This window comes from Nitrospiria bacterium (assembly GCA_035498035.1).
Classification (GTDB): domain Bacteria; phylum Nitrospirota; class Nitrospiria; order JACQBZ01; family JACQBZ01; genus JACQBZ01.
In genome coordinates, this window is record DATKAN010000055.1 from 1 (window position 1) to 57,671 (window position 57,671).

Here is a 57,671-nt window from a genome sequence, read left to right on the forward strand (position 1 = left end):
CGGTCTGGCGCTGCCACGCCCGGCCTCCGTCCGCGGTGGAGACAACGACCCCGTCCTTGCCGACCGCCCAGCCCTGCCGCTCGTTGAGAAAGAAGACCTCGTAGAGCCAGTAGCCTTCGGGCAGCACTTGATTCTCCCAGGTCTCCCCGCCGTCCCGGGTGTGGAGGATCAGCCCGTCCCGCCCGACGATCCAGCCCCGCTTGGCGTTCACAAAGGACACGCTGTAAAGATAGCTTTGCGTGCCGCTCGCCTGGGGGCGCCAATGCTCCCCCCCGTCCTCGGTATGGAGGATCGTCCCGTCCCGCCCGACGATCCAGCCCCGTTTGGAATCCACAAAACGGAGGCTGAACAGATGGGCCGACGTCCCGGCGTGCTGCGGCCGCCAGCGCATTCCCCCGTCGAGCGTTTTCAGGATGGTCCCGTTGTCCCCGATCACCCATCCCTGCAAGGAATCAAGAAACTGCACGCCGCCCAGTCCGTTCGGGGTACCGCTCGTCTGGGCCGTCCAGTTTTCCCCCCCGTCCTCCGTGTGGAGGATCAAACCCGCCTTGCCGACGATCCAGCCCCGCTGAGGGTCGAGAAAAAAGACGCGGTCCAGATCCTCCTGGGGCCAGAGGGCCGGCGGCGCCGTTTCACGCCACAGGCCGCAGGCCGAAAGAAGCATCCCGGAGCAGATCAGGCTGACAAAGAACGCGACAAACCGGACACCGCCGGTCGGGCCGGCGGGAGCCGCGACGTTTTTTCTCATTTCGTCTGCTGAGCCACCTGCATCACGGCGATCTCTCCGCGCCCCGCCTCGTTCACGCGGGTAAAGGCCAGATCCCGGCCGTCCGGGCTCCAGGAAAGATAGAGAAAGCTCAGTCCGTCGAAAACCTGTTTGTCCACATTGTATTTCATTTCGCGCGTTCCCAGGACATTCCGGCCGAGGCGCCGCTCGTTGTTCCCGTCGCGGTCCATGACCCAGACGTCCCGATGCCCGTTCCGCTCCGAGACAAAGGCGATCCGGGTTCCGTCCGGGCTCCAGGCCGGGAGAAAGTCCCGCCGGGTCTCCGTCTTCTGGGTCAGCTGTTTGATGGTCCGGTCCCGGGTATCGATCAACCAGATGTCGCTCCTCCCCCGCATCGACGAGACGGCGGCCACCGATCGCGCGTCCGGGCTCCAGGCGGAGACCCAATCGCCGCAGCGGATGTTCGGCATCCCCTGGACATTCCCGCCGTCCGCATCCATGACCCAGACGAGCACATCCATGGAGCGGGATGAAACGAAGGCGATGCGCTTCCCGTCCGGACTCCAGACCGGCGCGATATCCAGTCCGTTGTACACGGTCAGTTGACGGTGGTCCGTCCCGTCGAGATTCATGCTCCAGATGTCCCAATTGCCGCCGCGATCGGACGCATAGGCCAGTCGGGCGCCGTCGGGACTCCAGGAGGGAAAACGCTCGTTGCTCGGCTCGTGCGTGATCTGTTTCAGCCCCGTTCCGTCCCGACGGATCGTCCAGATATCCCAATTTCCGGCCAGGTCGCTTTCGAACGCCAGCGATTTCCCGTCCGGCGACCAGACCGGATGGACCGCGTTGGCGGGCAAGGCCCGGATGGGCAGCACCGTGACATCGTTCATCGCGCAGCCCGCGACGAAAAGCTGAAAGGCCAGCAACGGCAGGACGGTCGAAAATATTTTTCTCATTTTAACCTTTAAACTTTCCGGCCCTTCAACCCCAAGATCCTTCATCGCATCCTCCTCGCCGCCCCCTCGGTTCCCTTCTACGGTTGCCACCGGGGCGCGCCGACCCCGTCGCGGTTGAAGGTCAAGCGCTTCGGATGGCCGCCGTCGGGATCCATCACGTAAACCTCCTCCGCGCCGTCCCGGTTGGAGATGAAGGCGATCTGCTTGCCGTCCGGCGACCAGACCGGCTGGGCATCCACGGCCGGATTTCGCGAAAGGTTCTTCACACCGGAACCGTCCCGGTTCATCACGTAAATTTCGTTGTTGCCGTCCCGCGTGGTTGTGAAGACGATCTGCCGCCCGTCCGGCGACCAGACCTGCATCCCCATCTGTTCGTCGGATTTGGTCCGCGTGAGGTTCCTCGGCTTCGTACCGTCCGCATTCATCACGTAGATCTCCCAGTTTCCGTCCCGGTTCATATCGCGGTCCGTTCCCCAGGCGATCGAGGCCCCGTCCGGAGACCAGGAATGGAACCCCCGCCCGTCCTCGGAGGGATTCTGGGTCAGATTGATCGGATGCCCTCCGTCGGCGTCCATGAGATAGATTTCGTAGTTCTCGTCCCGTCTCGACACGAAGGCGATCTTGGTGCCGTCCGGCGACCAGTCGGGGCTGTAGTCCCGCGCCTCGCTCCGCGTCAGCCGTCGGACCCGGCCCCCGTCCGCCGTCATGGAATAGATTTCCTGATTGCCGTCCCGATCCGAGACGAAGGCCACCTGGCCTCCGTCGGGAGACCAGGCCGGGTTGTAATCCTGACCGGCGTTGCGCGTCAGGTCGGCCTGATGCGAACCGTCGGCATCCATTTTGTAGATCTCCTTGTTTCCGTCCCGCTCCGAAACAAAAACGATCTCTTTCCCGTCCGGGGACCACGCGGGGGCGCGGTTGTCGGCCCGCCCGTGCGTCAGCCGTGTTGCGCCCGTGCCGTCCGCGTTCATGGTGTAGATTTCCCAATGGCCGTTCTCATTCGACTCGTAAACGATTTTTTTCTGCCCGGCCATCGCCTCGGGGACAACGGGTAGAAAGGTTAAGAAGGCTGAAAGGATTAAGAACGATCCGACCCTTGAACCCTCTTTGCACTTTTTCAAATTTAAACCTTGGAGCCTTCGAATCCTGAAATTTTTCGACCTTTGCACCGTTGAACCCTTTTGCATGTTAACCTCTCTTCATCCTCACGGTTGCCAGCGGGGGTAATCCTCCCTCGTCTTCGTAAACGTCAATTGCACTTGATCCCGCCCGTCGGCGTCCATGACGTAGATTTCGTCATGGCCGGTCCGGTTCGAGACAAAGGCCATTTTTTCGCCGTCCGGGGACCAAAGGGGGACGTCATCCATCCCCGGGTTTCTCGACAGGTTCAACGAACCGGTCCCGTCCGCATTGACGATGTAAACCTCTTCGTTGCCGTCCCGCGTCGAGATGAACGCGATCCGCCGGCTGTCCGGCGACCAGACGAACATGCCGACTCCTTCCTCCGCCGGACTGCGGGTCACGTTAACCGGTTTGGACCCGTCGGCATTCATGACATAGATTTCCCAATTCCCGTCCCGGTTCGTGACCCAGGCGATTTTGGAGCCGTCCGGCGACCACGAATGGCTCCCGCGGCCGTCCTCGGCCGGGTTCTTCGTCAAGTCCACTTGATCCGACCCGTCGGAGTTCATCAGGTAGATTTCATTGTTATGGTCGCGATTCGACACAAACGCGACTTTTCGGCTGTCGGAGGACCAGTTGGGATTCCAGTTGTCGCCGGCCGCGGTCAGACGGGTCTGGCGCCCTCCCTCCGGATCCATCCGGTAGATCTCGCGGCTCCCGTCTCGCTTGGAGACGTAGGTGATCCATTGACCGTTCGGCGACCAGGAGGGACTGAAGTCATCCTCCGCGCTTCGGGTGAGATTGCGCTGTCCCGATCCGTCGGCATTCATCACGTATACTTCCTTGTTTCCGTCCCGGTCCGAAACGAATAGAATTTTTCGGCCGTCGGGGGACCAGAAGGGGGCCCGATTCTCGGCCGTGGTGTGGGTCAGACGGATTTGATGCGTCCCGTCGGCCTCCATCAGATAGATCTCCCAGTTCCCGGAGCGCCGGGATTCGAAGGCAATCTTGTGGTCGCGGTCGGACCGGGTCGGACCGACGGGCGGGGCCTGGGCCGTCGGCCCGGCCAGGGCCACGGTCCTTATTACTTTATAGTCGGAGGAATCCACGATCGAAACGTCCGAGGACCCTTGATTGACGACATAGACCGTCCGGCCGTCGGGTGAAACGGTGATGTCCCACGGGTCTTTCCCCACCGTGACTTTCCTGACCACCCTTTCGCTCGCCGTATCGAGGACCGAGATCTCACGCGCGTCGCGGTGCGCGATGTAAAGGGAGCGGCCGTCCGGCGAGAGGGCCAATCCGCCGGGGTAGCTCCCGACCTTCACCCTATTCCGGATTTGGTTCGTTCCCGTATCCACGATCGCGATTTCCCCGCTGTTCTCGATCGCCGCATAAGCCGCCCGGCCGTCCGGCGCCATCACGATGTCCCTCGGCCCGCTGAAGATCTCCTCGCCGTCCGGAAGGACGACGGTTCGGGCCGCAGCCGAGCCCGGATCCTCCACGTTCAAGCGGGCCTTGACCTCTCCGGTCGCGGTGTCCACCGCGCGGATCGAATAGAGGTCGGTTACGTAAAGGGATTTTCCGTCCGGGGTAATCGCAACGCCCTGGGGCCCGATCCCCATCGGGATCCGTTTTTTGACGGTCCGGCTGGCCATGTCCACGACGGAGAGGCTGTCGCCGGACTCGTTGGCCACAAAGATCGTTTTGCCGTCGGGCGAGACGGCCATCCCGCCCGGGTCCATATAATGCCCCTGCTCATCCTTCAACGAAATTTTGGCCCGGATGACGTTCGATTGGGTATCCACCACCGCGATCGCATCCGCCTCGCCCAGCGCGACGTAAAAATTACGGCCGTTCGATGTGATGAATCCGCCGCAGGGGGGAGAGTCCACCGGCACCCTGCGGACCTGCGTCGGATCGTTCCGGTCGATGACATAGAATTGCCGGAGTCCTTTTAACGTCACGTAGAGTTGGGTCGGCCCGTAGATGACCCGACTTGCCGTGTGCTTCGCCCAAACCGAGGCGGGATGCCAGAGAAAGGACAAGGCCAGGAACACGAAGATCGCCCGGGGCGTGTTGCGAGGGCGAGCCGGAAGGTTCGCAGCCCCGCTTTTTGCGCCCGCGCCGATCCTTCCGCGTCGTCTCACGATCATCGGGCCCACGATACCCATTTCTCCTCCGCATGGCTGTGCGTCAACCGGGTCGGGTGAGATCCGTCCCGGTCCAGAATCTCAACTTCCGAAAACCGATCGCGGCCCGAGGTATACACGATCCGTCCTCCGTCCGGCGACCAGGCCGGCCAGAAATGCTCCTCAGCATCGTTCGTCAACCGGGTGAGTTCCGAGCCGTCCGACCGCATACGGTAAATCTGCTCCCCGCCGCCCCGGTCGGATACAAACAGAAGAAAGCGTCCATCGGGCGACCAGACCGCTCCGTCATCCGCGGCCGGGTTGTCGGTCAGGTTGCGCAGCCGGGTTCCGTCCGAGGCCATCACATAGACCTCGAGGTTCGAATCCCTTTCGGACACGAACGCAATCTGCGTCCCATCCGGCGACCAGAGATGGGTGTCCAGGCCGTCGTTCGCCGGGCTGTAGGTCAACCGGGTCGGATGGGACCCGTCGGACTCCATGACATAGACCTCGGGGTTTCCGTCCCGGGTCGAGACAAACAGGATCTTCGTTCCATCCGGAGACCAGACCGGGATGGCATCCATCGCCGTTCCGTGGGTCAAGCGCCGCTCCCGCGTCGATACGGGCGGGATCTCCGTCCCGACGTCCACCGCGTAGATTTCTTCGTTCCCGTCTCTTACCGACGTAAACGCGATCCGCGTCCCGTCCGGCGACCAGTCCGGATCCTCCTCGTCGGCGGGCGTGGCGGTCAGCCGGGTCTGACCCGTGCCGTCGGCCTTCATGACATAAACTTCCTTATTCCCGTCACGGGTCGAAACGAACGCGATCCGCGTCCCGTCCGGCGACCAGACCGGCCAGATATCGTCCCCGCGGCTTCGCGTCAGCCGGCTTTCCTCCCCGGTCGCCAGATCCATTCGGTAAACCTCCCAGTTCCCGTCCCGGTTGGAGCTATAAACAAGCCGTCCGCCCTGAACCCCGCGCTTCGCATCGGACGGCATGACCGCGCAGCCCGCCAGGATCACCGCGGAAATAACGATCGGCCATGCCGCACGGCTCACCGCTTCAGCTCACAACGATCCGGCTTCCTCTTAATCCTTGGCGCATCGGACACCGTAGGTATAATCCGAATGCCAACCGTCTTTTTCCCGGGGCCCGACCGTCGGAAGAATCGCCAAACGCGCCGCGGTCCTCGAAAATGCGGCCTCGGTCAAATAGGAGCCTCCCCGGATGATCTTAAAACTTCCGGGATCCTTGACCATCCTCGACGGATTGCCGGGATAAGAGCGATAGGCCGTGGACGTCCATTCCCTCACGTTGCCGGCCATGTCATACACCCCGTAGGGGCTGACATCCTCCGGGTGGCCGCCGACCGGGGCCTTCCATCCCGGCACCCGGTAATGCCCCTGACCCGCGGGCGCCTTCCAGGCCGCGCTGCTCTCCAGGGTGTTGGCCCATCCGGGCTCGAAGCGATCGCCCCAGGGCCAGAGGCGGCCGTCGGTCCCCCGCGCGGCCTTTTCCCACTCGGTCTCGGTCGGGAGGCGCCGCCCCGCCCACCGGCAGTAGCCCGCCGCATCAAACCAGTCCACGTCCGATACGGGGTATTGGTCATACCCCTCCGGGAAATGATCCGCCCGGCCCGCCTCCTTCCAATAGCCCGGATATTTCTTCGAGCCCGTCGCGTTTAAAAATTGGAGGTACTGGGCCTCCGTGACCTCATAACGGTCGATGTAAAACCCCCGGACGTAGACCTTCTGCTGCGGAAGTTCATCCACCCCGATCTCGAACCCGATTCTTCCATCCCGCTCCGTGCTGCCCATGAGAAACCACCCGGCCGGCACGTAGACCATGGGGGTCTCCGGATTCGGGCGAGGAACCGCGGGCGGCAGGGATGCACAGCCGAACGGAAGCGCCAGGATGAACAAGGAGAATAGACCGGCGGCGAATCCGCTTCGACGGCTTCCATGAAATCCCGGTCGGTCTTCAGATCGCCTTGCCATCACTTCGGTGGTTCACCCGTACGTTCGTCCGCGTCCTTTGCGCAGCGGAAGCCGAAATCCGGCTGGGCCAATTCGGCCAGGCGGAAATGCCGATGGGCCGGTCGCGCGAAAGGATTGGCCGGCATGCCCCACGATCCCCCCCTCAGGACGCGAAATTTTTTGTCCGGGGCCATGGTCTTCGGAGCTCCCCGGTAGGATTGGAGAATGGAGGAGGTCCATTCCATCGCGTTTCCGGCCATGTCGTACACGCCGTACGGGCTGGCCCCCCCGGGAAAGCTCCCGGCGGGCGTCGTCCAGTTGCGCTTCGAGTCTTCCGTATTGAGCCGTTGGAGGTCCAGGCGGTTTCCCCAGGGCCAGATCCGCCCGTCCGTTCCCCGCGCGGCCTTCTCCCATTCCTCCTCGCTCGGAAGCCGTTTGCCCGCCCAGCGACAATACGCCTCGGCGTCATAAAAATTCACGTCGATCACGGGATGATGGTCCTCCGGAGCGGGATATCCGAATTCTTTATAGTCCTTCCAGATCGAGGGCGTCTCGCGTCCGGTGGCGGCCACGAATTTCCGGTATGGACCGATCGTCACTTCATACCGGTCGATCCAGAACGCCGGCACGGAGACGGTGTGCTTCGGAATGGAATCCACGCCCACCTCGAACCCGATCTTCCCGTCGTTGGCGTCGCTGCCCATCATGAACTCGCCCGCGGGGATCCGCACCATGTCCGCCGGCCCAGCGACGTTTGCGGCCGAAAGGTTGAACGGTTGAAAGGTCAGCAAGGTTAATAAGGGAAATACCTTCCCCACCTTCAAACCTTTCAACTTTTCCACCTTGAAACTCATTTCAAATCTTTGGCGCACCGGAAACCGATCGACCGATGCCGCATTCCGGGTTCGCGGGCCATGGTGCGGCTGGCCGACCGGGCATAGGGTTCGCCCGGCAAGGTGTAGGCGCCGCCCTTGACTACCTTGTTTTTCCCGAAGGCGCTTCGAACGAGCCTGCTCCCCGGATAGGCCTGATACCAATCCGCGGTCCATTCGGCCACATTTCCGGCCATGTCGTAGACCCCGTAGGGGCTCACGCCCTTCGGAAAACTCCCGACGGGCAAGGTCCCCCCGGATTTATACTCCTGGACATTGGCCTTGCGGGGATCGAAGATGTTTCCCCAGGGCCAGATCCGCCCGTCCGTTCCCCGCGCGGCCTTTTCCCATTCCTCCTCGGTCGGAAGCCTTTTGCCCGCCCACCGGCAATACGCCTCGGCGTCGTCCCATGATACATAAATAATCGGGTGGTTTTCAAACTCTTTCGGAACCCCGCCCTCCCGGGCCCACGGATAAATTTCAGGGAACCGGGGGTCGCCGGGGGGCTTTCTTCCCGTTGCCTCAATGAACCGGCCGTACTGCTTCGCCGTCACCTCGTACCGGTCGATATAATACGCCCTCAGATCGACGGTGTGCTGCGGCAACTCGTCCACCCCCACGGTAAAACCGACCCGCCCGTCTTTCGGCGAGCTGCCCATTAAAAACTTCCCGGCCGGGATCAGGACCATGTTCTCCGGTATCCCCGCCCAGGTCGTTAAAGGGTTGAAAGGCGTCAGGGCCAGAACGCTTAGAACGGTGGCCAACCCTTTTAACCTTTTTCGACTTTTCACCTTCGCACCGGCAAGCTCACCCGCTCGTCCCCGGATTCCGGCCTCCGGCGCACCACCGTGCGTTCGGTGTGCCCGTGCTGGTGGCCTGGTAGGCGCAGGAGTCCATCACCTCGTTGTGGCAGCGCAAGTAACACCGGAACGCGGAGCCGTCGTAGAACCACATCGGCTTATGGTTCGTGGTCCCTTCGACCAGGGGGCCGAAATTGATCAGGTGCGTCCCCCGGACGCCGTCCGGCATGCCGTCCACGCCGTCGTCCGCCAGCCCCCCGCCGTGACCGTCGCCGTAAATGGTGTTGAGCGCTTCGATGTTCGAGTGGACGTTGTAGTGGCATTCATGGCACATCGCGCCGCTCCACCGGAGATGGTACATATGAAGGTTTCCGTTCCACCACGAGTCCACCCCGGCGGAAGAAGGCGCCAGGCCGAAGAACCGTGTAAGGCTGCGGTCCTTATCCCCCAGGGTCGTCTGCCCGTAATAGGTCGTCGTCACGGCCGGATCGAAGGCCGCGCGATCATGACACTGAAAACAGAGCAGGAACTTTTGAAAATGGCTGGGGTTCGATCCGGCCCCTCCGCCCGCAATGCCGTGAGTGACCCCGCTCCCGCTGTACCCGTCCCCGCTGGCGCAACCCGGGGGATCTTGCTGCTCGAAGCAGCGGCCGGGCGCGAGGATGTTGGTATCGTAATTGGCCCGCAGGAGGCGCCGATGGATAGAGCCGTGCGGTCCGATGGGTTGGCTCGGCCGGCCCGTAATATAATCCACACGAAAATTGAGACCGGGCCAAACATCCGTTGGTCGGAGGTTGGACTCGGTCAACGGACCCAGGAAACCTCGATCGGAATTGCTTGAGAAACCCGTAACCGGAGTAATGCTTAATAAATTGTTATAGGCATCGTATTTATTGTTGTTATGACAATCCGTGCATTGAATGGTTAAGTTGGACAGCGCGCTGGTCGCTGCGCCGGCGGAAGGAAGCGTATCGGCCGGCGTCTGACAATTGCTTATTCCAAATGCGGCGGCCAGTTGCTTGCACAGCTGGGGGGAGCCGTTGCGGCCCGGAACCACGACGGGATGGTAGGCCGGGTTCGGCTGCTGTGTGTGCGAAAAGACGGCCGTTCCGAACCGGGCCAGGTCCACGCTGATCATCGGGGGGGTATCCAGATCATGGGACAGCGGGTTGAACTCGCGCCATTTGTTGCTGAAGCCCATATAGCTGAATTGATCGCCCGTCGGACCGTTGGTCGGATCCGTCCGGGGCGAGAAGGGAATGGATACATAGCTGGCATAATTCTGCGGCACATTTAAGGCGATGACATCGTCGGGATTCCGGTATTGTCTGGCTGAAATCGGCCCGAAGAGATTCGTATAGCTGTTGCCGTGGCAGCGGAAACAGACCTCGTACACGTAGGGATCCCGGTCCGCGCTGCTCTTGGTGGCCAGCAACGGGTGTTTCGCATTGATGGTGATGTCGGTTCCGCAGATGACGAACCCCGGCTCGCAACGACCCACCACGATGGGACGGGTCCCCGTGACGTCGATTCCGATCCCCTTCATTCCCTTGAGCCGTCCCCCCTCCCCGTTCGCGTTGGGCAAACCGGGCGGGGCGACATTCGGCGCGCCGTTGTAGGACAGGGCGAGTAAATTCGGGCTGTTCACCTGATGCGGGTTGTGGCAGTCCACGCATTCGATATGCGCCTCGTCCGGCGTGTTGCTCCCGGGCGGCTCCTCATTGAGGACGGGGACCATCGCCAGCCCTTCGCTCTTCAGCTGCACCCCCTCCTGGGAACGGGAGATGAAGACCGGGTCGTGGCCGCGGACCAAGGTCGGGAGTTGAAGACACATGGCGCTCCCCGTGCCGCTGCCCCCCGCGCAGGTCGAGTTGTCCTTGTTGAATTCGGAAAAGATGTCGGGGGCGTTTCGTGCGGTCGCGTTGGGTAAAAACCTAGGGTTGGTACTGGAGGTCTTATCTCCGGCCGGCAATAAATTCGCGATGTAATCATCGTTCACGCTTTTCTCGTTGGGCGCATGGCAAAGGAAGCAGGTGTTTTCGACCGCGTCGCTTCCACCGAAGGTCGTGACCCCTTCCTTATGGATCCTCTTCGCGCCCTGGGCCGTGTGCGGATCATGACAGTTGCGGCAGGCGTAGGCCCCCACCGTATGGATCCCGTCGAAATCGTAGTTCTCGGGGTCGGGGGTGGCGGTGTCATCGGCGAGCGGATAGGCCGCGTGGATCGCCGTGCTCACGGAATGCGTGCTGGGACTCCAACCCGGCTTGCTGTGGCAATAAAGACAGATGATCTGCCCCGTCGCCGGCGTCGGTCCGCCACCCCCGATACAGGGCGTCGGACTGCAGGGCAGAAACCCCGACTCGCTCGCGTCCTGGAAGCGCGAGGCCCGAAGGAATTTGGGATAGGTCACGGCATGGGGATTGTGGCAGGAGGTGCATTGAACGTTTTCAAAGGTCATCGGCGTTACCGTGCTTCCGTATCGCTTCACGCCGGTCTTGTACCCGCCGGCCGGGGCCAGCGGGGTCGCATCGTTGATCCCCGCCGGCGGCGGTCCGGGATCCACCAGCTCGGTGTCCGTCACCGTGGCCAGCGCGGAGTCGAATCGAAAGGAGATCGGATGATCGTTCTGAAGGTTACGGCCCAGGTTTCGCGTGTCGCCGGTGAACCCCCCGGATCCCAGGGGCATTTGACCGCCCGGCTGCACGCCGGTCATGCCGATGGTCGTGCTCAAATAGCCGCCCGATTCGGGCTTGTTAACCACGGTTCCGATCGCGATCGTGCCGTCGTGGCAGGACAGGCAGAGCCGGGAATACCCCGTGGGTTTGTTCGGATCGTTCAACGTCCCTTCAAACGAAAAGCTCCAGGTATTATCGTAGAGGGTATAGGACTGCGTGTTCTGATAGTCGATGTTGCGATTCCAGATCGGCGCTTTTATTCCGGAGGCCGTGGCACTGGAACCATGGGGGGTGTGGCAGAAGACGCAGATCTCGGACGTTTCGGTGGATTTGACGGTACCAAGCCCGGAGCTGGAAAGGTTGTGTTTCGTGATCTTGATGTCCTCTTCGATGGGAACGGTCCCCGGCGGTATGGGCTGGGCAAATACGGCATCCGCCGGGCCGAAGCCGTGCAGAAGGATCATAAAAATAATCAAGGCCCATGCCCCATGTTTATTAACGGCAAGACTCACTGCGGTACAATTTGGACCCATCTTGTTCCCTTTCTCTCCTTCCGCCCCCTGTCTTCGAGGGTGAACGGACGGCCTTGTCACGGTTTAGGTTCCCCCAGGAACTGGAAGACCTCCACCCGCTGGTTGTAGGTGTCCGCCACATAAATCCGGTCCTTTTTGTCGACGGCGATTCCGGCCGGCAACCAGAAATCCCCTTCCTTCTCGCCGGCATGGCCGAAGTTCAGAAGCAGCTCGCCTTTCCGGTCAAAGATCTGGATCGTGTCGTAGATGCCGTCCACCACATAAATATGTCCGGAAGAGTCCACCGCGACGCCCTTGGGCTTCGAAAAGCTACCCAGGGTGTTTCCCAACTGACCCAGCTTTCCTAAAAACTTTCCCTCCTCATCGAAAATCTGGACCCTGAAGTTCATCGAGTCTGTGATGTACAAAGTTCCCTCGGCATCGATCGTGATGTGGGTCGGAAAATTGAGCTCGCCCTCCTTTTCCCCCCGTTGTCCGAACGTCATCAGCTTTTTACCCGAGAGATCAAAGGCCGATACATTGTGGGCCCCGGTGTCCACCGCATAAAGCCTCCGCGATTTCGGATCATAGGCGATTCCGGTCACACGATGAAACTCCCCCGGCGCCCCGATCGTCCGGACCAGTCTCCATTTTTTAGGTTCGTAAACAAAGATCCGGTTCAGCTCCGAATCGGACACATAAATGAGGCCGTTTTCATCCAGGGCGACCCCCACGGGGGACATCAGGCGGGATCGGCCCCGCTCGATCCAAAATATCTGGTGATAGGACTTGTCCGCAAAATCGTAAATATGGACGGCCTGGAGGCCGGTATCCGTGACGTAGACCCGCCCCTTTCCGTCCGTGGCCACGGCATAGGGACGAAGCATGTGCGGAGCCGCGCCCTTTCCAAACAGAAATTCCACGGTCATTCTGAACCAACTCCGTTTAACACCCAGGTCCTTGGGCTCGGAAAAACTATTAAGATACGAAATCACCGGCGGATCGGGCGGCAACGGCCAGTAGCGTTCCACCTTGTCGGCCTTCTCAAGCCCGGTCGTCGCGCAGGATGTCAGAATCAAGCCCAGCCCCAAGAGCCTAAAAAGTCCGACGGTGATCTTGGCGCCCCCCTTCATCAAAACGGCCTGCTGGCCCGCGCCATGATGGAGCGGGTCCCGTACCGGTCGCCGGACGTCCGGGTTTCAATCTCCTGGAACTGTATTCCCAGGATCAACTTGCCGACCTGATAAGTTAAGGTGGCGTCGCCCTCCAATACATTGACATCGGGACGGAAGCGGTTGTCCTCCTCCGTATCCTTAACCGAGGCGAGCAGGTTCGTGTTCAGCATCAAATAGGTGGTGTACTGGATCTGGCCGGTAAATATCTGCCGATCCAGAAGGAGCTCGATCGGATATTTCTCAATCCGGTAGGTCGCGTTCGCCACCAGCCCGACCGGGGTGGAGTAGTTGCCCTCCAGGTCGCCCGAAGTCTCTCTTCCGGCCACGCCGAATCCCGTGGTATCGGAGTAACTGGCCGTGCCCCGGAGCAGGAGGCTATCGGAGTTGATGATCAAATTCCTGTAATACGAGCTGTCGCCAAAAAGTTGAAGGAGATAGGTGTTTTGATCCGTCCGGACGGAATCGGTCTTGCGCTGGATGTTGCTGTAGGTCCCGTTCAAACCGACATGGAGGATCTGGGTATTGGTGTTATCCACCCCCAGCGTGATATTGTTGCTCAGGTCGGTGGAATCGACCCCGATCGGATTCGTGGTCGAATCACCGTAGCTGATCTGATAAGAGGTCCGGTACTGAAGATTCTGCCAGGGCCGGAAATACATGATGTTATAACGGTATTGCTGGAAGAGATTATTGGTGTCCGGCGTCCCCGTGTTGATCGTGGAGGTCAGCCCGGCGCTGCCGGCCAGGCCGGTCGTCAGGCCGAAGATCGGACGGTAGTTCAAGGTCGCATCGGCCGATTCGGAGTTGATGGTCGAGTCGGTGACGGAAATGTGCAGGTATCGACCGTCGAAGGACGAGTCCGTTTTTTCGTTGTAGCGCAGGTTCGCCAATCCCTGAACGGTCTCGGTCTTAAAATCATTAAAGAAGGGCGTCTCGCTGTAGTTATAACTGGCCATGCCATCCCACCAGTACAGGAGGGGGCGATAAATCAGCGCGGTGCCGAGACTCCGCTCCTGAAAGAAGGACACCCCGGCGGTCGGTCCTCCCGGAACCAGGGGAATCGCCGTCACCGCTTCGGGGATATGCCGTTGGGCGTAGCGTCCGTACGCGGTGAGGGTGAGGCTGGTCGTCAATTCGGAATTGAGGTCGAGATTGAAGCCGTTCGAGGTGGAGGCGGAGGAGGTGTTGGTGTCCGCTTCACTGTATTGGTAGCCGCCCGACAGATGGCTCGCCCCGATGGTCGTATCGGTGAGGGCGGTGAATGTCCGGGTGAGATACTGAGTTCCGGTATTCGAGTCGAGATGGGTCTGCTGGAAGTTCAGGACCAATCGCGGTATTTTCTGGAGGTTGACGACCCAGTTCGCACCCAGCGAATTAATATGATCGGTGGTAGACAAACTTGTGCCGTTCATGCTCAGGTCGTTCTTCCGGTCCACCCGTTGAGCGCTCAGGTTCAGGGGAGACCATACCGGAAACAAATTCATGGTGAGCCGGTAATCCATCACATTAAAACGGTTTTCCTGATCCGTCTGGTGAAGCTTCACGTCCTGGTCCAGCCACGAGACATCGGCGCGATACCCGCCGAGGCGATTGGCGTCCCCAAATACATACAGGCCGTATTGCTGATTGAGCGAACGAATGGTGCTGGTCGTGTTACTCACGTTGGTGTCCGAAAAAGTCGTGGACGTGTTGTAATTGATGTCTAAGTTGCCCCCGATATTGAGAAGGCGCGCCCGGGCCTCGGAGCATTCCACAAGGATCGATAAGACCGCCATCATCCACAGCCAGCGGCCGTTGGGCCTTGGCCACGGCCATCCGGCCCTCCCTGTCTCTCTCCATTGACGACACTTCCCTGAAAACGCGGAACGGATCCACCGGTTAAAAGACCCCTCGACTCCCCTTTGCATCAACGGCCCCGCGCCCCGATGAAAGATCTATCTTAAAATATCGACCCTCAGATTGAATCAACGAGTGATACGCATCAATAGATTTTGATTTCAGCCTTCGCACGAAGGCCGTCCATCCATTCTTTCAACCTCGCGTTTGTCGCGGACTTCCGCATTTCATTCCGCAACAGGTCCTTGTTGAGATCCTCAAAGGCCATCTGCCGGGCCGGTTGTTTCTCCTCCACCTTGAACACCACGTATCCGTAAAGCGTCTGAACCGGATCGTTGATGGAACCCACGTCCCGGTCATACGCCACCCCTTCAAGCTCGGCATAGGGCAAACGCCCTTGATGAAGAAGACCCGTATCGCCTCCCGTCGCTTTCAGGTCTTCATCCTCCGAAAACTCCCGCACCAGTTTTTCAAAATCCTCCCCCTTTTTGGCGCGGTCGGCCAATTCCTGCGCCCTCTGACGGCCCTTTTCCCAATCCGCCGCACGCCCGGAGGGATCCACCCGGATCAATAAAATCCGCAACCGGATTTGCTGCGGCCGCATGAACTGTTCCGGATGACGGTCATAATATACTTTCATCTGATCATCGCTGATGCTGATTTTTGAACGAACCTCCCGATCGGTCAACTGCTGAATGGCCAGATGTCTCTCGACCCCGGTTCGGATATCCTCCGGGGTCAGCCCTTGAACCTCCAGCGCCCGCCGGTATTTTTCCTCCGACGGAAACCGGCCCTGGATCTTCCGGATCTCGGCCTCGACGGCCTCCGCCTTCACATTGATCTTCAAGCGCCGGGCCTCTTGATACAGGATCTCCTGGCCGATGAGTTTATCCAGCTCTTCGCTTTGGATCTCGGCCAGTCGCTTCTGGGAAATCGTGCGATGACCGGTCTCCGGGATGCGTTCCTCCATGGCCTTCTGAAGATCGGCCGCCCGGATATCGACGCCGTTCACCGAAGCGACCGGTTTGGATAACGCGGTCCCTACGTTGTCGCCGCCGGCATGCGTTTCCGGCCCGCCGGCCTGGACGCCGCCGCCCGAAACAGAGAGCAGCGCGAACAATAAGATCGCTTGGATCCGGCCCCCTCCATTCCCGCCGCGGGCTTGTCTATGTAAAGGGGCTCGACTGAGCTCGCCGAAGTCGGGACGGAGCGGCTCGACTGAGCTCTCCGAAGTCCTCCCCCTCTCGCTCCCCTTGCTCGCTGAGCCCATTTGATTTTATTTATCCATATATAAAAAACAGGATGCCTCACCTCGGAACAGCGGGAAGCATCCAGGAAATGAACCGCGATATTTCGGCCTGCGGGGACGGGTTCACCCCGCCCCCGCAATGCCGTTGGTTTATCCCCTCAAGATCCTATCGCAGGGCCCTGCGCCCTTTTTCCCTTATTTCTGATGGCAGGAGATGCAGATCAAACTTCCCGCGTTTGGATTATCCGCGAGCAAGGTGGCATCCCCATTACCCAATAGGTCGTTCACAGTCGTCGCCCCGCCGCCGGATGGAAGCGCCAACGCCGAATCATAGCGGCTGGGGAGCCGGAGGAACATCGGCCGTGGCGCATGCGGATTGTGGCAAGAGGCGCACTCGATATATTTACCGCCCGCAGGCCGGCCGCCCCCCGCGGCCGGATAGGCACGGAGGGTATCCCGCTTATCCTGATTGACCGTTCCCGTCCGTGTCAAAAGCGTCAACCCGCTTGGATCGGGCGCGCCCGAATTATTGATCAACTGGTCAAACTGGGGATCGGGACCGGCGCCGGTGGAGGGGATCTCCATGCTGATCGGGTGATCATCGCTCAGGTCCGTTGTCAGGTTCGGAAACGGCGCGGCGCCTCCCAGGATCTGCTCATAATTTGGACCGGTATCCGTCCTCTGCGCATTGTTCATGGTATTGGTGCCCGCGCTCAGGAAGGCCGACCCCCCCGCCGGTTGGATCAAATTCGTGGTGCCTCCCGGAGGGGTTTCGTTGGCCACCCGGAATCCGCCGGATCCGGGCATGTTGATCAAGGAATCGAGCGCGATCGTTCCGTCGTGACAGGACAGACAGGCGAGGGAAACGCCCTGGGGCTGGCCGGAATTGGTCCCGTCGAAATTGGGGCTTGTGTAAATCGTGTAGCTTCCCGACGCCCCGACCGTCCGGTTCCACAACGGCGGCGCACCCGGCGTCCCGATCGTGTTGGGATTCGCGCCGTGCGGCGTGTGACAGAAGACGCAGACCTCCGCCGTCGAGGTCGCCGTCCCGTTGATGTTGATCCCGGCCATGATGTTGGACGTGCTTAGATTGTGCAGCGTGTTCCTAACGTCCTCCGCCGCGCGAGGTCCCGCGGCACCCTCGGGGTGGCCGAGCGTCGTGGTCCCCAAGTGCATCGCCCAGCCCACGATCGGGGCGGCCAGCACCAGCGCGCCGGCAATCAGCATGAAAATTTTGCGTTTCAATGGCATCGCCCTATCCTCCTTTCCGGTGACATGTTTACCGCAACCATCCTTGATCTTATCCTCAAATTACTTTGCATGACAGGACAAACAGATCGCACTGCCCGCATTGGGCATTTGACCCCACATTTTCCCGGCGGGGTTTCCGGCAGTATCCGACGGAGAAAGGTCCTTCTGGACCAAGCCCGGAACGCCGCTCGGCAGCCTCAGAAACGACACCCGGGGGGTATGGGGGTTGTGACAGGAGGCGCACTCGATATAATACCGCCCGGGCTGCTCCGTCGACGGATAGGCGCGGAGGCGGTCCCGTTTTTCCAACGGCCAGACCGCCAGTCCGGGGGGCGGCAGCGATCGGCTGATATAAGCGACGCTGGTCCCGTCCGTCCCGCCGTCCAGTTTGGACGTCGTCAGGTCCTGGCAGATTTGATTGAACTGGGCATCGGTGAGGCAGGGGATCTCGATTCCGATCGGGTGATCATCCCGGAGATCCAGACCCAGGTTCGGGAAAGGCTGCGCTCCCTCGCCCCCGCCGCCGCCGTGCACCAGATCGTGAAGGCCCCCGGAAAAAGGACTCTCGCCGGTCTTCTCCACCTCCGTGGTATCCCGCAGTCCCTCGTTAAAGGTCTTGTCGCCGTCCACGATCCCGCCCCCGAAAAAATTGATCGAGTTGGTGCTGGTCCCCGGACCGCGGCCAAAGCCGAGATTGGTCGGATTGAATCCCCCCGATCCCGGCCCGTTGACCAGCGCATCAAAGGCGATGCTTCCGTCGTGGCAAGACAGGCAGGCGAGGGACACCCCCTTGGGCCGGCGCGTCCCGGTGACGTCCTGCGCGTCGAAGTTCGGGGAGCCGTAAACCTCGTAACTGGTATCGTCCGGCAGGAGGCGGTTCCAGAGGGGGGCGTTGCTCGAGGCGGCCATATTGGCCCCGTGCGGTGTGTGGCAGAAGACACAGATCTCGGTCGTGCCGGTGGCGTTGATATCGGGATTGGAGGAGAGATTGTGCTTGGTCCGGCTCACGTCTTCCGACAGCCTCACATCGTGTGTGGCCTGCGCCGGCGGCTCCAGGGCGACCATCAAAAGCACCCCCAGGAACACGCCGAGGATTCCTCGCTCCAGGCGGAATCGGCCAAGGGTCGAATGCCGCCCGATCCGTTTGTCTCCCGACCGATCCTGACCCGTGGAAAATCGCATGCGACTCCCTGTACGGCCCGACTCATTTCTTTAGGGCGGCCGCCTGCCTGGCCTTGTAATTCTCGCTCAGGTACTGATAAACATTAATCCGATGGTTGTATTGATCGGCGACGTAAATCAGGTCGTCCTGGTCAATGTACATCCCGGCAGGAAGCCAAAACTGTCCATCCCGGTTTCCGAACCCGCCGAAGAACAGAAGCAGCTGGCCCTTCGGGTCGAATATCTGGACATTGTTGAACGCGGCGTCCACCACATAGATGTGCCCTTCGGAATCGACCGCGATTCCCTTGGGCTTCGCAAATTGGCCCAGCCCCGTGCCGACGCTTCCGAACTTGGACAAAAACTTCCCGTCCGGGTCGAAAATCTGGACGCGAAAATTAAACGTATCCATGATATACAGCTTGCCGTCTTTGTCGATCGCGATGTTGGTGGGAAAATTGAACTGGCCGTCCTCGACGCCGCGAGTCCCAAATTCGAATAGAAATTTCCCCTCTTTGGAGTCGAAGACGGAGACCTTGTGTTTTTTGGTATCGACGATGTAGACGCGATTGAGCGCCTCGTTGACCACGATGCCGACCGGTTGATCAAACCGGCCCTTCTCGCCGATTCCGAACAAAAAGTTTCCGTCGTGATCGTACACCACGGCCCGATTCTCCAGCGTGTCGGTCACGTAGATCCGGCCGGCCGAATCGGTCGTGACCCCCATCGGCTTGGCCAGCACGCCCGGTCCTTCCAGACCGATGATCGTGAATTCCTGTTTTTTGGTGTCGAACACCAAAACGGTAGGCCACCCGCTGTCCGTCACAAACAAGCGCCCTTCTCCGTCCATGTGGACGGCATAAGGCTTGGCGATGCGCGCGGCCGATTGGGATCCGGTGATGAATTCTTCGAGTGATTTCCAAAAACTTTTCCGTTCGACGTCGTTCGAACTTCGGATGCTCTTGACGTATTTGATTCTCGGTTCCTCGGGCGGCAAGGGCCAGATGACGTCCACGGGCTTCGGGGCCGTGGCACAGCCCGTCGCGATCAGGACAAGGATCATCGGCCAGATGGGAGGGTTCCGTTGAATTTTTATCCCCATGGTTCCATCCGTTATTTTTGATGACAGGTCAGGCACAAGGCGCTGAACCGGTTCGATGTCCGGAGAAACGGGTCTCGTCCCTCGATATTCTTCTCGTCCGGATTATGCGGATCATGACACGAGGCGCATTGAACTTTGTCGCCCTCGAAGGTCTGAACCCCGTTCGGGAAGCTGCGCCCCCCGTCTTCCTTGGCAATGAGCGGCTGGTTGAAGGCCGAATCCTGGCTGAAGGTCGGGTAGGGAATCGAAATCGGGTGGTCGTCCCGCAGGTTCCGGGTCAGGTAACGGATGGTCGCGTCATGGGCCCCGCTCAACGCGCCGTAGGCTCCCCGCTGACGGTTATGACATTTCCCGCAGCTGTCCGAACCCACATTTCCTTCCGGACTCATGCGGTAATGGACCCCGGAATCGTACCAGTCGTGAAACTTCGGTTTGTTGAGTACGGCGTCCACCGCCACGGATCCGTCGTGACAGGAGAGGCATCCGAGTGATATGCCGTCGGGAGCGGACGCGCTCGAATCGAAATTGGGACTGGAATACATTTCATAACCGAGCGGAGTAGGAAGCTGGCGGTTCCAGAGGGGCGCCGTGGTTCCGGCGTTATGGGGCGTGTGGCAGTAAATACAGGTCTCTCCGTAATCGTTGAATGACCCGCCGGTCATCGGGCCGGTCGGGCTGCCGTAGCCCCTTCGGTTCAGGGCCGAAAGGTCATGCCTCGATCCCACGATCGTTCCGCCCAGTGCGGACATCGCGAGGACGATCAGCCCTCCGCCGACGAGAACACCCGCAACAACATAGCGAGAGGTCTTCATGCCCCCTCTTCGTGGTGAGTCAAAAAGGCGCTTCTTCGACTCCCCGCTTCGCTCCCGGGCAAGGCCTGGGAAACGGAGTCCGGTAGGGAGACGCCTCGTTCATTTACCAACACGTTATCCCGTGACGACAAAAACCTGACACCACAGGTGTCCTAGGCTACAAAATTTCATCAGTGGTGTCAAGCAAAAAACTGTCACAAATCTGTTGAATGTCTTGTATTTCCGTCATTTCACGCAGGGTCTCCGTGGGCCGGAAGACGAAGGCCCCGAGGGGACTATTCCGGTGCGGAAAAACCTTCCAGCTTGCTGATCCCTTTGAGCGTCCCGAACCATTTGGACCCGAAAGGATCCATGACCGCGGCGAAGACGCCATCGTCGACCAAACCGTCCTTGGTTGTGAAGCGGCTCCAACGGCCCCGGCTGAACACGCTCACCCCCCCCTCCGTCGCGGCATAAAGGTTGTCGCTCGAATCGATCAGGATGTCCGAGATGAAGTTGCCCGACAGGCCATCCCGCGTCGTGTAGGTCGTCCAACGTTTGCCGTCGAAGCGGCTGAGCCCCGCGCCCCAGGTCCCGAACCACTTGTTGTTTTGAGAATCGACCGCGGCGGCCAGGATGTAATTGGGGTTGTATCCCTCGGCTTCTTTTCCCGGCGTCGTGCGATGGTGAAAGCTGGGATTGGCGATTTTTTCATACGATCCGATGGTCTTGAGGTCCGCCCCGACGCCGTCCTTATGCGTATAGCTTACAAATCCACGGCCGTCGTAGCGCGTCACGCCGCCCTCCGTTCCCAACCAGATCACTCCGTCCTGATCCATGGCCAGGGCATAGACCCAGTCATCCACAATTCCGTCTTTTTTGGTGTAGCTCTTCCAACGGGTCCCGTCAAAGATGCTGACCCCTTTCCAGTTCGCCACCCACATCCGTCCCGCCCGATCGAACAGGATGTCGTAAACATAGGGATCCGCCAGATCCGGAACGTTGAAATTCTGCCAGATCTTTCCATCAAACCGGGCCAGCCCTCCCCCGTGCGTCCCGATCCATTTGTTTCCCTTCGAATCCACTTTGATCGTGGTCACGATGTCCGACACAAGACCCTTCTTGCTGTCATACCGGGCGACGATCCTATCCTGAGTCAGATCGTATTCGATCAGTCCCTGTTCGGTCCCGACCCAGACATCGTTTTTTTCAAACGCCAGGCTGAAGACGCTGACGTTCATCTCGTAATTGGTCCAGACGGGATGCGGCGAGACCGGGGCTCGCGAAGAAGTGCAGTTCGTTACGGCAAAGAAACTGAGGGATCCGATAAAGATGATCGAGGGGAAGAGACGACAACGAATCATGTTGCTCCTTACTGGGGCGTGATGATTCTACGCGCCCGAAGCGAACGAGTCAAGGCCGTTTCTTGACAAACTTCCTTGTCTTACCTAAGATTAAAGCCGGCGTTTTTTGGGGTTTTGCTGATGGCCGTCCATTCATCCGAGCAGGTTTTCCCATCCACGAAAAACCGGACTTCCGGGGCCGCCGCAGGGCTTACGGCATTGCGGCCCCTCGATTGGCTCAAAAACCTCTTTGTCCTCGCCCCCCTTTTATTCTCGGGTCGTCTCATAGATTATCCGCTGGCGGCCAAGTCCCTGTTGGGCTTTCTCCTGTTCTGCATTCTGTCCAGCGGGGCCTATCTGTTTAACGACCTCATGGATCGAGAGGAGGACCGGCGCCATCCCGCCAAGGCCCTTCGTCCCATCGCGTCCGGCCTTCTTCCTCCTTCCATGGCCGGCGGGATTTCCTTCGGACTGATCCTGGTCGGCTTGATCGGAGCCTCCGCGCTCGACCTTCGCTTCGGAATGGTCGCCTTTGTTTTCAGCCTGCTGCACCTCGCCTACTCCATCGGGCTTAAAGACTGGGTGATCGTGGACGTCCTCCTGATCGCGGCCGGGTTTGTCCTGAGGGTTTTGGCCGGATCGGCGCTCGTCGCAGTCCTCCCCTCGGCCTGGATCATTTTGTGCACCATGCTGCTCTCCGTGTTTTTAGGGTTCTCCAAGCGACGACACGAATTGGTCCTCCTGGGCGGGCAGGCGAAGGCCCATCGGAAAGTGCTTGAGCAGTACTCCCTGGCCTTTCTCGATCAGATGATCGGCGCCGTCCTGGCCGCGACGGTCGTGTCCTACGCCCTGTATACGATCAATAATGGTCCGCTCCAAATCTATTCGGTTTTCTTTGTGCTGTACGGGATGTTTCGCTACCTGTACTTGATCCATCACCGAGGCCATGGAGGTCGCGCGGCGGAATCCTTTTTGACCGATCGACCCCTTCTGGCCACCGTGCTGGGATGGACCCTGTTTATGTTATGGGATATCTATCTCAGGGGCTAGCGTCGCCATTATCCTCCCCCGCTCGCCCGCCTTGCTCGCCGGATAGATTCGTTGGGCCTCTTGACAATTATTTTTTTTGGCTTAATATGTTCATCCTATGAACATACCTCCTTCGTCTACAGAATCTCCGGAGATGGACAGGGAAGTGTTAAACCGGGAGTCCTTGCACACGCTTCAAATCCTGGACGAAGTCGCGACCGGAAAACCCCTGACCCAGCGGGACCTGAGTGACAAACTCGGGATCGCCCTGGGAATGACCAACAATTACCTTAAACGCCTGGCCCGGGAAGGCCACATCCAGATCATTCAGGCCGAACGAAAACGACTTCATTATCTTCTGACGCCGAAAGGGATCGCCGAGAAAAGCGCGCTGACCTATCGTTATATTAAAAGATCCTATCAATTTTTTACCGTTGCGCGAGGGAAACTGGAGACGTTTTTTCTTGACCTGGAGAAAGCCGGCGTCCGTTCTATCGTGCTTTACAAGGCCACCGTAATCGCCGAAATCGCGGCATTGGTCCTTCAAGATTGTCCGATTCAACTTCTCGCGATCGTGGACGATGCCCGGGCCGGAAAAAAGTTTTTGGGATACGTGCTTGAGCCGGTCAAGACGTTGAGCGATCTGAACTATGACCGGGTCCTGGTCACGACGGAAGAAACGGCCGAAGAGGTCTTCAAGGATCTGAGTCGAAACGGCGTCCATAAAGAGAAAATCTGTTATCTGCAATGAATAAATGACGGGCCGGTTAAAACAATTTACGGAAGCGGTGTCGAACCGCATGGGTTTCGCCCGGCATCGATGCGATGATTTCTTGGGTCTGAAACGTTTACCGATCCGGTCCGTCATTGATGTGGGGGCCAACCAAGGTCAGTTTGCCCGGAAAATATCGTCCGTGTTTCCGGAAGCGCAAATCTACTGTTTTGAGCCCCTGCCGGAACCTTTTGACAAGTTAAGGCACTGGTCGGACCGCCGGCGAGGCGCGGTGACGGTTTTTAATGTGGCTTTGGGGGATCGGGAAGGAGCGGCTGATATGTTTTTCCACGCGGAGCACAGTCCTTCATCCTCCCTGTTGCGGTCAACCGCCGCCTGTGAAACTCTCTACCCGTTCACGAGAAATCAGGCGACGGTGTCGGTCTCGATGACGACCTTGGACCGTATCTTCGGTCATCCGCCTCCGCTTAGGCCCGATACACTGATCAAGCTGGATGTGCAGGGATTCGAAGACCGGGTAATTTCAGGCGGCCCCCAAACCTTCCGGAACGCCAGGGCGTGCCTCGTGGAGGTCTCCCTGGATGTCTTGTATGAAAAACAGGCCGCTTTCAAAGGCATCGTCCTTCTCCTCGACAACCTGGGATACCGGTATGCCGGAAATACGGAACAAATTTGCGCGGAGGACGGGCATGTCATCTATCTGGATGCGCTATTTGTGAAATAGCGAAGTCGCGGGATCAAACGAAGCATGAGCGATAGACCGGTTCTTTCCATCATCACTCCCTCGCTCAATCAGGGGAGGTTCCTTGAGGAGACGATCCTTTCGATCCAGAATCAGGATTATGCCCCTATCGAACACATCATTATAGACGGGGGCTCCACCGACGGCAGCGTCGACCTCCTGAGACGATTCGAGGGCCGTTACAACATGCGCTGGGTTTCGGAGCCGGACGGGGGACAGGCGGACGCCATTCGCAAGGGATTCCGGCTGGCGAAAGGCGAACTCCTGTGTTGGTTGAATGCGGACGATGTTTATGTTTCCCGAAAAACCGCCAGCCGGGCGGCGGGTTTTTTCCACGAATATCCATCGGTGGATGTCGTTACGGGGGGAGGGGTCTACATCACCGAAGAAGGTCATTGGACACAGTTGATCGAGGCGTCCCAAAAACGGTCCAGCTTCCGTTATCTGCGTTGCATGGACGCGATCCTGCAACCGGCGACTTTTTTTAAGCGGTCGGTTCTTGAAAGAGTCCCGATCGATGTTTCCCTCCGCTACGCATTTGATTGGGATTTCTTCATCCGGTTATCGAAGCAGTACAACCTCCTGGCCGTTAATGAAATTTGGGCGGGCTATCGCGTTGGGGGCTATAACAAAACAGTGACCGGCGGGGCCGCACGCGTCGGAGAACTTCGGGAGGTCACAAAACGGTACCTGGGAAAAACCGCCTGGCAATATTGGGTCGTCGCGTTTTATTACGTTCTCTACCGGGGGATTGAAAGGGCGCCCAATCCATATCAGGGGTATTTAAAGACCTGGATCAAGGAGACATCCCGGGTCGTCAGCTTTCTTTGCGATGAACGAATCACAACCCTATAGCGTCGCCTCTTGATCCCAAAGCGTATGAAGGCCCAACCGCTCGTCTCGATCGTGACCCCCTCGCTGAATCAGGGACCGTATATTGAGCAGACGATCCGGAGCGTTCTGGGGCAGGATTATCCCCATATCGAGTATATCGTCATCGACGGGGGTTCCACGGACGGAACGCTGGACATTCTAGATAGATACAAAGGACGCTTGTTCTATACGTCGGAGCCGGACACGGGGCAGGCCGATGCGATCAACAAAGGCTGGCGGCGATCGAAGGGTGAAATTCTGGCTTATTTAAACTCGGACGACACGTATTGCCCGGGGACCGTGCGAAAGGCGGTCGAGGGATTCCATCTCCATCCGGAAGCCGGGATCGTCTATGGAGACTGTTACGGGATGGATCCCGAAGGCCGCATCATCCGGCGCTTGCGCCTCGGGGAGATCGGACTGCCGGATCTCCTTGGCTTTACGATCCTTCACCAGCCCGCGGTTTTCCTGCGCAGAGCCGTCACGGATTGCGTAGGGCTGCTCGACACCCGATTGGAGGGACTGATGGATCACGACCTCTGGATCCGCGCGGCGTTCCGGTTCCCTTTCCATCACATCTCCGAATTTCTCGCCTGCGGTCGAGAGCATCCCCGATCGAAAAACGCCAGTCTGGGCGCCCGTTTTGGACAGGAAGCGATCGCCATCCTGGACCGGACCTTTTCCGATCCTCTGAAGTCCCAGCGGGTCCATGCCTTAAAAAATAAGGCCTATGCGGGATCCTATTTGATGGCCGCCTTCTGGGGTTGTCTTTCCGGAGAGCGACAACGGTCGAAAGGATATCTCCTCAACGCCTTGAAGCTCAACCCCCGGCTGCTGTTCCATGAGCTGACCCTCCCGCTCATGCTCGAATGCTATTTGAGGATTCCCGTTATCCCTGCCCTTCGAGGGATCAAACACCAATGGCTTCATCGATTGGAAAAAATCAAGGGGTTTTGAAAATACGTTTCCGGTGAAAAGGCTCCGCTCAACGATGTTATTAAGAAGGTAACGCCTTGAAGGTTCTCGTGTTCCAACCCTATGGCCACCGCGAAGGACATTTTGGGGAATACACTTCCCAGGTGTCCCAGGAGCTCGCACGGCTCGGACACGCCGTGACCGTGGTCACGACCCGCTTGAAGGCCTCGCGTTACCTTTCTTCCGGGCCCCGGTTTGAAGTGATCGAGAGCCTCCGGACCGCCGGCGGGCTCCCGGCAGGACGCTCTGGGGCGGTGAAGAGCGCCTTTCGGGGAGTCGGTCTGATCCTGGACAATGTCCGGGTCCTTTTCAGGCTCCTCCGCGTCTTTCGGAAAAGCGATTTCGACGTCGTCCATTTTTTTGACTTTGAACCCGTTTCGACGGTCGTCCTGTTGACCGTTTATTCATGGCTCTTCCGACGGCGCCTCCGGAGGCTTTTCGTGGTCGTTCACGCGCCGGACCCCTCCTTTCAGGGCCATGCGAACACCCTGTACCATCTTTACGGGAAGCTGTCGCGTCCCATGTTAAGGCGCCTCCTTTCGACTTACGCAACGGCCGTCACGGCCCACGGCTCCTGGCCCCCGGGCGAGCTCGAAGGGTTGCTGGGGATCCGGCCGTCCGGACGCGCCGTCCTGACGGTTCCCTACGGCGCCCGGCTTCGAAACCACATGCCCGGCCGGAATGAAGCGAGGAAAGCCCTGGGCATCCATTATGCCGCGACCTTGCTCCTTTTCTTCGGCATGCTTCGGAAAGACAAGGGAATCGAATTTCTCCTTCAGGCGGCCGGCCACGTTCGGGGGGAATGCAAAATCCTGATCGCCGGCCTGCCGTTTGATTGGGACACGGAAGACATCCACCGGATGATCCGGAAGTATCACTGTGAGGACCGGGTCCTTACCACACTCGGGTATATCCCGGAAGAGGCGATTCCGGACTATTTCGCCGCGGCGGACGGACTGGTCCTCCCGTACATGAAACATTACATGGGCGCAGCCGGTCCGTTGAAGACGGCCCTCGGGTTCGGAAAACCCGTCATCGCCACGAAGGTCAGAGAGCTTTCCGAATACCTCGGGATGTCTCCGATCGGAATCGCCGTCGATCCCGAAGACGCCGACTCCCTGAAAGAAGGCATCGAACGGTTTGTATCCCTGCCTCAATCCCGGAAGGAGGAAATGGCCGAAAACAGCCGCCGCTTGGCGGGAACCTTCACTTGGACCGCCGTGGCCGAACGATTCTCGGATATCTACCAATCGGCACACGCCCCCGGAGGCCTTCCCCGATGATCCGCCAACGGGAAATCCTCTTGCCCCTCGATCGTCTCTTCGGCCGGGCCCTTGTCCGTTTGCTGGGTCTGCGGCCGCGTCCTTCGCCGCCGAGCCCCGTTCCGGAACTCCGGAGGTTTCTGATCCTTCGGCCCGGGGGAATGGGCGATGCGATCTTGCTCATTCCACTGCTGCGCGCCCTCAAAGAGCGCTTCCCGGCGGCGACCATCGAGATCCTGGCCGAACGGCGCAACGCGGAGATCTTCGGGCTGGTCGAGGATCTCGTTTCGGTCGTTTTCCGTTATGACCGCCTCGGGGAGTTCCTCCGCGTGCTGGCGCGGCGATACGATGCGGTGATCGACACCGAACAATGGTACCGTCTCTCGGCCGTGGCGGCCCGGCTGATCCGGGCTCCGATACGCTGCGGGTTTGCGACCAACGAACGCTCACGGTTGTTCGACATCCCGGTCGGCTATGATCCGGGACGTTACGAGGCCGAAAATTTTCTCGCCGGGCTGGCCGCCCTTACCGGGGAACCCGTTCATTTTGATCCGACCCGGCCTTTCCTGACGAACTCGACCCCGGTCTCCGACGCTTCGGGATTCGTCTTGATCTCCCCGGGGGCCAGTTATCCCGAAAAACAATGGGGACTCGGAAAATTCCGGGAACTGACCGAAGGGCTCGCGGCCGACGGTCGCCCGGTCGGGCTGATCGGGGGAACGGCCGATATCCCCCTCGCCGGGGATATCGTGAGAGGGCTGCCGATCCGCAATTTTGTGGGACGGACTTCGCTTCAGGAGACGGCCCGCTTGATCGCGGCGGCCGAATTGGTGATCGGCGGGGACAGCGTGGCCTTGCACCTGGCCGCGGCCTTCGGGACACCCTCCATCGCGTTGTTCGGGCCGACGGCGCCGTCCCAGTGGGCGCCGCGCGGGAAAGGACATCGGACCCTCCACCATCCCCCGCCGTGCAGTCCCTGTTCCCGATTCGGTTACATCCCTCCCTGCCCGTACGAGGTCGACTGCTTGAAGCGGATTTCGGTCGAAGAGGTGCTCGCGACGGCCCGCGAAATCCTGCCCGTTGGCCCGGCGAAGGCTCCGGGCGGCTGAAAAAACCATGGAGAAAGTGTCCGGAATGAATTTCCATCGGTGGTCCTGGTTGATCCCCCTCCTGCTGGCCCTGGCGTTCAACCTCAACGTCCTTCAGAATGGCTTCGGTTGGGATGATGAATGGATTATCCCCCACCTGAAATCACCCGATGACTGGATGGATCTTTTTCTGCCGGACAAACCTCCCCCTCATTCCCCGAAATCGGCCTATTTGCATTTTCGTCCCCTGACCACGATTTCATATCTTCTGGACCATGAATTCTGGGGCGACCGGCCTTTTGGTTTTCATCTCTCGGTCTGGTTGGCCCACATTCTAAACTCGGCCCTCGTATTCTTTCTCGCGAGAGACCTGTCGAACAGGTCCGCGCCGATGGATGCCTATATCCCCCCGCTGGCCGCCTCCCTGTTCGCGGTCCACCCCGTCCACGCCGAGGCGGTCGCCTGGATCGCCGGCCGCAACGACGTGTTTTGCACCTCTTTTCTTCTCGCCTCCCTCCTCCTCTATCTGCGCTTTCATCGCACAGAACGCCGAGTCCTCCTCCATCTTTCGATGCTCGCTTTCTTCGGCGCCCTCCTCATTAAAGAGATCGCGGTGGGCTTGATCGTCCTGTTCCCGTTGGTCGAATTCCTTGAGACGGACCGGGGCCAACCGGTTCATTGGAGACGGCTCGCCCTTCGCTCCGCGCTTCCGCTGGCGATCCTGGTCGCCTACTTCTGGATGCGAAGCGCCACGTTGCAGTTTTTGCCCGGAGGTTCGTCGTCTTCCGAGACCCTTTCTATTTCCGTCCTTCCGGACATCGTCCGGGCCTATGGATTCTACCTTGACCGGATGCTGGTTCCCTATCCTCACAAGCCCTTCATCACCGGGTTGCCCGCATCCGATCTTTTTTGGCTCTGGTCCGCCTTCACCCTGGCTCTGTTAATGGCGGGTCTCCTCCTGGCCGTGGTTCGTCGCCAAGCCCTTTTAGGGATGGGACTGGGCTGGACGGTTATTTTTATCTTGCCGGCGGCCGGCGTGAGCGCTTTCCATCTGGCCGCTACTCCGGGGGCCGAACGCTACGTCTACGCTCCCTCGGCCGGATTTTTGGTCGTGAGCGCATGGTTGCTCCTGAAGGGGTCAGAAAAACTCGCTCTCCCGTCCATAAAAAATTTGCACCGGCTTCCTCTCGCTCCGAGTCACCTCCTGGTGATCGCATTTACGACCTGTATTGTTGGTCTGTGGGGCTGGCAAAGCTGGCACCGCAATACGGTATGGCGGAGTCCCTTGACCTTTTGGGAAGCGGCGGTGTCGGCCGCACCCGAAGCCGGGTTCCCTCACCGATTGCTCGGAATCCAATATGTCTCAGCGGGGCGGTATTCCGAGGCGGAGGAGCAATTTCGGCAGGCGATTGCCAACTTTCAGAAGACACTCGGACCCCGGCACCTTGCCGTCGCGGACAGCCTGTTCAGCCTCGCCAATGTCTACAATGATCAGGGAAAATATGGTGAAGCCGAGCCCCTTTATCTCCGGGTGATCACAACCTGGAAGCAAGTGCTGGGACCGGATCATCCCGATGTGGCCACCGCCTTGCAAAATCTGGCGCTGCTCTATCAGGCGCAGGGCCGGTACGCCGAGGCCGAGCCCCTTTATCGGAAGGCGCTGGGGATTTCGGAAAGAGCCTTAAAGCCGAACGACCCAAGGCTGGGAGTGTTGTTGGAAGACTACGCTCGTTTACTCCGGTCGATGCGGCGTGACGATGAGGCCCTTGGACTGGAGTCGCGGGCCCGGGAAATCCTCGCCCATCAACCCCCCGATTGAAAGAAGGCGTATGCAGGATAACCAAGCGTCGGCCCCAAGATCCCTCACTCGCTTCGACCGGCTTCAGCCATGGCTTTGGGCGATCCCGGTCCTGCTGGCCTTGGTGGTCAACTTCAACGTGCTTCAAAACGGCTTCGGCTGGGATGATGAAGCGATTATCTCGAACCTCAGACCGCCCGACTCATGGGGGTCCTTGTTCCTGCCCGATCCCGGCCTGCCCAAACAGACCTCCGCTTATTATCGTCCCCTCGTGTCGGTCTCTTATCTTCTGGATTACGGACTCTGGGGAAATCGGCCCTTCGGATATCATCTCTCGGTCTGGTTGGCCCACATCCTGAACACGGCCCTCGTATTCTTTCTGGCCCGAAGCCTGATCCGCTTCACGCAAACTTCCCGGCACCCTGTGGCTCCGGACGCGGCACCGCTCATGCCCCAAGGCGCCTTGCCTTGGCTCTCCGCCTCGCTCTTTGCGGTCCACCCGGCCCATGCCGAGGCGGTGGCCTGGATTGCCGGACGCAACGACGTCTTCTGCACCTCTTTCCTTCTCGCCTCCCTCCTGCTCTATCTGCGCTTTCATCGCACCGGCCGCCGACTCCTATTCATTCTTTCGATGCTCGCCTTCTTTTTCGCGCTGCTGACCAAAGAAATCGCCGTCGGTTTGATCGTCCTGTTCCCGTTGGTGGAATTCCTCGCGACGGAGAGGGGACAAGCGCTTCCCTGGAAACGCCTCGCCCTCCGCTTCGCGCTTCCGCTGGCTATCCTGGGCGCCTACTTCCGGATGCGCGCGGCCAACCTCGCCGCTCCCTACGGTCCGGGCCAACCCCTGACCGCTTCCGGAGGGAAGGCGGTCGAAATGATCCTTGCCATTTATGGTCTCTACCTGAAGATGCTGATCTTTCCGTTCCCCCATTCCCCTTTCATCGCAACGCTGCCGGACTCCCGGCCGTTTTTAATCGCGTCGGGTCTAATCTTGACCGCGGCCACGGGGGGGTTCCTTCTTGCCGTGATGCGCCGAGATCGAATCATCGGGATCGGCCTGGGGTGGACGGCGCTGTTCTTAATTCCGGCGGCGGCGGTTGCCTTCCAGCCGTTGGCGGCGGTATCGGCGGCCGAACGCTACGTTTATGCCCCCTCGGTGGGTTTCGTAATTGTGGCGGCCTGGTTGATTTTAAAAAGCCTCCGGCTCCTCCGGACGGACTCCATGCGGGTTCAGCGCCAAACGACGATCGGTGCGGCGCTTCTGTTACTGGCCGTAATCGGAACAGGGGGCCGGGAGACCTGGACACGAAACGCCGTCTGGGGAAGCCCGCTCACCTTTTGGGAAGCGGCCGTGGCGGCGTCGCCCCGGGCCGCTCTTCCCTACAGTGAGTTGGGTATTCAATACGCCAGATCGGGCCGGGGCGCCGAGGCGGAAGCGCTATTTAAAAAATCGATTTCCATTCTTGAAAGGACCGTGGGACCGATGCATCCGGACCTTGCAAAAGGTCTCAACAACCTGGCGGAACTGTATCGCAGCGAGAACCGGGAAACGGAAGCCGAACCCATCCATCGGCGGATCCTGGCGATCCGCGAGAGAACGCTTGGACCCGACCACTGGGAGGTGGCGAAGAGTCTGAACAACCTCGCCTTGATCTATCACGCCCAGAAGCAGTATGCCGCGGCGGAGGCCTTCTACCGGCGGGCCATCTCGATCTGGGAGAAAACCCCCTCCCCGGATCCCTCCGATCTGGCCAAGATCCTCAATAACCTGGCGACCCTCTATAGCACCGAGGGTCGGTACTCCGAAGCCGAGCCCCTTTTTCGGCAATCGCTGAGGACCTGGGAGAAGGCCTACGGTGCCGACTATCCCGATTCAGTCATGAGTCTAGAGAACTATGCCGTCCTTCTCCGGCAGACGCATCGGGAAGCCGAGGCCGCGGAACTGGAAGGACGGGCGAACTCGATCAGGCGCAAACAGGTTCAGGGAAATTAATTGGGGCGGGGTGCGGGCTTCGAAAGGGCGTTCTTCGATATAAAGGCTCGTATCAGGTCGGCCACCTTGTCGGGCTGATCCAGAATGGCAAAGTGGCCGGCCTTGGGGATGACCTGATAATCCACCGTCACTTTTCGGACCTGGCTGCGCGTCCGCTGGGCAAACTTTTCGTTGTCGGGAAGCAACTGATCGCTATCGCCCCGGATTAGAAGAAAGGGGCGGTTGAAATTGGGAAGCATCGCCAGGATATAACTCTCCTGAACATCGGAGGTAAAGGCCTTAAATCGGTCGTGAACCGCCTTTTTCTGGTCCTCTTCCTGAATCGGGACGAGCCATTTCTCCGCGGCCTCTCGGGACGGCGCCTGTTCCCGATACTTCATCGATCCGCTCGACAGGAGCATGCCGAACCCCCCGCTCCCCGCCTTTTCGAAGAGGTTCAACATCCCCCCAAATCCTTCGGACCAATTGACCGACTCAAACCCATTGATGCTCACGACGGCCCCGATCATCTCCGGGAAATGGTGCCCCAGGGCCACCGCAAGCCCGCCCCCCTCGCCCTCGCCCATGACGTGAACGGTGTTCAAGCCCAGGGCTTTGATGAAGTCCCGGTAAATGTAAAGCAGATGCTGCGATGAGTAATCCCCGCCCATGGACGATGGGGCCCGGATCCCGGGAGGCTCCACCACGATCACGCGCAAAGACGGGCCGAGGCGGGCCGCCATATCCGTCCAGAACCCGGGGCCGAACGGATAGGAAGGCAGGATGATCAGCGGATCGCCCTTGCCTTGATCGCTGTACACGATCGGGATATTTTGTACCGACACTGAATGAAGATCCGGCGGCAGATTTTTGGGGTCGAATGCAACTCGGAGCGGATCGGCTGCAATTAAAGGCGACCCTCCGAAAAACAGGAAAGCGGCCGTGAAGAGGATCCCGAGACTTCGAAAAGGGATGGGGGGCATGATGTGCGCATTTATACAACAGACCCTTGTCCGTGTCAAGTCAAACCAGGCTTCAAAAATTTAATCCTAAAATTCCCTTGTTTAAAATGCCCCGAAATTTCGGGAGCAGGTCAGACTGCCGCAGCATAGTCGCATTGAAGATCGTGGGATGGCACTTAACTCCCTGTCCGTGAAATCAGGGCTACCTCAACCTGACCCTATCTTTTGTGACAAAAAAAGTGGAATGTCTTGCATTCAAGCATTTTCCAATTCAGAGTGGATGTGTTAATGCAAGACTTGGAACTAACTTTCCGTCTCAATAATCCTAATGGCACTGTTAGATATGAGAATTTGCCGGACGCGATCCCAGAGATGTTGAAATACTTCCCGATCAGGCTTATGAAAAAAGCGCTTCACTACGTTAATGCCTGGATCGCATAAAAAGATTGGGGTCAGGTCTTGAATTATCAGTTTTGGATCTTTGATTCCACATTTTTAATGATTTTACTCACTGTCGTGTAATGCAAATCCAGTTGGTCCGAAATTTCACGCAAGGTGTAACCGTACTCCACATGCGCCTGATACATCGACCGATCCCTTGAACTCCCTTTGATGATTTCCTCCAGCCGTGGCCGGGCCGCATGCCGTTGACGCCTCGGGATCTCCTTGATCTTCACCGCCTCTTTCAAACGCCTCCGATGACGCTCGACAAACGTCTCCCGCCCTAATAGAATCTGTCCCTTCAGGGCATCCCAGGGTGACTCGCTTGCCATTCCATCGGAAACGAACGCTTGATACCGCTGCCGAGCCTCTCGCTTCTTTTCTGAAAACTGTCCCAAGACCCAATCCACTGTTAAACAGTCGGGTGTCTCACCCTTTCCAGCCGTCGCCCGGTAGCTGCTCCACGGCCATTGGCCCGCCTGCTTCGTCATCTTCGCTCGAACCGGATTCAAAACCACGTAGCGGCACAGCTCCAGTAAATGACTCTCCTTGTCCACCACAATCGCTTTATATCTCCCTTGAAACAGATGTCCCACGCGATGATGGGTTCGATTAAACCACTGGGTATAGATCCCGTTGAGCTGGCGCATCCCTTTTGATAGATTGGCTTCCGGCGTCTCGATCAGGAGATGGTAGTGATTATCCATCAGACAGTATGCATGGCAAAACCAGTGTGACCGGTTTACAACGGAGGAAAGGATTCCAAGAAAGGCCTGACGATCTGTGTCCGAAGCATAAATCCGCTGACGGGCATTGCCCCTACTGGTCACGTGGTACACACCCCCTGGATATTCAAGTCGCAGCGGCCTCGTCATGGTCGGGAAGATTACCACAATCAAACTGATAATTCAAGACCTGACCCTGGCTTCCTGACCCTGGCTTCCAACCGGCACCCATTCCTTGACTCCAGCAGTGCAAACTGTGCTCAATATAGGAATCTCCTTATCAGCTTCACAATCAAGACTACAAATAACACTAGTATTGGTATAATAACAATTAACAAGTTTATAATTGCCTGCTTTTTAAACACTCGTCACTGCCTTTCAGAGAAATAGGTCAATACGGAACTCACAAGATTATGTAGGCCCAGGTGGTGGAGGGCCTAAAATTGCCCCCCATTGCCAACAAGGTCGGAAGTTGCTCTTCTGTCCGCAAGTCTCATCATAACAAATGCAGGTTCTAATACACATTTGAGGCAAAGGAAATGGAGGAACTAATGGAGCACAGGACCACTGATCACACTTTGAATAAACCGTTCTTGTTTTGCCGGAACATTTTTCTAATCCTGTAGGGTCTATAAAGTTTAATGGTTGGTTATTGACGTAAATGTAAGGATTCGGTGGATCGGTAAAAAGATGTCGGTTTGCAGTTTTTAAACACGTTGGGAGATCAGCAGAAAGTTGAGTTATTTGTTTGTAACCAAGTGATAGGATCGGATCCTCGCTAATAAACCTTTGCAAGGCGGGGCTGTAGTAGCGGGCTCGGTAGTAATACAGCCCAGTACCATCATTTTCCCTGTCAGTGTATTGGAAGGAATTGGTAGCAGCTGACCCGGTGGTGGTGGTTCGTCCAAACGGTTCATATGTGTACTCGGTCTGTACAGTACTGGTGGGATCTGTCAGGGCCAACGTAGAACCCAAGGCGTCTGTGAGCAACGCAGTGGTCCCGGATGAATCCATTCGAGTGAAGAATTGGTCAGTCCCAAGACCAGTCAAGAGATTTGCCGTCGGCGTGGCTCCGGAGAGTTCCTGCACGGGATTCTGCCCGTCGTAAAGGAAGCTGGTAGAAGTACCGCTGATAGTTTTGGTCACACGCCGACCTAACGGATCATAAACAAAACTGGCCCCCGTCATCGAGACCAAACGATTCCGTGCATCCCAGGTATAAGTGTTGGTCCCGTCGTTTGTTAGATTTCCGTTGGCATCGTATGTAAGAGTTTGATTACCGAAGGCGGTCATCTGATTAGCAGCGTTATAGGTTGCAGAGGTTGCTGCCTGCGGTAAGCCCGTCCTGGCCCAGCTTCCCCCGATCTGGGTGCGATTTCCTGCCGCATCGTAGGTGTACGTCAGATTACCCAATAAGGTTGTCCCGTTCCAATAATCAATTTCTGTCAGATGAGATGCAGCGTCATAAGTATAATCCTGCGCCACGCCGTTCGGCATGGTAACGCTGGTTCGACGACCGGCTGCGTCATACGTAAACGTCACGGTGGATGTTCCCTGCGTAATCTGCGTTAGTCGATTGGCATTGTTATAAGTGTAAGTCACGGCTGTCTGACCGGCTACCGTCATGCTTGTCCTTCGCCCTACTGCATCGTACGTGTAGCTGACGCTACCTTGTGGTGTGGTCTCGGAAGTGAGCCGGTCTAGATTATCATAGCTCCGAGTAATCATACCTGACACAGAGTCCGCGATCTCCGTCAGCCGATTCCCGGCGTCGTAGGTGTACGTGACCGTGGATGAATCGGCGTACGTCGCCTGGGTCCTCCGGTTCAGGGCGTCATACGTGAAGCCCGTCGCCTGAGTTTTACGATCCGTAAATGTCGTCAAGTTCCCCTCGGCATCATACCCGTAACTCTCGGAAGCTTGCAGCGGATCGGTCCGTGTTGCGAGCCGATCCATATTGTTATAAGTATAGCCGGTCACTCCATTTCGCGCATCCGTCACACTTAATAAATTGCCGTTGGGATCGTATGAAAATGAGGTCATTCCGCCAAGTGAATCTGTCACTCTCGTCAGTTGATTGACCGGATCGTAGTCATAGATTGTCAGGAAGCCGAGCGAATTTGTCACGGAACGCAATCGACCCACGCTGTCCATAATTCGAGTCGAGGAATGGCCCAACGGATCGGTCACGGTCGCAAGGTCGCCCATATCATACGTATACTGAACAACAGGGTCAGGTCTTGAATTATCAGTTTTAGATTTTGGATTCAACATTTTTAATGATTTTACTCACCGTCGTGTAATGCAAATCCAGTTGGTCCGAAATTTCACGCAAGGTGTAACCGTACTCCACATGCGCCTGATACATCGACCGATCCCTTGAACTCCCTTTGATGATTTCCTCCAGCCGCGGCCGGGCTGCATGCCGCTGATGCCTCGGGATCTCCTTGACCTTCACCGCCTCTTTCAAACGGCTCCGGTGACGCTCGACAAACGTTTCCCGCCCTAATAGAATTTGCCCTTTCATTGCATCCCAGGGTGACTGACCTGCCATTCCATCGGAAACAAACGCTTGATAGCGCTCCTGGGCCTCTCGCTTCTTTTCCGAAAATTGTCCCAAGACCCAATCCACCGTTAAATAGTCGGGTGTCTCACCCTTTCCAGCCGTTGCCCGATAACTGCTCCACGGCCATTGGCCCGCTTGCTTCGTCATCTTTACCCGAACCGGATTCAAAACCACGTAGCGGCACAGCTCCAGTAAATGACTCTCCTTGTCCACCACAATCGCTTTATATCGCCCTTGAAACAGATGTCCCACGCGATGATGGGTTCGATTAAACCACTGGGTATAGACCCCGTTGAGTTGGCGCATCCCTCTTGAAAGATTGGCTTCCGGCGTCTCGATCAGAAGATGGTAGTGATTATCCATGAGGCAGTAGGCATGGCAAAGCCAATGGGACCGGTTTACAACGGAGGAAAGGATTCCAAGAAAGGCCTGCCGATCGGCATCCGAAGCATAAATCCGCTGACGGGCATTCCCCCGACTCGTTACGTGGTAAACACCCCCTGGATATTCAAGTCGCAGCGGCCTCGTCATGGGCGGGAAGACTACCACAGTAAAACTGATAATTCAAGACCTGACCCTGGCTTTCAACCTCTACGACGGGAGTATCGGTCTGAGGTCAATCATTATCATATAATGTAATTTGGTTAAGGGGTGTTTCTACATCTTTATCAACAGCAACCAACTTAATATTGTTAATCTTCGCATACTTATTTATTAAATCCAGCAATTCCTTTGCACCATTTATTTTCTCGTGAAACCTGATTTTTTTGATTTGATTGTTCTTTATTCCCTCTACCAAATAACTATTATAATATCTCGATTTAAGGTCAAAATAATTCGGCAATTTTTTAACAAAAATTCCATTGATCTTGTTCCAGTCAATTGATACCCTATCATGGTTATAAAATGCTTGCCGAATACCATCATCATTTATAATAATTTTCAAAGCAGTCCGATAAGAACCCCAAAGAAAAAGGCAAAAGCATAAAAAAAATAATAGTGCCAATAAATTGTCTCCTTCTTTCACAAAAGAAATAACCATTATTAATAACACTAGAACACTAAGTAAACCACAGATTACATAAACTTTTGAATACGAAAATGTCCTGTCCATCAATTCCTTATTCAAGGCTTATTATATAGCATTTGGAGATTTTGCCAACAATGAAAAGTTCTTATTTGCTTAAACCCGTTCTATTTATTGCAACCACTGAATGTATTGTCATGAACGGAACCGAGTACGCCAAACACACCGCTTTTAAACACAAGAATACCCTCTCCAACCGTGCCTAATTCAGCACCCAAACCGGCGACCATCGCCTCTCCGCTAAGGGCTGGCGCTGACCTGCCCCCCGGAACTAGACCGTTTGAGAGTTTAAAATCGGCTCTTCTGAGCTGATCTAGACCGGTTGTTGTAGAAGCTTCTTTATGAAGATGATAGGTTGCGGTTGCAGCTTGGACGTACGCGGGAAGGAAGAGAATCAGATGAAGAGCAATTGCCCAGACTATCCTAAACATCGACTACGCCTTTAGCCAATCCCGAGGTCAGGATCCATCGGGATGCGGGTTGCGACAGGGATCATCGATTGCTGATTCTGAGGTGTTGTACAATAAATTATTTCATATTTCAAGTCCTAAAAAAAGCGTAAAACCAGGCGATTTCTGCAGAGGTCTCCCGACCTTGACAGACATCGGCCTTTTCGATACGCTTCGTCCATCCCGTTGTCACTCACACACGGCGAGCGTTCTACCCTTTACGACCCGGAATCTCCATGAGCCCGTTCGTTCCAGTCCTCAGTGATCTCACCCGGCGTCGCGCGATGATGGCCGGCCTCCTGCTGACCCTCACCTTCTTCACCGCAGCCACCGCTCAAATCCCGTCTCCTCAAACTTCGACCTGGACCGGAATCTGGGGAAGTTCTCCCACCGACATTTTCATGGTGGGCGAGTACGGCGCCATCGGTCATTACGACGGAAGGAACGTGGCTCCGATGGAAAGCGGGACGGTGATCTGGCTGTCGGCCGTTACCGGTACGACACCCACCTCCCTTTATGCCGCGGGCTACAACGGCCTGATCCTTCATTACGATGGTCACCGGTGGAATCGGATGGACAGCACGGTCACCAACGATTTAAACGGAATCTGGTGCAGCTCCCCGACCGACGTTTATGCCGTGGGCGACCGAGGAACGATCATCCACTACGACGGAAGCCGCTGGAAAAAAGTCCCCAGCGGCACCCAAAACCTGCTATTCAGCATCTGGGGTAGCTCCCCTCAGGACATTTACGCCGCCGGGGGGCGGAGCACGGTGCTTCACTTCGACGGTCAAGCATGGAAGCCCGTGCCCGTGCCCCTGCAGACCCACCTGGTCGGGATCTGGGGAAGTTCGCCCCGGGACATTTTTCTAGTCGGTGACGAAGGCGCCATCGTGCACTTTGACGGCCGGAGCTGGATTCCGGTCAATAGCGGGGTACAGGACGTGTTCCGGGCGGTCTGGGGCAGCTCCGGCCAGGATGTTTTCGTTGCCGGTGAAAGCGGCCTGATTCTTCATTATAACGGTCGCTCCTGGCAAAAGCAGCGTGTCCCGATGGTGGAACCGCTTCGAGGCCTTTGGGGATCCGGACCGACCGATGTTTTCGCGATCGGGGAAGACGGTATTTTTCTTCGTTTCGATGGCCAGAGTTGGAAAAGCCTGGGCGAAGGGCCGCCGGTGCATTAACCGTATTTTATTCCGATTTAAACCGGGGAAAGCGTCGGGGTTTTTCGCTTGACATCATAAGGGACTCCTTAGTACGATGCGACGGCGTTACAAAAATATGTTTCCTGGAAAAAAGTTTTTTTGTTCTCGGGAGGGTCCGGATGCAGAAACCTTTATTGACACTGCTCGTTGTAGTTTGCCTTGTCGAGTTATTAACCATTCCGGCCGACACCTCCGCGATGATGCAGAAACTGACCCCGGAGCAAAGAGAAGCCGCCGTCAAGTACGGAAAAAAGGGCGTTCGAATGGACGTGACGGATTTCATCAAAGAATGGTCCGTCAACAACGGCGACAAGGGTTTTGCCTTCATCGTTACGGAATTTCTGGCCCTCGCCTTCGCCGCGCAGCAGGCCGCCCTGAAATCCGCAGAGTTGAATAATTTTGATATCGAGGACAATCTGGCCAAAAGCGCCGGCAAGCTGGTGTTTCGGGTAACCTTGTTCGGAAGTACGGACACGTTTGCAAAGGACTACACGGCCGTCATTCAGGCGGGGGGCAAGACCTTTCCAGCCACGTATTCGGACATCCCGCCCGGCGAATCGTACGGGGATGGAAAAACAAAACCGGCCTTCGTGACGGACAGCGACTTCTATTTTCCGGCGGAAGGGATTGATCCAAACTCCTTGATTACGCTGATGGTACAGGATAAGGACGGAAAAGAGGTTGCAAAATTTCAGTTCGATCTGGCCAAAATTCGTTAAGGCGCGTCCGCTTGCGATGTTTACGGCCGAAGCCATTTTTTCATAAGGGGTTCGACCCTTTCGGATGGGAACTGTATTGACAAAGAAAAAAAAATATGATAATGATCGCTACCTGATTCCGGCAGCGGTCACAAGCCAACTTTTCCTCGGAGAAGGGAGTGGGAGATGAAAAAGCGATGGTTGGTCGGTGGTTTCCTTTTACCGATTCTGGTTGTAGGGCTTATCCTCACTTTCGATATTCCGAAGGTTTCAAAAGCCGAGTACGGTGACATTACCCTGAATCATTACGCTGAAAAAGCGGGGATGCCCCCCGTTGTTTTTCCGCACTGGTTCCATCGAATCCGGTTTAAATGCAAAGTTTGCCACCCCGCGATCTTTGAAATGCGTCAGGGAGCAAACGATATCAACATGATTAAGATCATTAAGGGTGATTTCTGCGGCAAATGCCATAACGGTCGCATCGCTTGGCCTCCCATTTACTGCGACCGGTGTCATTCCGGAAAAAGCGATATTACAATCCCAAAGGCCAGAGGGTTTATAAAATAGGCGGGACAGCCAACCCAACCTCACCATCATCCAGAAGAGAGGGTCGCTTTCATGAAGCTCCAACGTCTCCTGAAACCCGTCGTGTTGTTTTTCCTGGGCACGGCCGCCCTGTACGTCCTTATCGCCTCGTTCGGGATTAGCATACCCCGTTCGAATGCGGCCGAACCCGCCGAGAAGCCTTCCGCGCCCCCGCCCGCAGCCAAAAAGCTTCCCTGCGATCCTATTTACATCAGCGGCATAACGGGTGAATGCACCGGCACCGGCGACCCGACGAGCTTCGCGGGAGACGCTGAAAAAGCGGGATTGGCCGAACACCCGCTCGCCCTGGAACTTTCGGACCTTCCGAAGGACCGCTACGGACTGATCGACTGGGCCACCTCGATTAAAGAAGGCAAGGTTAAACCCCGGGATTCTTTGGATCCCAATGACAAGCCCATGCCTCCCTTTGACCTGGATATCGCGATCTTCACGAAAAGTCAATTCGTGGACGATGTCATTTTCCCGCATTTCGTCCATACGCTCTGGTTGACCTGCACCAACTGTCATCCGGCCATCTTTCCGATGAATGCGAAAGAGGCCAACAAGATGCAGACGATGCCCAAGATTGCCGCGGGAGAATTCTGCGGGCGCTGTCACAATCGGATCGCTTTTCCTTTGAGCGATTGCCAGCGGTGTCATGTCAAACCCAAAGACACCCCGCCGGTGGATCCGATGCTCGAAAAGTTTCGCGCGGGCGAGAACCCGTTTCGGCAGGCTTCGCCCTAGCTAAAATACGGCCGTATTAACCGCTCCGGTCCCGGCGTATCGACGGAGTTGTCGCCGTTCCCCTGAAGACATTTCCTGAGGGAAAGCCCGGTCAGGTATTCTACCGCCGGTCGTTCCGATCAGGTCACCGTCCATGAGACCTTGTGCCTGTCTGACCGTTGCCCGACCATCGGCGCTGTAAGGCCCGTTTCCCGTTCTACCGGCGCCGCGCGGCGATTGACAAGACAAAATCCGTTCGATATACTTTTTATAATATCTCGTTTTAGAAGGAGTTCGGCTCATGAAAAAGGTTTTTGGGGCCATCCTTGCCCTGCAGGCCGTCTTGACCTTTTTGCCGCTTGCGTCCGCCACGGGAGAAGAAGGAACCGTGTACGAGGTGACGGTCATCCGAAACACCTTTAAACTCAATCCGCAAAACCTCACGATCAAGGTCGGGGACACCGTCAAGTGGACGAATACCGATGAGCGCAAACATAACCTGGCCAGCATACCGGGGTCCGGTCCGGGCGACGAACTGGAGATCTTCGCGGTCATGGAACCGGGTGCGGTCTATTCTCATACGTTTAAAGTTCCCGGTGAGTATCCTTATTTCTGTTTCATCCACAATCAAATGACCGGAAAGATCACGGTCGAAAAATAGGTACGGCTACCTGCGATGAGGCGCGTGAGTAGGGGTGGACGGATCGGGGCCATTTGCGCGGGCCTCATGCTCGTCATCCTTTATTCCTACGGGCAAAACCGGATCGAGGCCCAGACGACACAGGATCAACCTGCAACCGCTCCGGCTCAAGCCCCGGTCGTAACCCCCGCCCCGATCGAGACCCCGCCCGCCCAAACTCCGCCGGCCGCCCCCCCTCCATCGCCCGTCGTAACCCCGGCGCCGACCGAACCTCAACCCTCCCAGCCTCCCCCGCCCGTCCAAACTCCACCGGCCGCCGAAGAGGAAGAACATCCCTTGGCCTTTGATTATCTGCCCAAGACCAAGATGGGCTACGTTGACTGGGTCGCCGCAATCAAACAAGGCGTGATCCATCCAAGAGACTCCTTGGATCCGAATGCGGTCACGATGAAGGCACTCGACTTTAATATTATTTTTAAGGTCAATGTCAGCGGCCTTCCCGATGTGGTGTATCCCCATTATCCTCATACGTTATGGCTTGACTGTCGGAACTGCCATCCCGGCATATTTTTGATGCGGGCTGGCGCCAATCCCGTCACGATGGAGAAAATACTAAAGGGGGAGTACTGCGGTCGCTGTCATGGGATTGTCGCTTTTCCAATCTCGGACTGCTTTCGTTGCCATTCAAGACCCAAATAATCACACAGCATCTTTCTTTTCCGATGGGGATCCTTCAAGCGGAGACCGTGGTTTTCCTATGACAAAGTTGATCCGGATCGAAAGCCCGGGGACTACCCTCCGGACAACCTGCATCGTGTTCTTGGTGATGGTTTCCTGCTGGGCCGTTCCGGACCCGGTCGCCGCTTTGGATCTGGCCTCGGCGACCGGGTCGGAGTGGCTTCCGTTCGGACAACCGGTGAAGGCCTACCCGTCCACGTTTACATACGTGGACGCCTCAAGACATGCCCTGAATCCCGCCCTGGTTTTTTCCGACGCCGTGCCGATGCTGGGATGGATCGAGCTCGATGTTCACGGGATCTCCCAGGTCTATTCCGGCCGTTGGGACCGTTCCGGATGGACCACGGACCGGAGGGCGCAGAACATGGATGGAACCCATCGGGCCTTTGATCTGACGATGGGCTCGGACGGTAAAATCCCTTATCTGGCTTGGGTCGAACTGAACGCCAAAAGCATTCCCCAACTCTACGTTAAACATCGGTCGGGAGGTCGTTGGATCGTCGATGAAGGAAGTTTAAACCTCGACCCCTCCCAAGGCGCGGCCAACCCGGCGCTCTCGACCGGGGGGCCTGTTCCATACCTGGCCTGGTGCGAGTACAGCCCCCAAAGAGTGTTTCAACTGCATGTCAAGCAACGTTCGGCCGACGGCTGGCATCCGGATGGACCCGGCAGCTTAAACATCTCCTCGGCCCGGGATGCGATCAAACCCGCGATGGCTCTTCAGGGATCGGTCCTTTATCTGACCTGGACAGAATTGTCGGACGAAAATTATTACAATGTTTATGTCAAGCGATGGGACGGCTCGAAGTGGGATTTATTAGGCCAGAGTCTTAATATGGATCCGGGGCATCAGGCCCTGAATCCGTCGATCGCGGTTCTCGGCGATACGCCCTATGTCGCCTGGATCGAGACGGATGGAAACGGGATATTTCAGCTTCACGTCAAGCGCTGGGATCAGGGCCGGTGGATCGTCGATGGAAAAAACCTCAATATGGACCCCGGGCGCCATGCCATGAGTCCTTCCCTGGTCCAATCCGGCCCCACGGTTTACCTGGCCTGGATGGAATACGACGCGAAAGGAATTTCCCAGCTTCATGTCAAACATCGGAGCGGCCCTCGGTGGGAATCGGACGACCAAAGGCTGAATGCCATCCCGCCCACGGCCTCATCCGCTCCGTCGTTGGCCGCATGGAACGGGGCGATCTATATCGCATGGAAAGAGGTTTATCCGAATGGGCTGGCTCAAATCCTCGTCAAGCATCTTGCGTCCCGATAAACGTTGGCTGGTTCTCGCCTCGCTGCTGCCCTGGCTTCTATCCGGCTGCGTGCAACCCAAACTGACCAAGGCCGAGATCGTTCAAAAATCCGGACTGGATGCCCAGGGACATCCGGTCGCCTTCAGCGTGCTTCCGAAAACACAGGTGGGAGGCGTCGATTGGGTAGCCGCGCTTAAAGAAGGAATCCTGAAACCCAGAGGATCCCTCGATCCGACCGGTCCGCCGGAGAGCCCGCCATTAAACCTGGATATCGTGTTTAACATCGGCGACGCCTATCCCGTACCCAACGTCGTCTTCCCGCATACGCCGCACACGATGTGGCTCAGCTGCAATAACTGCCATCCTTCCATCTTCATCATGAAACAAGGAGCGAACCCTGTCAGCATGGACCGGATAATAAAGGGAGAGTACTGCGGCCGGTGCCACGGGGTGGTGGCCTTTCCGTTCGTGGACTGTCTGCGCTGTCATTCACGTCCGAAATAATGATCCATCGGCCGGAATACAAACGGAGGGCCTGAATCAACCGGAAACCGAAAACGTGATGGGGTAAGATACCGTGACGTCCCCGGCGGGAACCGGGGGGAATTTCCATTGCAGTACCCGTTTGACCAGTTCTTCCTCGAATAGCGGGCTCTTCACCGAACTGGACACCACATGGCAGTCGCTCACATCCCCGCTGGCGGCAATGATGAACTCAACCGTCACCGTGCCCCGGAGTGTCGGATTTTCCCGTAGGGCCCTATTGTAAAGGAAGCTGATTCCGCCTTTGTAGGAATCCACCACCTGCGCGATCGACTCATAGTCTCGGGGACTTTTCCCCTCTTCAAATCCCTTGATCTGAAACGGACTATCCACCTTCGTGGTCTTGCGCTCGGCCAGGGACGATGAGCCCAGGTCCGGCTGTAGATTCCCGATCATCTGATTGATCCCGCCGCTCCCGTTAAGAGCGGAATGGGTCCCGGGTCCATCCGATTCCTTGATCGATTTTTCCAGCTTGGACACGATATCATCAATCCCCTGACTCGCCGTGGGCATGGGTTGAGGGGTCCCGCCGGCCGTCGTCTTGGGTGCCTCGTTAAGGCCTTTGATCTCGGTGAAAACTTTTTTCAGTTTCTGATCCGGGACGCTGCCCCCCTTGGCATCGGACTGCTTTAAAAGCTTAAGAAGCCCGCTGTTCATGGCCACTTCCATGTTCTTCTTTCGCTGAGCCTCTTGTTGGGCCCGTATTTCTTCGGGGGTGGGCCCTTCCTGTTTGGCCACTTCCGGAGCCGGCTTTCGGGGCTGTTCCGATTTGGGCTCCGCTTTTTTTTCTTCCGTGGGTTTCTGCTCGACCTTGGGCTCCTCCTTCTTGGCCTTCGGGACAGGAACCGGCGCGGGTTTCGAGGCCTCAACGATCAGGCGGGCGATCCGAGGATCGATGCGGGTATAGTCCGAGCGCGATGGCGTTTTGACGGTGAGGAGGTTGAACGCGAGGGCGGCCACACCATAGAGCAGGACGCAGGTCCAGGCGATCCGTTTAAAGTTTTGGTCGCTGTCCTGACCTCCCCAAATCGAAATCATCCGGCGGACTCTTTCTGAATCACGGCGAGATCGATCTGCCCGAACTCGGCCTGACTGCAGGTGTACATCACCTTTTCCAGCAATCGAAACGGAATATTCTTATCGCCCAGGATCGTGACACGACCCTCAAAGGGTTTTCCGGCGCTGATGTTCGAAAAATATTTCCCCCTCTCGGCCGCGTAGTCCATCTCTTTTTTGAGGGCCGGAATCAAAAGATCACTTTCCTTCAAGACCTGACCGATCTCGGCCACCTTTGTCCCATCCACAAGAATGTCGGATCGGGTGATCATAACGGTCAGGGTCGTCTGGGGCGTGAGCTGGGCCAGGGATTCCGGCAGCTTCATATGCTCCGCGGCCGGGATGGCCGAGGCCTCACCCGAAAAGTTATAGAGAAGAAAAAGCACCAGGTTTGTGAACAGGTCCACAAGGGACGTGAGGGTTAAAACCGTGGAGACCGTCGTGGCTCCCTTCCGGCGTTCCGAGAATCGAGACCGGGCCCGCATATGACTTTTTCTCATTGGATCTCCCCCAGTGAGATATTCGGAAACAACGAATAACTGGTTTTCCGGCCTTCGGTGACCACAAAGGCGACTCTCGTCGCGTCCATCACCTTAACCAGTTCGTCATACGCAATATCCGGCTTGCTGAGGATGATCGCGTTGTCCACCGTCGGAAACCGGGCTTTGATCTGCTGGAGCACGGTCGAGAGCGTTTGCAGGTCCTGCCCCTGTGAGGTCGGCTGGACGAAGCTGATGATCTTATTCCCGTTGGCCACCACCAGCCCTTTTTCAGTGATCGAAATCGTCAGGACGAGCGGTTCGTCGGGGGAAGGCAACTGGCTCATCAATTCGGCCGATGCCGGAGGCGGAAGATAGATCTCCAGAACCGCCAGGCGGGTGAAGACTGCCGTGATGAGGAGAAACGGGGCCAGAACCACCAGCAGATTCATGTACGGGGTCAGATCGATTTCGGTGGATTCCATCCGCCTAACTCGTCTTCGGGACCGCGGCAACATGTCCTTGACTCCTTTCCAGGCTCGCGCCCGTTGGCTGGCGATTCGCGAAAAAGTTGACCAGCTTCGTCGAATATTGGTCCAGGGAATCGACAATCTTTGTGGTTCTGGACTGAAGAAACGCGTAGAACAGAATCAAGGGAACGGCGACCATCAACCCGAAGGCCGTCATATTGAGGGCGACCGAGATACCGCGGGCCAGGAGCACCGCCTTTTGGGACGGGTCGGCGGCGGAGACGGCCGAAAAGGCCTCGATCACGCCGATGATCGTCCCCAGCAGTCCCAACAACGTGGCCACATTGGCCAGGATCGGAAGGTAGGGCGTCCGTCGCTCCAGGGGGGGAAGGACTTCCAGCATCGTCTCTTCCATCGATCGCTGGATGGGTTCCCGCGCGCCCGTGGGCTTGGCCGCCTTAAGGCCCGCCGCGAGCACGCGATAAATCGGACGCGTACTCGATTGGCAGAGCTTGATGGCCTCATCAATCCGCTGATCCGCCAGGGCGGACCGCACCTTCTGCCAAAGGGAGTCCGCATTGGCCGAGGCCCGGGTGATGTAGAGCATCCGTTCGATGACTATGGCCGTTCCAAGCGCGGCAACGAAGAGAACGGGGTACATGAAAAACCCGCCCTCGATAAAAAAATTCCCGATCACATTTAAAATTTCCATTGGGTCTCCTTTCCGTTTATGGAACCTGGCGCGCCCTCTCCGACCGTATTTCTTGACTGTACGTGTCCTTATCCAGCGGGGTGTAAATCTCCTCAAGAAATACCCCCCGACTGTCTCCCTCCTCCAATAATGACGGATCGGGATCTTTCCAGGGCAGCGAATAGCTCAGCCGAGGGCGTTCGACCGATCCGACGACCTCGGTTTCCAAGAGCTTGAGTGACCCCAAGACGTCTTTTAATTTCCCGGTGATCTCGATTTCCTTCAATTGAACCGATCCCTGGCTCTTTGGCGGCGTCTTTGGGGCTTCCTGGGCATAGCTCCCTCCGCGGCCGCCGGATCCCACCGTCAAAGCGATTCCGACCATCGTTATCATCATGAACCTTCGGCTAGGGTTGCCCAACGACATTTCCCGTCTTGCGAGTTGTTCTCTGTTCCAGGTCCGCGATCCAGACCTCCACGGTTTGATTCTGACCCGCCAGTCGCTCGTACTCCCGGTAGCACCGCACGGCATCCGTAGGCTGGTTGAGATAAAGGTCGTAAAGCACCCCCAGGTTGTAATAGGCGGCCGCCAAATTAGGATTCAGCTTTATGGATTTTTGATACGCCTCCTCCGCCTTTCGAAAGTCTCCGTGCTCACGATGCGCAATGGCCAGATTGTTGTACACCTCGGCGGACACCGTCCGCCCCGAAACAGTGGACGTCAACGACTCGGATAAAACGATCGCCTTCCTGTACTCCGCAATCGATTTGTCCAGCATGCCCCTTCGACGATAAAGAACACCCAGTGTATTATGAACCTCAATCCCGTCCGGATGGGATTGGGCCAAAGACTCAAAGATCCGTTGGGCGTTATCAAGCTGCCCTTGTTCCAGATAGGAGAGGCCCTGCCCGTATTCGGAACGGAGCTCTCCGTTCGCCGGTGAGGCGTTATCCGCACGGGACCTTCCTTTCTCCGTGGAACCCGGCGGCGCCGAATCCCTCGGCGCATTCACCGAAGCGCACCCGATCGCCGCCAAAAAAACCAGCCCTCCTACCGTCGCCCGGAGAACCGGGAGGCCCGAAAATATTCCGGATCGTCCGACGCTTTTCATGGGTTGATGGCCGCTTCCCTGTGGATGATTTCATCCAGTTCCGGCTTATGATAACGGGCCGGGATCAGCCGCGCCAGATCTTCGTAGCTTTGCTTGACCCAGGAATCGTACAAACCCAACTGTTGCGCCCGATGGACATTGCTTTCGTAGGCCGCGATCGCCTTTTCTTCGAACGGATAGGCCTGCTCTTCGAGAAGATAATTGTATTGCTCCAGTTGTTGAGGCGTTAAATTCTGCGGGCGCTCGGATTCCAAGAGCGCGGTCCGGAATTTTTCGAACACCGTCCCTATTTTCTGGGTGGCGGCCGTCGTGACCTCGGACACGTTAAAGTCGGCCGCCTGGGCATATTCCTCCAAAACATCTTTCAGCAATTTTTTCTTTCGGTCCAGGTTTTGTTCGAGGGGGGAAATAAGCTTCACCTCGTCAAACTGGTTCGCGAGATCATCCGCCCTCAATAAATGTGCCTTGGCGATGTAGTAAGCCACCGGCGATCCGGCCGTCTCACCCTGTCCGTACCGATCGATCAAGGTCTGAAGAATAGGCAGGGCGTCCTGGCGGCGGCCTTGCTGGAGTTTGGCCCAGGCCAATTTATATGTGGTCTCTACCACCTGTTGGTACTCGCCGGAGAATTGGGCCAGATAGGTACCGTAAACCTCATCCGCTTTGGCCCAGTCTCCGAGTTGCTCGTAGAGCCGACCGGCTGATAACAGCATTTCGCCCGCGGTTTTACGATCCAGGTTCAAGTTTACCACAGATGCATACTCCCGGGCTGCATCCTCCAAGCGGCCGGTTTGCTCATGGATCCTGGCCACTTGTATCGTCGCGCGAGGACTGTATTCGGACGACGGATATTCCCGCGTCAAGGTCGTAAAGGCCTGGACCGCTCCGTCGAGATCTCTCCGAGCCAGGGCGATGTTTCCGGCATCAAACAAGGCAATCGGTGCGACCTCGCTTCCAGCCATTTCGCTCTGAACTCTCATGAAACCGGCCTGCGCCTCCTGCAGTTTTCCGGCCTTGCGGAGACCCTCGGCCTGCTTGTATAAAGCGGAGGCCCATAGCCGTTTCAGCTCTTCCCGTTCTTGATTTTTGGCCGAGGCCTCCTCCTGGGCAAGTTTTCGGTAGGCGGTCGCCGCCTGGTCATAGGCCTTTTCCTCAAAATAGCGGTCCGCCAGCAGCCGTTCGGAGCGGTAGGCCAGATCCTCTTGCGATGAAACCTGGATCGATTTAATCTTTTCCGAGAAGGACCGGGCTTCCTGTATTTTCCCGGTTTCCAGGAGATTGCGCTCCACCTGCAGCAATACCTCCGGTACTTTTTGACTCAAGGCATGAGTTGGATAGCGCTGCATCTGGATCTGAAACAGTTGCAGCGCCTCGTCTCTCTGATTTCGGAGCAGGGCCACGCTGGCCGCATCGTACAGGGCCACCGGGGCCACGTCGCTTCCCGGCACTTCGGCCTGAACCCGCATGAATTCCGTCTGCGCTTCCCGCAACTTTCCGGCATTTTTAAAAACTTCCCCCTGCTTGTATAACGACGATGCCCATAACTGTCTCACTTCCTTGTCGTCTCCAGCCTCTCCCCCGCTTCGCGCCAGGCGCCGATAGGCCGCCGCGGCCTGCTCATACGCTCCGGCCTCGAAATACGTTCGGGCGATCAGTCGTTGGGCCTTTACCGCCGTGGGATCTATCGGGAGGGAGGTCTTTACGATCGTTTCGGCCATGGAACGGGCCGCCGGAAGATTCCCGGCACGGTAATAGGTCTCGGCCCCTTTCCAAAGGATCGCCGCGGCTCGGGGATCGTTGGGAAAGCTCTCCGCGAAACGCTTACAATCCTGAGCGAGCCGCCTCCCCCACGGATCCGACGGGGAGGCTGGACCCTCCCGGTTCATGATCTTATCCAGCGTCGTGACGGCGGCATATCCCGCTTCCGCGCTGTCATGGTGAAGGAAATAACCGTAAGCGGTGTGCTCATATTCATCCGCGGCCTCCGGGTAGCGTTGCAGTTCGAAAAGGCCCTCCGCCAAAAGAAAATTCATCCGGGGCGCGTCCGGCTCTCTCGGAAACGCCTTCAGGTAGCGTCGGTACCACATCAGGGCCCTTTCATAATCCGCAGGCCGCTTTGTTTGCTGCGCTTCCGAGTGATAGAACAGGGCCAGTTGACTGGTGAGTTGGCGGTAAAACGGTCGAACTTTTTCCCGGGAATCGACCGAGGCTTTTTGGTACCACAGGCTTTCTTCGCCGAAGCGTTCCACGAAATTTATGCGCGCGCGATTGGCCAAATCCACCAATTTTAATTGCTGGTAGGCCTCGACGATCTGCATTTGCACGGCGGGAGCGTCGGGATGGAGGGGATAGGTTTTGATGAAGGCTTCGTAGGTTCCGACCGCATCCTGGACCCGCTTCTGGGCCATGTACAGATCCCCCAGCTTTCGATAGATCAGCGACTCGTAGTCCCGGTGTCCTGTTTTCTCGAAATAATCTTGGATCTTTGTCGGCGGTCCCATATAGGAAAAGGCGAACGCCATGCCCCGGATATACTCCAGCACTTCATCCCACTCGGCGGCCGTCATTCCCGTCGGATCAAGCTGCGGTTGACCGCCGGACTTCACGACCCGTTTCCGATCGACCAGCCGCACAAACATCCCCGCCGCGCTCTCGTATTCTTGAAGCGAAAGATAAGTCCAGCCCAACTTGTACATCGCCTGCTCCGCCAGAGTGGGATCCTTCGCGCTGACCGCCTGTTCATAAGCGGCCCGGGCCTGTCGGTAGCGGTTCGAGTCGTAATACGCCTCGGCCATGCGGAAGACCGCCTCCTGTCGCAACGGGCTGGAGGGGTACCGCTCCACGAGTCGTTGCATCGAAGCCATCGCGGGCTGGATCTGCCCTTCATCGTCATAAATGTGCGCCAACTGGTAGAGCACCCGATCGTTGTCGGGGCGATCGGGATACTCGGCCAGCAGTTTTTCGTAGATCCTTCGGGAACGCATGTGATCGATCTTGGGTAGAACCGGGCGCCCGCTCTTCCGACCTTGTTGTGATTGCCGAAGCAGCTGATTATATCGTTCAAGCTGACGGCGATAGGCCAACTCTTCCAGCTTCAGGTACAGATCGGCCAAACGGTGCATGGTTCTGGCCCTGAGCTCACTCCTTTGTCCGGAATCGTTGAAGAGGCTGTCTTCGTATTGGTCCAAAGATTTTAATGTATAGTCTTTGGAGCTGGGGGCCGCCTGGTCTTCCATCACTTCCGTCACGACGGTTTTGATCTCATGCGGGGACAAGTCGTCCGGATTGCGGTAAGCGGAGCAACCGCCCAATTCGCTCCACAACGCCGTAACAGCGAGAATCATCCCCATCTTCGCGGGGCGGTTTTGAATCCATCGATTTTTTCTAGGGCACCGTTTCATGGTCCTGCATAAACGTCATGTTTTTGGCGATTCCCAAGTTCGCACGGAGGGCCAGTTCGTCAATCTGGGCCAGTTGAGATGAGATCTGGTGGGTGGCGGAAGCCCGGAGGAGTTTGTCCAAATCCTGTCCAAGTTCCTGCATCTTCATATGAAGGGGCCCGAGATCCGGACCCGTGCCCTGCTCCATCTTACGCCCGGCAAGGTTTCCGTCCCGCCGAACGTCCTCCGCCATCTCCTCGTGGAGTCGGAACCACTCGGCATACACATTCACCAACTCCGTAAACCCGGGTTCCCTCGCCAGGCTCGGAGTTAGAAAAACGAACGGGGCCCCGTCAGCGGATTTTTCCGTTCCCGATTTAATCATCCAGTCTTCCAGATTCCTCGTCTTAATTTCCTGAACAAGTTTTTTTAAACTCCCCGCACGCTCGGAATAGGCCTTGAGCGCATCTTGATAACTGTCCACGGCCCGATGATAGGCGCTCAGCTTCGAATAACAGCTCCCGATCTGAAGATGGGCCTCCAGGGCATCCGATTGGGAGGCCGCCTGCACGATTAGATCCTTAAATACCACGATGGCCTTCACACAGTCCTCCATTCCCATAAAGGCCTTGCCAAGCCCGAATCGGGCCTGTGCACGGTAGCGGCTCTGAGGAGGTATCGCTTCAAAGACCGCCACGGCTTCCGGATAGCGTTTCTGATCCATAAAGAAAAACCCCAGGGTCACGCGCGTCTTGTTAATCAATTCCTGAAGAACGGGATCCTCCTTGGGGTTCAGGCCGACGAGTTTCTGAAACTGGAGCTGAGTCGAAGACCACGCATCTCCCAGATTCAGATAGGCCAGGCCGCTTGAATATACTGCAAAGGGGTAATAATCGCTTCCTTCCCCGATCTTGCTCAAAAGATCGATCGCTTTAAGATTGTCCTTAAGATAAAGATAGCTGTTCCCGGCCAGGTAGGTGGCTTCCTCCCGAAACGGCCATGTTTTATTCATCGGAATCTTAAAGAAGGCCCCGAGCGCCTGCGGATAATCACCCTGCCGATAGTACAATCTTTCCAATCGAAACCACGCCTCGGCCGCGATCGGGGGGCGACGGCTCTGGATCGCCAAATCCTTCAATATCGGCTCTGCCTGTGAACTCAGGTTCGCCTCCGACAATCGGTTCGCCAGCTGGAGCCGCATCTCCTCGGCCGAAGGTGGGCCGGCGTCGTCGGATGAGACCGGCCGCTCGCCCCTCCCTTGAAGTCGATTCGTCAAGACGGCAATTTCCCGTAGACGGGTCTCGATTCCTTGCGAGGTTACGTCCCCCGGAGCGGACCCTCCCGCGGCGAGTCCCGCGGAGTCCCGAGATGTGGGAGGTCGGGAGGAATGATTCGCCCCCTCCAAAGGGGTTTCGTCGGCTTGATACCGGCGAATCAGGTCCGTCTTAATGAGGGCGAATTTGACCCGGACCTGATCAAGCTGTTGCTGAAAAGGGGCGGCGGACGTCTCGGCCCGACCGGGAGAGACGGCTGAAACCATCACCATAAGCACGCCGAGGCCCCGACCAATAATACCGCGGCTGGATGAACCGAACTCAAAAAAAGGAATCCGGGTGTTCATCCGACGCTCGGGTTTTTTGAAGGTGCTCTCCATCGGTATTAAAGGAAACATAAACAGGCCGGGGAAAAGCAGGCGGGGTTCTCCTCTCCCCTTGGGGGCCGGTTAATCAGATGGCTTCTCTTCCCCTTCCTACACCGACATACCGAAAACCGGCCTGTTTCATGCGCTGTTCGTCGTAGACGTTGCGGAGATCAATGAAGATGGGGTTGCGTACCGATTGGCGAAGTCGGCTCAAATCGAGGCTGCGAAATTCGTTCCACTCTGTTATCAAAACTACGGCGTCCGCATCCTCCGCCGTATCATAGGGATCCTCGCAATAGCGTATCTCTTTTAAGATCTTCCGGGCTTCATGCATGGCCGCCGGGTCATATGCGCGGATCTTCACCCCTGCTTTCACCAGGGTTTGGATGATCTCGATCGCCGGGGCCTCCCGAATATCGTCCGTGTTCGGTTTAAAGGCCAGTCCAAGAACGGCCAAATTTTTTCCGTCCGCACCTCCCAAGGCCTGAAGAATTTTCTGAACCATCACGGCCTTCTGTTTCGCATTGACACGGATCACCGCATTGAGGAGTTCTAATTCACACTCATTCTGCCTGGCCATCTGAACCAGGGCCAGCGTGTCCTTGGGCAGGCAGGACCCACCGAAGCCGGGACCCGGATGGAGAAATTTGGGGCCGATTCGACCGTCCAAACCCATCCCCTTCGCCACTTGATGCACATCCGCTCCGACCTTTTCGCAAAGATTTGCCATTTCATTGATAAAGGATATCTTTGTGGCCAGAAAGGCATTGGAGGCGTATTTAATCATCTCCGCCGTTGCCACATCCGTTACAATGAACGGAGTCTCGATCAGGTAGAGCGGTCGATAGAGGTTTTTCATGATCGCTTCCGCCTGCGGACTGTTTGTTCCGATCACCACGCGATTGGGCCTTAAAAAATCCTCAATGGCCGAACCTTCTCGTAAAAACTCGGGATTGGAAACAATGTCAAAGTCTAAATGCTCTTTGAGATTTTTCCCGATGATCTTACGAAGCCGCTCTCCCGTTCCCACCGGTACCGTGCTTTTGGTAATGATCAGTTTATAGCTATCGAGATGTCGGGCGATCGTTTCGGCCACGCTCTCCACATAGGCCAGATTGGCCGACCCGTCTCCCCGGGGAGGCGTCCCAACCGCAATGAAGACGGCCAGCGCCCCTCGAACCGCCCCGGCGATATCGGTGGTAAAATCGAGACGGCCACCGGCCCTATTTTTGGCGACCATTTCAGCCAAGCCCGGTTCGTAAATAGGGATCTGGCCTTTTCGGAGGGCCTCAATTTTTTCCACATCTTTATCCACACAGGTGACATGGACACCAAACTCGGCAAAACAAGCGCCGGTCACAAGACCGACATATCCTGTCCCAACAACGGCGATATGCATAACACCTCGATTTTACTTACGTATAAAATCATTATAATATATCAGATCACCCGACCGATATCAAGCTCTCTTGCTTTGATATCTATAAACGCCTATACTATCGCCTCAATCGTGCCAATGTATTAAATAATATCGGTTCCCATTTATGGACGACACAAAATCCGGCTGTCTTTACGTTGTCAGCACCCCGATCGGTCATCTGGAAGACATCACATTGCGGGCGCTCCGAACTCTCAAGGAAGTCCATCTTGTCGCGGCGGAGGACACCCGCCATACCCAAAAACTGTTCAACCACTATGAAATACACACGCCCCTGACGAGCTACCATGATCACAATAAAGAGGAAAAAACCGCGGTCCTGGTTCAGCGACTCAAAGAAGGCCGTTCGATCGCCCTCGTTACGGATGCCGGCACACCGGGGATTTCGGATCCAGGATACTATCTGATCAACCGTTGCATTCAAGCCGGGATACCTGTTTCTCCCGTTCCCGGACCATCCGCCTTCCTTGCCGCGTTGACTGTATCCGGTCTCCCCACGGATGCTTTCCTATTCGAGGGCTTCCTTCCGAAGAAGCACGCCGGACGAATCAAACACCTCCGGACCCTGAAAGACGAACCCCGCACGATCATTCTCTACGAATCCCCCCATCGCCTGGTTCGTTGTCTTCACGATCTGCACGAGATTTGGGGCGACCGCCGGGCCGTGGTGGCCCGTGAATTGACCAAGCTGTTTGAAGAAATCATCCGGGGTAGACTTTCTCAGGTCATCGCAAAGATGGAGGGAGGATCCATCCGGGGAGAAATTACGCTGATCATCGAGGGTTGTCGCCCTCTATCATCGATGTGGTGATTTATTTCAATTCCCGTCGCTTCTTCTCGGATTGCATGTCGAGGTCCAGCAAACGCTGAAGGTCGCTCTTGAGTTTCTCTTTTTCCGTCTTAATAACCTCCCACTGGGTCAAAACATTCAACCAATTTTCGGCGGGATCTTTCCAAGAGCTGTTCGGGTACTTCTGAATCAATTTTTGAAAATCTTTCACGGCCATCCCGTAGTCGGAATCCGTATTCCTAAAATAAATCCCGGTATAGCCCGCCCGGTATTGCGCTTCGGCCGCGAGTTCATCGTTTGGAAATTGATCCGCCACGTACCGGTATTCCTTAATGGCCTCGGGATACCGACCCGCTTCAAAATACGCGTTGGCCGTCTTGAAATGCTCGGCGGCCGCGGTGGGTTCCTTCACCGGGGCCGCAAAGCCCGAACAGCTCGATAAAAGTTGAAGGAGGACGAAAAACCCGGCCCCCCGGCGTCGAAGCGTCCCGTGAAACGATGCGCCCATCCGACAAACCCTTTCCCCGACGCTCAAGCGGTCCTCCGTTGGTCCACGACATAAACGCTGCGGGGAAAGGTCTTCGCGTACTGCTTGAGTTGCGCGGCGATTTCTGCAACCTGCATGGGACTGGTGATCGCGCGCTTCTGGTTGGTGACCACTGCGATCGAAACGGTCATGAACGGAAACTGTTGTTCAACATCCTTGCGGTCGCGGGAAATTATGTAACCCCTTTGACGGTCCTCCTCGTCGTAAAAACCGGGAATGGTCTCATCAAAATCATGAATGACTTTTTCACACAATTTTTCCATGCGCAGAGGGTCCGTAATGATGACATAGTCGTCTCCGCCGATATGCCCGAGGAAATCCGGTACCGACCCGAGCGCCTTGACGGCCTCGGTCAAAATACCGGCCACTTTTTTCAAGACCTCGCTGCCCCGGATATATCCATATCGATCGCCGAACGCCTTGAAGTTGTCCAGATCGACCAGGCAAAAAGCAAAGGGTACCTTCTCCTGGAGCCGGGTCAACAGGGCCTTTTCAATGGCCAAGTTTCCCGGAAGGCGCGTAAGGGGATTGGCGTCCAGATTCATCTCGCCCAATTCCTTCAACCGCTTCGACATCCAACGAAAAGACTCCGCCAATTCCTGAACTTCTTCCGTAGCTTTGACATTCAGGGCCCGGTCAAACAGCCCCTGGCCGATGTAATGCGCCGCCTCCTGAAGCTGCTTGATCGAATAGGTCAGACTGGAATTGATGAACACGGCAAACCCGACGCCGAAGAAAAAACTGATCGTCACCAATACCACCGTGATGTTAAACGCTTGGAGACTCGATTGATTGGCCTGTAGGGTCTTCGAGTTTTGATCCTCGCGGCCACGGCGTTCGAACTCTCGAAGCAGCTTCACCATTTCATTTAAACGGGACTGCATCGGACCTTCCGAAACCGCCTTCGCCATCGACTCCTGCTTGCGGTCGAGATAGTCTTGTTCTTCCTTAAAAAACTGGTCGTACTCTTGATGGAGGCTGTGGATTCGTCCTTTGAGGTCTTCGTCCTCCGGAGATGAAAAATTCAGCTGGGCCAGTTTGAGGCGAAATTCGTCACTTCGGTTGAAGAACAGGGTCCGGACCGCCGGATCCCGAAGTATGACGGAGCGCTTCTCATAGAGATCTTGGGCCAATAGGTTTTCCGTCATCTGACCGGCGGTTTCAATTATGGGAAGGTCTCTTTGAACAACGGCGTCGCTCATCCGGCGAATGTCCCGCAGACTCACGACGGCGTACAACCCGGTCAACAAGGTCAGCAGGACCATGATCGAAAAACCGAGCAGCATTTTATTA

At 57.2% G+C, this 57,671-nt stretch carries 51 protein-coding genes (1 of these 51 running past the window's edge); 18 read left to right on the forward strand and 33 right to left on the reverse strand.

The genetic code is table 11. The features are described 5' to 3' along the window. The 17 genes from VMN77_10590 to VMN77_10670 all read right to left on the reverse strand — a co-directional run. The coding region (locus VMN77_10590) for a YCF48-related protein (GenBank protein HTN44229.1) at positions 1-748 on the reverse strand (748 nt) is incomplete at its 3' end. Further along, entirely contained in the window at positions 745-1,728 is a 984-nt protein-coding gene (locus VMN77_10595) for a DPP IV N-terminal domain-containing protein (GenBank protein HTN44230.1), read from the reverse strand. The genes VMN77_10595 and VMN77_10590, both read right to left, overlap by 4 nt. A 32-nt stretch (positions 1,729-1,760) precedes the next feature. Next, entirely contained in the window at positions 1,761-2,804 is a 1,044-nt protein-coding gene (locus VMN77_10600) for an LpqB family beta-propeller domain-containing protein (protein ID HTN44231.1), read from the reverse strand. Positions 2,805-2,888: 84 nt separating this feature from the next. Continuing rightward, a complete protein-coding gene (locus tag VMN77_10605) occupies positions 2,889-4,979 on the reverse strand; it encodes a beta-propeller fold lactonase family protein (GenBank protein HTN44232.1) in 2,091 nt (696 codons plus the stop codon). After that, positions 4,958-5,995 carry a DPP IV N-terminal domain-containing protein gene (locus VMN77_10610; GenBank protein ID HTN44233.1) on the reverse strand — a complete coding sequence of 346 codons (1,038 nt, stop codon included), beginning with the start codon at positions 5,993-5,995 and terminating at the stop codon, positions 4,958-4,960. Before VMN77_10610 ends, VMN77_10605 begins: the two co-directional genes overlap by 22 nt. A gap of 30 nt (positions 5,996-6,025) precedes the next feature. Then, complete coding sequence (locus VMN77_10615; GenBank protein HTN44234.1) at positions 6,026-6,934, reverse strand: SUMF1/EgtB/PvdO family nonheme iron enzyme; 909 nt, start codon at positions 6,932-6,934, stop codon at positions 6,026-6,028. Continuing rightward, a complete protein-coding gene (locus tag VMN77_10620; GenBank protein ID HTN44235.1) occupies positions 6,934-7,755 on the reverse strand; it encodes an SUMF1/EgtB/PvdO family nonheme iron enzyme in 822 nt (273 codons plus the stop codon). The genes VMN77_10615 and VMN77_10620 overlap by 1 nt, the downstream gene beginning before the upstream one ends. 8 nt (positions 7,756-7,763) lie before the next feature. Next, the gene (locus VMN77_10625) at positions 7,764-8,576 is read right to left on the reverse strand and encodes a formylglycine-generating enzyme family protein (protein HTN44236.1); all 813 of its coding nucleotides are present in this window, start codon (positions 8,574-8,576) and stop codon (positions 7,764-7,766) included. Positions 8,577-8,592: 16 nt separating this feature from the next. Beyond that, positions 8,593-11,793, reverse strand: a complete 3,201-nt coding sequence (locus VMN77_10630; protein HTN44237.1) for a cytochrome c3 family protein — start codon at positions 11,791-11,793, stop codon at positions 8,593-8,595. Positions 11,794-11,849: 56 nt separating this feature from the next. Further along, positions 11,850-12,905, reverse strand: coding sequence for a 6-bladed beta-propeller (locus VMN77_10635; protein ID HTN44238.1), 1,056 nt, complete (start codon positions 12,903-12,905; stop codon positions 11,850-11,852). Next, on the reverse strand, positions 12,905-14,725 hold the full coding sequence (locus VMN77_10640; protein ID HTN44239.1) for a hypothetical protein: 1,821 nt from the start codon (positions 14,723-14,725) through the stop codon (positions 12,905-12,907). The genes VMN77_10635 and VMN77_10640 overlap by 1 nt, the downstream gene beginning before the upstream one ends. Positions 14,726-14,928: 203 nt before the next feature. Further along, entirely contained in the window at positions 14,929-16,053 is a 1,125-nt protein-coding gene (locus VMN77_10645) for a SurA N-terminal domain-containing protein (protein ID HTN44240.1), read from the reverse strand. 174 nt (positions 16,054-16,227) lie between these two features. Continuing rightward, positions 16,228-17,283 carry a hypothetical protein gene (locus tag VMN77_10650; protein HTN44241.1) on the reverse strand — a complete coding sequence of 352 codons (1,056 nt, stop codon included), beginning with the start codon at positions 17,281-17,283 and terminating at the stop codon, positions 16,228-16,230. A gap of 60 nt (positions 17,284-17,343) precedes the next feature. Further along, the gene (locus tag VMN77_10655; GenBank protein ID HTN44242.1) at positions 17,344-18,465 is read right to left on the reverse strand and encodes a hypothetical protein; all 1,122 of its coding nucleotides are present in this window, start codon (positions 18,463-18,465) and stop codon (positions 17,344-17,346) included. 22 nt (positions 18,466-18,487) lie between these two features. Next, on the reverse strand, positions 18,488-19,546 hold the full coding sequence (locus VMN77_10660; GenBank protein HTN44243.1) for a 6-bladed beta-propeller: 1,059 nt from the start codon (positions 19,544-19,546) through the stop codon (positions 18,488-18,490). Between the two features lie 11 nt (positions 19,547-19,557). Continuing rightward, positions 19,558-20,358, reverse strand: a complete 801-nt coding sequence (locus VMN77_10665) for a cytochrome c3 family protein (protein ID HTN44244.1) — start codon at positions 20,356-20,358, stop codon at positions 19,558-19,560. A 275-nt stretch (positions 20,359-20,633) separates the two neighbouring features. Continuing rightward, positions 20,634-21,701: a two-component regulator propeller domain-containing protein gene (locus VMN77_10670; GenBank protein ID HTN44245.1), complete on the reverse strand. Its 1,068-nt coding sequence runs from the start codon at positions 21,699-21,701 to the stop codon at positions 20,634-20,636. Positions 21,702-21,821: 120 nt separating this feature from the next. On the opposite strand from VMN77_10670, the gene VMN77_10675 reads away from it, so the two are divergent. The 9 genes from VMN77_10675 to VMN77_10715 all read left to right on the forward strand — a co-directional run bounded on the left by VMN77_10675 (position 21,822) and on the right by VMN77_10715 (position 32,173). Then, positions 21,822-22,730, forward strand: coding sequence for a decaprenyl-phosphate phosphoribosyltransferase (locus VMN77_10675; protein ID HTN44246.1), 909 nt, complete (start codon positions 21,822-21,824; stop codon positions 22,728-22,730). A 133-nt stretch (positions 22,731-22,863) separates the two neighbouring features. Beyond that, complete coding sequence (locus VMN77_10680; GenBank protein ID HTN44247.1) at positions 22,864-23,460, forward strand: winged helix-turn-helix transcriptional regulator; 597 nt, start codon at positions 22,864-22,866, stop codon at positions 23,458-23,460. 4 nt (positions 23,461-23,464) lie between these two features. Next, on the forward strand, positions 23,465-24,166 hold the full coding sequence (locus VMN77_10685; protein HTN44248.1) for an FkbM family methyltransferase: 702 nt from the start codon (positions 23,465-23,467) through the stop codon (positions 24,164-24,166). A 24-nt stretch (positions 24,167-24,190) separates the two neighbouring features. Next, entirely contained in the window at positions 24,191-25,039 is an 849-nt protein-coding gene (locus VMN77_10690; protein HTN44249.1) for a glycosyltransferase family 2 protein, read from the forward strand. Positions 25,040-25,063: 24 nt separating this feature from the next. Next, positions 25,064-26,014, forward strand: a complete 951-nt coding sequence (locus tag VMN77_10695) for a glycosyltransferase family 2 protein (protein HTN44250.1) — start codon at positions 25,064-25,066, stop codon at positions 26,012-26,014. 56 nt (positions 26,015-26,070) lie between these two features. Further along, the gene (locus VMN77_10700; protein HTN44251.1) at positions 26,071-27,315 is read left to right on the forward strand and encodes a glycosyltransferase; all 1,245 of its coding nucleotides are present in this window, start codon (positions 26,071-26,073) and stop codon (positions 27,313-27,315) included. After that, on the forward strand, positions 27,312-28,403 hold the full coding sequence (locus VMN77_10705; GenBank protein HTN44252.1) for a glycosyltransferase family 9 protein: 1,092 nt from the start codon (positions 27,312-27,314) through the stop codon (positions 28,401-28,403). Before VMN77_10700 ends, VMN77_10705 begins: the two co-directional genes overlap by 4 nt. Positions 28,404-28,410: 7 nt before the next feature. Continuing rightward, positions 28,411-30,201, forward strand: coding sequence for a tetratricopeptide repeat protein (locus tag VMN77_10710; protein ID HTN44253.1), 1,791 nt, complete (start codon positions 28,411-28,413; stop codon positions 30,199-30,201). 10 nt (positions 30,202-30,211) lie between these two features. Beyond that, complete coding sequence (locus tag VMN77_10715; protein ID HTN44254.1) at positions 30,212-32,173, forward strand: tetratricopeptide repeat protein; 1,962 nt, start codon at positions 30,212-30,214, stop codon at positions 32,171-32,173. Here the strand turns inward: VMN77_10715 and VMN77_10720 are convergent. The 5 genes from VMN77_10720 to VMN77_10740 all read right to left on the reverse strand — a co-directional run bounded on the left by VMN77_10720 (position 32,170) and on the right by VMN77_10740 (position 37,975). After that, positions 32,170-32,997, reverse strand: coding sequence for an alpha/beta hydrolase (locus VMN77_10720; protein ID HTN44255.1), 828 nt, complete (start codon positions 32,995-32,997; stop codon positions 32,170-32,172). The two genes, VMN77_10715 and VMN77_10720, sit on opposite strands and share 4 nt — an antisense overlap. Before the next feature lie 584 nt (positions 32,998-33,581). After that, entirely contained in the window at positions 33,582-34,430 is an 849-nt protein-coding gene (locus VMN77_10725) for a transposase (GenBank protein HTN44256.1), read from the reverse strand. Positions 34,431-34,691: 261 nt separating this feature from the next. After that, entirely contained in the window at positions 34,692-36,554 is a 1,863-nt protein-coding gene (locus VMN77_10730; protein HTN44257.1) for an RHS repeat-associated core domain-containing protein, read from the reverse strand. Beyond that, on the reverse strand, positions 36,535-37,377 hold the full coding sequence (locus VMN77_10735; protein HTN44258.1) for a transposase: 843 nt from the start codon (positions 37,375-37,377) through the stop codon (positions 36,535-36,537). Before VMN77_10735 ends, VMN77_10730 begins: the two co-directional genes overlap by 20 nt. Before the next feature lie 85 nt (positions 37,378-37,462). Then, the gene (locus VMN77_10740; protein ID HTN44259.1) at positions 37,463-37,975 is read right to left on the reverse strand and encodes a hypothetical protein; all 513 of its coding nucleotides are present in this window, start codon (positions 37,973-37,975) and stop codon (positions 37,463-37,465) included. Between the two features lie 643 nt (positions 37,976-38,618). On the opposite strand from VMN77_10740, the gene VMN77_10745 reads away from it, so the two are divergent. The 8 genes from VMN77_10745 to VMN77_10780 all read left to right on the forward strand — a co-directional run bounded on the left by VMN77_10745 (position 38,619) and on the right by VMN77_10780 (position 44,734). Further along, positions 38,619-39,566: a hypothetical protein gene (locus tag VMN77_10745; protein ID HTN44260.1), complete on the forward strand. Its 948-nt coding sequence runs from the start codon at positions 38,619-38,621 to the stop codon at positions 39,564-39,566. A 140-nt stretch (positions 39,567-39,706) separates the two neighbouring features. Beyond that, a complete protein-coding gene (locus tag VMN77_10750; GenBank protein HTN44261.1) occupies positions 39,707-40,306 on the forward strand; it encodes a hypothetical protein in 600 nt (199 codons plus the stop codon). 165 nt (positions 40,307-40,471) lie between these two features. After that, positions 40,472-40,852 carry a c(7)-type cytochrome triheme domain-containing protein gene (locus VMN77_10755; protein HTN44262.1) on the forward strand — a complete coding sequence of 127 codons (381 nt, stop codon included), beginning with the start codon at positions 40,472-40,474 and terminating at the stop codon, positions 40,850-40,852. Between the two features lie 51 nt (positions 40,853-40,903). Beyond that, complete coding sequence (locus tag VMN77_10760) at positions 40,904-41,617, forward strand: c(7)-type cytochrome triheme domain-containing protein (protein ID HTN44263.1); 714 nt, start codon at positions 40,904-40,906, stop codon at positions 41,615-41,617. Positions 41,618-41,897: 280 nt separating this feature from the next. After that, entirely contained in the window at positions 41,898-42,257 is a 360-nt protein-coding gene (locus VMN77_10765) for a plastocyanin/azurin family copper-binding protein (protein HTN44264.1), read from the forward strand. A 24-nt stretch (positions 42,258-42,281) separates the two neighbouring features. Continuing rightward, positions 42,282-42,935: a c(7)-type cytochrome triheme domain-containing protein gene (locus tag VMN77_10770; protein HTN44265.1), complete on the forward strand. Its 654-nt coding sequence runs from the start codon at positions 42,282-42,284 to the stop codon at positions 42,933-42,935. Positions 42,936-42,993: 58 nt separating this feature from the next. Then, positions 42,994-44,250, forward strand: a complete 1,257-nt coding sequence (locus VMN77_10775; protein HTN44266.1) for a hypothetical protein — start codon at positions 42,994-42,996, stop codon at positions 44,248-44,250. Beyond that, positions 44,207-44,734 carry a c(7)-type cytochrome triheme domain-containing protein gene (locus VMN77_10780; GenBank protein HTN44267.1) on the forward strand — a complete coding sequence of 176 codons (528 nt, stop codon included), beginning with the start codon at positions 44,207-44,209 and terminating at the stop codon, positions 44,732-44,734. The genes VMN77_10775 and VMN77_10780 overlap by 44 nt, the downstream gene beginning before the upstream one ends. A 36-nt stretch (positions 44,735-44,770) precedes the next feature. Here VMN77_10780 and VMN77_10785 read toward each other — a convergent pair whose 3' ends face one another. From VMN77_10785 to VMN77_10825, 9 genes are all read right to left on the reverse strand, one after another. Further along, the gene (locus VMN77_10785; GenBank protein HTN44268.1) at positions 44,771-45,811 is read right to left on the reverse strand and encodes a TonB family protein; all 1,041 of its coding nucleotides are present in this window, start codon (positions 45,809-45,811) and stop codon (positions 44,771-44,773) included. Beyond that, positions 45,808-46,329, reverse strand: coding sequence for a biopolymer transporter ExbD (locus VMN77_10790; GenBank protein HTN44269.1), 522 nt, complete (start codon positions 46,327-46,329; stop codon positions 45,808-45,810). Before VMN77_10790 ends, VMN77_10785 begins: the two co-directional genes overlap by 4 nt. Then, on the reverse strand, positions 46,326-46,793 hold the full coding sequence (locus VMN77_10795; GenBank protein ID HTN44270.1) for a biopolymer transporter ExbD: 468 nt from the start codon (positions 46,791-46,793) through the stop codon (positions 46,326-46,328). The genes VMN77_10790 and VMN77_10795 overlap by 4 nt, the downstream gene beginning before the upstream one ends. A 4-nt stretch (positions 46,794-46,797) precedes the next feature. Further along, positions 46,798-47,490: a MotA/TolQ/ExbB proton channel family protein gene (locus VMN77_10800; GenBank protein ID HTN44271.1), complete on the reverse strand. Its 693-nt coding sequence runs from the start codon at positions 47,488-47,490 to the stop codon at positions 46,798-46,800. A 16-nt stretch (positions 47,491-47,506) separates the two neighbouring features. Beyond that, on the reverse strand, positions 47,507-47,866 hold the full coding sequence (locus tag VMN77_10805) for a hypothetical protein (protein ID HTN44272.1): 360 nt from the start codon (positions 47,864-47,866) through the stop codon (positions 47,507-47,509). A 10-nt stretch (positions 47,867-47,876) separates the two neighbouring features. Next, complete coding sequence (locus VMN77_10810) at positions 47,877-48,581, reverse strand: tetratricopeptide repeat protein (GenBank protein ID HTN44273.1); 705 nt, start codon at positions 48,579-48,581, stop codon at positions 47,877-47,879. Next, entirely contained in the window at positions 48,578-51,925 is a 3,348-nt protein-coding gene (locus VMN77_10815) for a tetratricopeptide repeat protein (protein ID HTN44274.1), read from the reverse strand. Before VMN77_10815 ends, VMN77_10810 begins: the two co-directional genes overlap by 4 nt. Positions 51,926-51,965: 40 nt before the next feature. Further along, positions 51,966-53,582: a tetratricopeptide repeat protein gene (locus VMN77_10820; protein HTN44275.1), complete on the reverse strand. Its 1,617-nt coding sequence runs from the start codon at positions 53,580-53,582 to the stop codon at positions 51,966-51,968. 106 nt (positions 53,583-53,688) lie between these two features. Beyond that, entirely contained in the window at positions 53,689-55,002 is a 1,314-nt protein-coding gene (locus VMN77_10825; GenBank protein HTN44276.1) for a UDP-glucose/GDP-mannose dehydrogenase family protein, read from the reverse strand. A 145-nt stretch (positions 55,003-55,147) separates the two neighbouring features. Here VMN77_10825 and rsmI point away from each other — a divergent pair, with 145 nt between their 5' ends. Beyond that, positions 55,148-55,852, forward strand: a complete 705-nt coding sequence (gene rsmI, locus VMN77_10830; protein ID HTN44277.1) for a 16S rRNA (cytidine(1402)-2'-O)-methyltransferase — start codon at positions 55,148-55,150, stop codon at positions 55,850-55,852. A 1-nt stretch (position 55,853) separates the two neighbouring features. Here rsmI and VMN77_10835 read toward each other — a convergent pair whose 3' ends face one another. Continuing rightward, positions 55,854-56,339: a tetratricopeptide repeat protein gene (locus VMN77_10835; GenBank protein ID HTN44278.1), complete on the reverse strand. Its 486-nt coding sequence runs from the start codon at positions 56,337-56,339 to the stop codon at positions 55,854-55,856. A gap of 23 nt (positions 56,340-56,362) precedes the next feature. Beyond that, a protein-coding gene (locus VMN77_10840; GenBank protein HTN44279.1) for a diguanylate cyclase crosses the window boundary here: on the reverse strand, positions 56,363-57,671 show its 3' portion. It continues 17 nt past the right edge of the window; 1,309 of the gene's 1,326 nt are visible here — the last part of the coding sequence; the start codon falls outside the window, past its right edge; it ends in the stop codon at positions 56,363-56,365.

What these genes read in the sequence shown, in the direction of transcription:
- VMN77_10595 (HTN44230.1), bottom strand. Translation starts at nt 1,728, where the DNA reads ATGAAGGATCTTGGGGTTGAAGGGCCGGAAAGTTTAAAGGTTAAAATG.
- VMN77_10605 (HTN44232.1), bottom strand. Translation starts at nt 4,979, where the DNA reads ATGGGTATCGTGGGCCCGATGATCGTGAGACGACGCGGAAGGATCGGC.
- VMN77_10615 (HTN44234.1), bottom strand. Translation starts at nt 6,934, where the DNA reads ATGGCAAGGCGATCTGAAGACCGACCGGGATTTCATGGAAGCCGTCGA.
- VMN77_10630 (HTN44237.1), bottom strand. Translation starts at nt 11,793, where the DNA reads ATGGGTCCAAATTGTACCGCAGTGAGTCTTGCCGTTAATAAACATGGG.
- VMN77_10635 (HTN44238.1), bottom strand. Translation starts at nt 12,905, where the DNA reads ATGAAGGGGGGCGCCAAGATCACCGTCGGACTTTTTAGGCTCTTGGGG.
- VMN77_10640 (HTN44239.1), bottom strand. Translation starts at nt 14,725, where the DNA reads ATGATGGCGGTCTTATCGATCCTTGTGGAATGCTCCGAGGCCCGGGCG.
- VMN77_10645 (HTN44240.1), bottom strand. Translation starts at nt 16,053, where the DNA reads ATGGGCTCAGCGAGCAAGGGGAGCGAGAGGGGGAGGACTTCGGAGAGC.
- VMN77_10650 (HTN44241.1), bottom strand. Translation starts at nt 17,283, where the DNA reads ATGCCATTGAAACGCAAAATTTTCATGCTGATTGCCGGCGCGCTGGTG.
- VMN77_10655 (HTN44242.1), bottom strand. Translation starts at nt 18,465, where the DNA reads ATGCGATTTTCCACGGGTCAGGATCGGTCGGGAGACAAACGGATCGGG.
- VMN77_10660 (HTN44243.1), bottom strand. Translation starts at nt 19,546, where the DNA reads ATGGGGATAAAAATTCAACGGAACCCTCCCATCTGGCCGATGATCCTT.
- VMN77_10665 (HTN44244.1), bottom strand. Translation starts at nt 20,358, where the DNA reads ATGAAGACCTCTCGCTATGTTGTTGCGGGTGTTCTCGTCGGCGGAGGG.
- VMN77_10670 (HTN44245.1), bottom strand. Translation starts at nt 21,701, where the DNA reads ATGATTCGTTGTCGTCTCTTCCCCTCGATCATCTTTATCGGATCCCTC.
- VMN77_10675 (HTN44246.1), top strand. Translation starts at nt 21,822, where the DNA reads ATGGCCGTCCATTCATCCGAGCAGGTTTTCCCATCCACGAAAAACCGG.
- VMN77_10680 (HTN44247.1), top strand. Translation starts at nt 22,864, where the DNA reads ATGGACAGGGAAGTGTTAAACCGGGAGTCCTTGCACACGCTTCAAATC.
- VMN77_10685 (HTN44248.1), top strand. Translation starts at nt 23,465, where the DNA reads ATGACGGGCCGGTTAAAACAATTTACGGAAGCGGTGTCGAACCGCATG.
- VMN77_10690 (HTN44249.1), top strand. Translation starts at nt 24,191, where the DNA reads ATGAGCGATAGACCGGTTCTTTCCATCATCACTCCCTCGCTCAATCAG.
- VMN77_10695 (HTN44250.1), top strand. Translation starts at nt 25,064, where the DNA reads ATGAAGGCCCAACCGCTCGTCTCGATCGTGACCCCCTCGCTGAATCAG.
- VMN77_10705 (HTN44252.1), top strand. Translation starts at nt 27,312, where the DNA reads ATGATCCGCCAACGGGAAATCCTCTTGCCCCTCGATCGTCTCTTCGGC.
- VMN77_10710 (HTN44253.1), top strand. Translation starts at nt 28,411, where the DNA reads ATGGAGAAAGTGTCCGGAATGAATTTCCATCGGTGGTCCTGGTTGATC.
- VMN77_10715 (HTN44254.1), top strand. Translation starts at nt 30,212, where the DNA reads ATGCAGGATAACCAAGCGTCGGCCCCAAGATCCCTCACTCGCTTCGAC.
- VMN77_10725 (HTN44256.1), bottom strand. Translation starts at nt 34,430, where the DNA reads ATGACGAGGCCGCTGCGACTTGAATATCCAGGGGGTGTGTACCACGTG.
- VMN77_10730 (HTN44257.1), bottom strand. Translation starts at nt 36,554, where the DNA reads ATGTTGAATCCAAAATCTAAAACTGATAATTCAAGACCTGACCCTGTT.
- VMN77_10735 (HTN44258.1), bottom strand. Translation starts at nt 37,377, where the DNA reads ATGACGAGGCCGCTGCGACTTGAATATCCAGGGGGTGTTTACCACGTA.
- VMN77_10745 (HTN44260.1), top strand. Translation starts at nt 38,619, where the DNA reads ATGAGCCCGTTCGTTCCAGTCCTCAGTGATCTCACCCGGCGTCGCGCG.
- VMN77_10750 (HTN44261.1), top strand. Translation starts at nt 39,707, where the DNA reads ATGCAGAAACCTTTATTGACACTGCTCGTTGTAGTTTGCCTTGTCGAG.
- VMN77_10755 (HTN44262.1), top strand. Translation starts at nt 40,472, where the DNA reads ATGAAAAAGCGATGGTTGGTCGGTGGTTTCCTTTTACCGATTCTGGTT.
- VMN77_10760 (HTN44263.1), top strand. Translation starts at nt 40,904, where the DNA reads ATGAAGCTCCAACGTCTCCTGAAACCCGTCGTGTTGTTTTTCCTGGGC.
- VMN77_10765 (HTN44264.1), top strand. Translation starts at nt 41,898, where the DNA reads ATGAAAAAGGTTTTTGGGGCCATCCTTGCCCTGCAGGCCGTCTTGACC.
- VMN77_10775 (HTN44266.1), top strand. Translation starts at nt 42,994, where the DNA reads ATGACAAAGTTGATCCGGATCGAAAGCCCGGGGACTACCCTCCGGACA.
- VMN77_10780 (HTN44267.1), top strand. Translation starts at nt 44,207, where the DNA reads ATGGGCTGGCTCAAATCCTCGTCAAGCATCTTGCGTCCCGATAAACGT.
- VMN77_10785 (HTN44268.1), bottom strand. Translation starts at nt 45,811, where the DNA reads ATGATTTCGATTTGGGGAGGTCAGGACAGCGACCAAAACTTTAAACGG.
- VMN77_10790 (HTN44269.1), bottom strand. Translation starts at nt 46,329, where the DNA reads ATGAGAAAAAGTCATATGCGGGCCCGGTCTCGATTCTCGGAACGCCGG.
- VMN77_10795 (HTN44270.1), bottom strand. Translation starts at nt 46,793, where the DNA reads ATGGAATCCACCGAAATCGATCTGACCCCGTACATGAATCTGCTGGTG.
- VMN77_10800 (HTN44271.1), bottom strand. Translation starts at nt 47,490, where the DNA reads ATGGAAATTTTAAATGTGATCGGGAATTTTTTTATCGAGGGCGGGTTT.
- VMN77_10805 (HTN44272.1), bottom strand. Translation starts at nt 47,866, where the DNA reads ATGATGATAACGATGGTCGGAATCGCTTTGACGGTGGGATCCGGCGGC.
- VMN77_10810 (HTN44273.1), bottom strand. Translation starts at nt 48,581, where the DNA reads ATGAAAAGCGTCGGACGATCCGGAATATTTTCGGGCCTCCCGGTTCTC.
- VMN77_10815 (HTN44274.1), bottom strand. Translation starts at nt 51,925, where the DNA reads ATGATTCTCGCTGTTACGGCGTTGTGGAGCGAATTGGGCGGTTGCTCC.
- VMN77_10820 (HTN44275.1), bottom strand. Translation starts at nt 53,582, where the DNA reads ATGAACACCCGGATTCCTTTTTTTGAGTTCGGTTCATCCAGCCGCGGT.
- VMN77_10825 (HTN44276.1), bottom strand. Translation starts at nt 55,002, where the DNA reads ATGCATATCGCCGTTGTTGGGACAGGATATGTCGGTCTTGTGACCGGC.
- rsmI (HTN44277.1), top strand. Translation starts at nt 55,148, where the DNA reads ATGGACGACACAAAATCCGGCTGTCTTTACGTTGTCAGCACCCCGATC.
- VMN77_10835 (HTN44278.1), bottom strand. Translation starts at nt 56,339, where the DNA reads ATGGGCGCATCGTTTCACGGGACGCTTCGACGCCGGGGGGCCGGGTTT.